This is a genomic window from Xanthomonas hortorum pv. pelargonii (genome assembly GCF_024499015.1).
GTDB lineage: Bacteria > Pseudomonadota > Gammaproteobacteria > Xanthomonadales > Xanthomonadaceae > Xanthomonas > Xanthomonas hortorum_B.
Genome location: NZ_CP098604.1, coordinates 1,955,208 through 2,011,493, shown reverse-complemented (window position 1 = coordinate 2,011,493; position 56,286 = coordinate 1,955,208). Strand labels below are relative to the sequence as shown.

54 protein-coding genes, 1 tRNA gene, 2 other RNA genes and 2 pseudogenes (2 of these 59 running past the window's edge) are annotated in these 56,286 nt (G+C 63.8%); 34 read left to right on the top strand and 25 right to left on the bottom strand.

The features are described from left to right. The 6 genes and pseudogenes from NDY25_RS08990 to NDY25_RS08965 form a co-directional block, all read right to left on the bottom strand. Window positions 1–100, bottom strand: the 5' portion of a protein-coding gene (locus tag NDY25_RS08990) for a DUF4189 domain-containing protein (protein ID WP_168960119.1). It extends 419 nt beyond the left edge of the window; the window shows 100 of its 519 coding nt (coding positions 1–100); its start codon is at window positions 98–100; its stop codon lies off the left edge, out of view. A 58-nt stretch (window positions 101–158) separates the two neighbouring features. Beyond that, window positions 159–716: pseudogene (locus NDY25_RS08985) on the bottom strand (type IV secretion system protein); the annotation flags it as partial. An 87-nt stretch (window positions 717–803) separates the two neighbouring features. Then, entirely contained in the window at window positions 804–1,511 is a 708-nt protein-coding gene (locus NDY25_RS08980) for a DUF4189 domain-containing protein (RefSeq protein ID WP_256627886.1), read from the bottom strand. Between the two features lie 18 nt (window positions 1,512–1,529). Beyond that, window positions 1,530–2,678, bottom strand: coding sequence for a TrbL/VirB6 family protein (locus NDY25_RS08975; protein ID WP_233366623.1), 1,149 nt, complete (start codon window positions 2,676–2,678; stop codon window positions 1,530–1,532). Between the two features lie 60 nt (window positions 2,679–2,738). Further along, a complete protein-coding gene (locus tag NDY25_RS08970) occupies window positions 2,739–3,698 on the bottom strand; it encodes a hypothetical protein (RefSeq protein ID WP_315974245.1) in 960 nt (319 codons plus the stop codon). Window positions 3,699–3,885: 187 nt separating this feature from the next. After that, entirely contained in the window at window positions 3,886–4,338 is a 453-nt protein-coding gene (locus tag NDY25_RS08965) for a hypothetical protein (protein ID WP_168959825.1), read from the bottom strand. Window positions 4,339–4,539: 201 nt separating this feature from the next. Here NDY25_RS08965 and NDY25_RS08960 point away from each other — a divergent pair, with 201 nt between their 5' ends. The 3 genes from NDY25_RS08960 (at window position 4,540) to NDY25_RS08950 (ending at window position 8,539) form a co-directional block, all read left to right on the top strand. Next, window positions 4,540–4,782 carry a hypothetical protein gene (locus tag NDY25_RS08960; protein ID WP_176339772.1) on the top strand — a complete coding sequence of 81 codons (243 nt, stop codon included), beginning with the start codon at window positions 4,540–4,542 and terminating at the stop codon, window positions 4,780–4,782. Between the two features lie 87 nt (window positions 4,783–4,869). After that, window positions 4,870–5,859, top strand: coding sequence for a porphobilinogen synthase (hemB, locus tag NDY25_RS08955; RefSeq protein WP_168959824.1), 990 nt, complete (start codon window positions 4,870–4,872; stop codon window positions 5,857–5,859). A 160-nt stretch (window positions 5,860–6,019) separates the two neighbouring features. Next, the gene (locus NDY25_RS08950) at window positions 6,020–8,539 is read left to right on the top strand and encodes a PepSY domain-containing protein (RefSeq protein ID WP_251755221.1); all 2,520 of its coding nucleotides are present in this window, start codon (window positions 6,020–6,022) and stop codon (window positions 8,537–8,539) included. 634 nt (window positions 8,540–9,173) lie between these two features. Here NDY25_RS08950 and NDY25_RS08945 read toward each other — a convergent pair. After that, the gene (locus NDY25_RS08945; protein WP_168959822.1) at window positions 9,174–10,055 is read right to left on the bottom strand and encodes a TolB family protein; all 882 of its coding nucleotides are present in this window, start codon (window positions 10,053–10,055) and stop codon (window positions 9,174–9,176) included. Between the two features lie 52 nt (window positions 10,056–10,107). On the opposite strand from NDY25_RS08945, the gene aroE reads away from it, so the two are divergent. The 13 genes from aroE to NDY25_RS08880 all read left to right on the top strand — a co-directional run bounded on the left by aroE (window position 10,108) and on the right by NDY25_RS08880 (window position 24,575). Continuing rightward, complete coding sequence (gene aroE, locus NDY25_RS08940; RefSeq protein WP_168959821.1) at window positions 10,108–10,959, top strand: shikimate dehydrogenase; 852 nt, start codon at window positions 10,108–10,110, stop codon at window positions 10,957–10,959. Window position 10,960: 1 nt separating this feature from the next. Further along, window positions 10,961–11,323, top strand: a complete 363-nt coding sequence (locus NDY25_RS08935) for a hypothetical protein (protein ID WP_043889531.1) — start codon at window positions 10,961–10,963, stop codon at window positions 11,321–11,323. Next, window positions 11,320–11,547, top strand: a complete 228-nt coding sequence (locus NDY25_RS08930) for a hypothetical protein (protein WP_023905565.1) — start codon at window positions 11,320–11,322, stop codon at window positions 11,545–11,547. Before NDY25_RS08935 ends, NDY25_RS08930 begins: the two co-directional genes overlap by 4 nt. A 117-nt stretch (window positions 11,548–11,664) precedes the next feature. Next, the gene (gene dinG, locus NDY25_RS08925; RefSeq protein WP_006452103.1) at window positions 11,665–13,797 is read left to right on the top strand and encodes an ATP-dependent DNA helicase DinG; all 2,133 of its coding nucleotides are present in this window, start codon (window positions 11,665–11,667) and stop codon (window positions 13,795–13,797) included. 270 nt (window positions 13,798–14,067) lie between these two features. Further along, entirely contained in the window at window positions 14,068–15,573 is a 1,506-nt protein-coding gene (gene katB, locus NDY25_RS08920) for a catalase KatB (RefSeq protein WP_180336610.1), read from the top strand. 59 nt (window positions 15,574–15,632) lie between these two features. Further along, window positions 15,633–16,208 carry an ankyrin repeat domain-containing protein gene (locus NDY25_RS08915; RefSeq protein ID WP_168959819.1) on the top strand — a complete coding sequence of 192 codons (576 nt, stop codon included), beginning with the start codon at window positions 15,633–15,635 and terminating at the stop codon, window positions 16,206–16,208. A 757-nt stretch (window positions 16,209–16,965) separates the two neighbouring features. Further along, complete coding sequence (locus NDY25_RS08910) at window positions 16,966–17,190, top strand: hypothetical protein (protein ID WP_006452100.1); 225 nt, start codon at window positions 16,966–16,968, stop codon at window positions 17,188–17,190. 566 nt (window positions 17,191–17,756) lie between these two features. After that, window positions 17,757–18,761, top strand: a complete 1,005-nt coding sequence (dusA, locus tag NDY25_RS08905) for a tRNA dihydrouridine(20/20a) synthase DusA (protein ID WP_251754916.1) — start codon at window positions 17,757–17,759, stop codon at window positions 18,759–18,761. A 374-nt stretch (window positions 18,762–19,135) separates the two neighbouring features. Beyond that, on the top strand, window positions 19,136–19,402 hold the full coding sequence (locus NDY25_RS08900) for a hypothetical protein (RefSeq protein ID WP_006452098.1): 267 nt from the start codon (window positions 19,136–19,138) through the stop codon (window positions 19,400–19,402). 70 nt (window positions 19,403–19,472) lie between these two features. Continuing rightward, complete coding sequence (locus NDY25_RS08895; protein ID WP_002808458.1) at window positions 19,473–20,156, top strand: response regulator transcription factor; 684 nt, start codon at window positions 19,473–19,475, stop codon at window positions 20,154–20,156. Window positions 20,157–20,230: 74 nt separating this feature from the next. Further along, window positions 20,231–21,601, top strand: a complete 1,371-nt coding sequence (locus NDY25_RS08890) for an ATP-binding protein (protein ID WP_180336611.1) — start codon at window positions 20,231–20,233, stop codon at window positions 21,599–21,601. A gap of 123 nt (window positions 21,602–21,724) precedes the next feature. Continuing rightward, on the top strand, window positions 21,725–23,317 hold the full coding sequence (locus tag NDY25_RS08885; RefSeq protein ID WP_168959815.1) for a DUF1800 domain-containing protein: 1,593 nt from the start codon (window positions 21,725–21,727) through the stop codon (window positions 23,315–23,317). 70 nt (window positions 23,318–23,387) lie between these two features. Beyond that, the gene (locus NDY25_RS08880; RefSeq protein WP_168959814.1) at window positions 23,388–24,575 is read left to right on the top strand and encodes a DUF1501 domain-containing protein; all 1,188 of its coding nucleotides are present in this window, start codon (window positions 23,388–23,390) and stop codon (window positions 24,573–24,575) included. A 157-nt stretch (window positions 24,576–24,732) separates the two neighbouring features. Here NDY25_RS08880 and NDY25_RS08875 read toward each other — a convergent pair whose 3' ends face one another. Then, the gene (locus NDY25_RS08875; RefSeq protein ID WP_168959813.1) at window positions 24,733–25,488 is read right to left on the bottom strand and encodes a M90 family metallopeptidase; all 756 of its coding nucleotides are present in this window, start codon (window positions 25,486–25,488) and stop codon (window positions 24,733–24,735) included. Window positions 25,489–25,496: 8 nt separating this feature from the next. Then, window positions 25,497–25,781, bottom strand: a complete 285-nt coding sequence (locus tag NDY25_RS08870; RefSeq protein WP_251754915.1) for a hypothetical protein — start codon at window positions 25,779–25,781, stop codon at window positions 25,497–25,499. 74 nt (window positions 25,782–25,855) lie between these two features. Between NDY25_RS08870 and birA the strand changes: the two genes are divergently transcribed. From birA to NDY25_RS08850, 4 genes are all read left to right on the top strand, one after another. Next, window positions 25,856–26,866: a bifunctional biotin--[acetyl-CoA-carboxylase] ligase/biotin operon repressor BirA gene (gene birA / locus NDY25_RS08865; protein WP_315974246.1), complete on the top strand. Its 1,011-nt coding sequence runs from the start codon at window positions 25,856–25,858 to the stop codon at window positions 26,864–26,866. Then, the gene (locus NDY25_RS08860; RefSeq protein ID WP_168959810.1) at window positions 26,863–27,591 is read left to right on the top strand and encodes a type III pantothenate kinase; all 729 of its coding nucleotides are present in this window, start codon (window positions 26,863–26,865) and stop codon (window positions 27,589–27,591) included. Before birA ends, NDY25_RS08860 begins: the two co-directional genes overlap by 4 nt. A gap of 155 nt (window positions 27,592–27,746) precedes the next feature. Then, entirely contained in the window at window positions 27,747–28,649 is a 903-nt protein-coding gene (locus tag NDY25_RS08855; protein ID WP_256627885.1) for an SPOR domain-containing protein, read from the top strand. Between the two features lie 33 nt (window positions 28,650–28,682). Further along, window positions 28,683–28,758: transfer RNA gene (locus tag NDY25_RS08850), tRNA-Thr, on the top strand. A 320-nt stretch (window positions 28,759–29,078) separates the two neighbouring features. Here the strand turns inward: NDY25_RS08850 and tmk are convergent. From tmk to NDY25_RS08825, 5 genes are all read right to left on the bottom strand, one after another. Further along, window positions 29,079–29,762, bottom strand: a complete 684-nt coding sequence (gene tmk, locus NDY25_RS08845; protein WP_168959808.1) for a dTMP kinase — start codon at window positions 29,760–29,762, stop codon at window positions 29,079–29,081. Window positions 29,763–30,352: 590 nt separating this feature from the next. Beyond that, window positions 30,353–30,895, bottom strand: coding sequence for a GTP-binding protein (locus NDY25_RS08840; RefSeq protein ID WP_006452083.1), 543 nt, complete (start codon window positions 30,893–30,895; stop codon window positions 30,353–30,355). Then, a complete protein-coding gene (locus NDY25_RS08835; protein ID WP_168959807.1) occupies window positions 30,892–31,809 on the bottom strand; it encodes a hypothetical protein in 918 nt (305 codons plus the stop codon). The genes NDY25_RS08840 and NDY25_RS08835 overlap by 4 nt, the downstream gene beginning before the upstream one ends. A 91-nt stretch (window positions 31,810–31,900) precedes the next feature. Beyond that, window positions 31,901–32,260: a roadblock/LC7 domain-containing protein gene (locus NDY25_RS08830; RefSeq protein WP_006452081.1), complete on the bottom strand. Its 360-nt coding sequence runs from the start codon at window positions 32,258–32,260 to the stop codon at window positions 31,901–31,903. Between the two features lie 63 nt (window positions 32,261–32,323). Continuing rightward, entirely contained in the window at window positions 32,324–32,776 is a 453-nt protein-coding gene (locus NDY25_RS08825; RefSeq protein WP_006452080.1) for a roadblock/LC7 domain-containing protein, read from the bottom strand. A 461-nt stretch (window positions 32,777–33,237) separates the two neighbouring features. Between NDY25_RS08825 and rocF the strand changes: the two genes are divergently transcribed. The 7 genes from rocF to NDY25_RS08790 all read left to right on the top strand — a co-directional run bounded on the left by rocF (window position 33,238) and on the right by NDY25_RS08790 (window position 40,172). Then, window positions 33,238–34,161, top strand: a complete 924-nt coding sequence (gene rocF, locus NDY25_RS08820) for an arginase (protein ID WP_046931980.1) — start codon at window positions 33,238–33,240, stop codon at window positions 34,159–34,161. 109 nt (window positions 34,162–34,270) lie between these two features. Beyond that, entirely contained in the window at window positions 34,271–34,423 is a 153-nt protein-coding gene (locus NDY25_RS08815; protein ID WP_006451340.1) for an entericidin A/B family lipoprotein, read from the top strand. 78 nt (window positions 34,424–34,501) lie between these two features. Beyond that, on the top strand, window positions 34,502–34,636 hold the full coding sequence (locus NDY25_RS08810; RefSeq protein ID WP_006451341.1) for an entericidin A/B family lipoprotein: 135 nt from the start codon (window positions 34,502–34,504) through the stop codon (window positions 34,634–34,636). A 241-nt stretch (window positions 34,637–34,877) separates the two neighbouring features. Next, a complete protein-coding gene (locus tag NDY25_RS08805) occupies window positions 34,878–35,087 on the top strand; it encodes a CsbD family protein (RefSeq protein WP_251754913.1) in 210 nt (69 codons plus the stop codon). A gap of 173 nt (window positions 35,088–35,260) precedes the next feature. Further along, window positions 35,261–36,550, top strand: a complete 1,290-nt coding sequence (locus tag NDY25_RS08800) for a tryptophan--tRNA ligase (protein WP_168959806.1) — start codon at window positions 35,261–35,263, stop codon at window positions 36,548–36,550. A gap of 200 nt (window positions 36,551–36,750) precedes the next feature. After that, entirely contained in the window at window positions 36,751–37,695 is a 945-nt protein-coding gene (locus NDY25_RS08795) for an MBL fold metallo-hydrolase (protein WP_168959805.1), read from the top strand. Between the two features lie 824 nt (window positions 37,696–38,519). Beyond that, window positions 38,520–40,172 carry a M28 family metallopeptidase gene (locus NDY25_RS08790; protein WP_425510782.1) on the top strand — a complete coding sequence of 551 codons (1,653 nt, stop codon included), beginning with the start codon at window positions 38,520–38,522 and terminating at the stop codon, window positions 40,170–40,172. A 112-nt stretch (window positions 40,173–40,284) separates the two neighbouring features. On the opposite strand, the gene NDY25_RS08785 is transcribed toward NDY25_RS08790, so the two are convergent. Together NDY25_RS08785 and NDY25_RS08780 are read right to left on the bottom strand one after the other, a co-directional pair. Further along, a non-coding RNA gene (locus NDY25_RS08785) (sX9 sRNA) lies at window positions 40,285–40,361 on the bottom strand. A 59-nt stretch (window positions 40,362–40,420) separates the two neighbouring features. After that, a complete protein-coding gene (locus NDY25_RS08780) occupies window positions 40,421–40,891 on the bottom strand; it encodes a Rap1a/Tai family immunity protein (protein WP_104551770.1) in 471 nt (156 codons plus the stop codon). Window positions 40,892–40,935: 44 nt separating this feature from the next. Here NDY25_RS08780 and yedA point away from each other — a divergent pair, with 44 nt between their 5' ends. Both yedA and rarD read left to right on the top strand, forming a co-directional pair. Continuing rightward, window positions 40,936–41,877, top strand: a complete 942-nt coding sequence (yedA, locus tag NDY25_RS08775; protein ID WP_180336609.1) for a drug/metabolite exporter YedA — start codon at window positions 40,936–40,938, stop codon at window positions 41,875–41,877. Continuing rightward, a pseudogene (rarD, locus tag NDY25_RS08770) lies at window positions 41,874–42,786 on the top strand (EamA family transporter RarD). Before yedA ends, rarD begins: the two are co-directional and overlap by 4 nt. A 194-nt stretch (window positions 42,787–42,980) precedes the next feature. On the opposite strand, the gene NDY25_RS08765 reads toward rarD, so the two are convergent. The 3 genes from NDY25_RS08765 to NDY25_RS08755 form a co-directional block, all read right to left on the bottom strand. Then, a complete protein-coding gene (locus tag NDY25_RS08765; protein WP_168959800.1) occupies window positions 42,981–44,096 on the bottom strand; it encodes an alpha/beta hydrolase family protein in 1,116 nt (371 codons plus the stop codon). 187 nt (window positions 44,097–44,283) lie between these two features. Then, window positions 44,284–45,603, bottom strand: a complete 1,320-nt coding sequence (locus tag NDY25_RS08760) for an ABC transporter permease (RefSeq protein ID WP_168959799.1) — start codon at window positions 45,601–45,603, stop codon at window positions 44,284–44,286. Between the two features lie 13 nt (window positions 45,604–45,616). Beyond that, window positions 45,617–46,777 carry an ABC transporter permease gene (locus tag NDY25_RS08755; protein ID WP_168959798.1) on the bottom strand — a complete coding sequence of 387 codons (1,161 nt, stop codon included), beginning with the start codon at window positions 46,775–46,777 and terminating at the stop codon, window positions 45,617–45,619. Window positions 46,778–46,856: 79 nt separating this feature from the next. Between NDY25_RS08755 and NDY25_RS08750 the strand changes: the two genes are divergently transcribed. After that, on the top strand, window positions 46,857–47,837 hold the full coding sequence (locus NDY25_RS08750; protein ID WP_256627481.1) for an IS5 family transposase: 981 nt from the start codon (window positions 46,857–46,859) through the stop codon (window positions 47,835–47,837). A gap of 114 nt (window positions 47,838–47,951) precedes the next feature. Here NDY25_RS08750 and NDY25_RS08745 read toward each other — a convergent pair whose 3' ends face one another. Together NDY25_RS08745 and NDY25_RS08740 are read right to left on the bottom strand one after the other, a co-directional pair. Then, window positions 47,952–48,641: an ABC transporter ATP-binding protein gene (locus tag NDY25_RS08745; RefSeq protein ID WP_006448816.1), complete on the bottom strand. Its 690-nt coding sequence runs from the start codon at window positions 48,639–48,641 to the stop codon at window positions 47,952–47,954. Between the two features lie 381 nt (window positions 48,642–49,022). Beyond that, window positions 49,023–50,267: an efflux RND transporter periplasmic adaptor subunit gene (locus tag NDY25_RS08740; protein ID WP_168959595.1), complete on the bottom strand. Its 1,245-nt coding sequence runs from the start codon at window positions 50,265–50,267 to the stop codon at window positions 49,023–49,025. Between the two features lie 435 nt (window positions 50,268–50,702). Between NDY25_RS08740 and NDY25_RS08735 the strand changes: the two genes are divergently transcribed. The 4 genes from NDY25_RS08735 (at window position 50,703) to NDY25_RS08720 (ending at window position 53,688) form a co-directional block, all read left to right on the top strand. Continuing rightward, window positions 50,703–51,890 carry a sensor histidine kinase gene (locus NDY25_RS08735; RefSeq protein ID WP_256627884.1) on the top strand — a complete coding sequence of 396 codons (1,188 nt, stop codon included), beginning with the start codon at window positions 50,703–50,705 and terminating at the stop codon, window positions 51,888–51,890. Between the two features lie 91 nt (window positions 51,891–51,981). Further along, the gene (locus NDY25_RS08730) at window positions 51,982–52,584 is read left to right on the top strand and encodes a response regulator transcription factor (RefSeq protein ID WP_074056481.1); all 603 of its coding nucleotides are present in this window, start codon (window positions 51,982–51,984) and stop codon (window positions 52,582–52,584) included. Window positions 52,585–52,761: 177 nt separating this feature from the next. After that, a non-coding RNA gene (locus NDY25_RS08725) (sX9 sRNA) lies at window positions 52,762–52,838 on the top strand. A gap of 67 nt (window positions 52,839–52,905) precedes the next feature. After that, window positions 52,906–53,688, top strand: a complete 783-nt coding sequence (locus NDY25_RS08720; RefSeq protein WP_168959594.1) for a ThuA domain-containing protein — start codon at window positions 52,906–52,908, stop codon at window positions 53,686–53,688. Window positions 53,689–53,975: 287 nt separating this feature from the next. Here NDY25_RS08720 and NDY25_RS08715 read toward each other — a convergent pair whose 3' ends face one another. The 4 genes from NDY25_RS08715 to NDY25_RS08700 all read right to left on the bottom strand — a co-directional run. Then, window positions 53,976–54,518, bottom strand: a complete 543-nt coding sequence (locus NDY25_RS08715; RefSeq protein WP_251755177.1) for a cytochrome b — start codon at window positions 54,516–54,518, stop codon at window positions 53,976–53,978. Continuing rightward, on the bottom strand, window positions 54,467–55,609 hold the full coding sequence (locus tag NDY25_RS08710) for a catalase family peroxidase (protein ID WP_251755179.1): 1,143 nt from the start codon (window positions 55,607–55,609) through the stop codon (window positions 54,467–54,469). The genes NDY25_RS08715 and NDY25_RS08710 overlap by 52 nt, the downstream gene beginning before the upstream one ends. 233 nt (window positions 55,610–55,842) lie before the next feature. Further along, window positions 55,843–56,166, bottom strand: coding sequence for a hypothetical protein (locus tag NDY25_RS08705; RefSeq protein WP_256627883.1), 324 nt, complete (start codon window positions 56,164–56,166; stop codon window positions 55,843–55,845). A gap of 59 nt (window positions 56,167–56,225) precedes the next feature. Then, window positions 56,226–56,286, bottom strand: partial view of a leucyl aminopeptidase family protein gene (locus tag NDY25_RS08700; protein WP_168959592.1) — the final stretch only. It continues 1,310 nt past the right edge of the window; only the last 61 of its 1,371 coding nucleotides appear in the window; the start codon falls outside the window, past its right edge; the stop codon is at window positions 56,226–56,228.

The window sequence follows — 56,286 nt, the reverse complement described above, 5'->3', positions numbered from 1 at the left end:
GTCCGCCTATGGGATATTCACCCGGAGGGCAGCCTTGTTCGGCCATTGCGGAGAATGTAGAAAATAAAAAAGTAAATGCAATCAAAATATGTGTTTTCATAATTAGTCGACAAGTAACTGAATTCAAAGAAATGGAAGTGTGGCCACTTTATTTCACGCTACACATCTAAGTTGCTGCCTCTTCCTGCATTTCCTCTGGAGCCTGGTACTTGCGTTAATTCTGAGCTGCTTCCGGTCGTAACCTGCCTTGCATTTTGGTTGCCTGTCCCAGAAATCGTATTTCCAGAATTGGAACCGCTATTTCTATCGATTTGCTGCGGTAGATAAGACCCCGGCGCCTGTCCCTGTGGCCCCGGGCTTGATCCCGCACGATCAAACGCCGAGAACGCCATAAAGCTCCCCATGCTGCCCTGCCACAATGCAGCCGCGACAGTAGGCATGGTAATAATCACCGTAGTCAGCAACAAGCCGATACCGCCTTGCTGCATGGCTTGCGAGCTCAGGCCTTCCACATCGTTGCCCATCAGGCTGTTGATGCCTTTTGCGGCCCACAGTGCTGCAGCCACCTTGTAGGAGAGCTTGAGCACGATGGCCGAGACCACCGAGAGCATGGACATCGAGAACAGCGTGCCGATGACGTAGAACAGCCATTTCTTGAACAGGTCCTTGGTGGCATCGAACATGAGCGCCAGGACGAAGATCGGCCCAACGCCGATGTCGATTGGGCTAGAACGCCTTATAGTTCCTAGCTTCACGAAGGATTTATTTTAAAATTGAATAAAATAGAATCAGCTCTAATCTCCTTAGAACTTCTCAAAAATTGGTTCAGAGCACGCTGTATAGATAACTCTGCAATTAAAATATTTGTTGTCTTTTCGGCATAATGAGAGTGCGTCATCGCTTGCAAGTTGTTTGGATGGTGCTCCAGTAAATGCAAGCTTTCCTGGCGCGGCTTTCTCTCCCTGATATGGCTCAGCTATTGAATTTCTAAAAATTTTGAAATACTTGTTCGGTGCAGTTGCTATAAATAATTCTGCATTGCGCCGGGGAGGGTTGTTCTTCCTGCATTGGGATGAGGCATCAGCGGACGCTGCATCAATTGTTGCGCTTCCAGAGAAATGTATGGTTCCCGAGGGCTTTCCATTTATCTCAGGAGTAGATATTGCAGCACATTGATTTTCATAGGTGAGCCTGACTTCACAATTAGTTTCTCCGTGTGATGAGCACTGTGTAAGTGCTTCCTCTTTTGCAGCAGATTTTGAGAGCTTGCCACTGGACACTCCGTAATTGATAACGGAATTGATTGACCCCATTGCAATGGCGCCCCATGTTTTAATCCATTTCCCAATTGGTCGAGGTCGTGCAGGCGCGACTTCTCCTTGAGGCATCGGTGCGCATGCAATTGCGCCTTGTCCGCCAATTGGGTACTGACCGGCGGGGCATCCGCCTTCCGCATATGAAAAATCCGCGTGTAAAGCTAAAGCAAAAATAAAGAAGCAAGAAAATCGCATAATTATTCTCGACTAAGGTCAAATTACTTGGTTGTTTCCTTGGGAAGCTATACCTCTAGACCCTGGAGCTTGCTGCTGTATCGCTTGAGATTGTCCTCCAGTGACTTGCTGACTAGTGGCAGTGGAGGGAGCGCTTGTTGAGTCGCGTGGCACTGAGGTATTGCTTGCTCCTTGCTGCGGAATATACCCACCCCCAGCCTGCCCCTGCGCAGCCGAGCTTGCAGTAGGCCGATCAAACGCCGAGAACGCCATAAAGCTCCCCATGCTGCCCTGCCACAACGCCGCTGCCACGGTAGGCATGGTGATGATGACAGTGGTCAGCAATAGACCGATGCCGCCTTGCTGCATGGCTTGCGAGCTCAGGCCTTCCACGTCATTGCCCATCAGGCTGTTGATGCCTTTTGCGGCCCACAGCGCGGCGGCTACCTTGTAGGAGAGCTTGAGCACGATGGCCGAGACCACCGAGAGCATGGACATCGAGAACAGCGTGCCGATGACGTAGAACAGCCATTTCTTGAACAGGTCCTTGGTGGCATCGAACATGAGCGCCAGGACGAAGATCGGCCCGACGCCGATCAAGAAGGCCATGGTGAACTTGAACAGCAGCAACATCGCACCGGCCGCCATGGCCGGGCTGGACGCGCCAACGCCCGCCATCAGCATGGCGCTGCGCTTTTGCTCGAGCGACTCCGGGTCGTCCGGGTCGATGCGCACCACATCCACCGCCGCCAAGGCGAGCTGGGTCAGCGCCAGATTCTGGTCGATCGCATCGGCCGACGTGGTGTCTTCTTCATCGGTGAACAGCTGATGCAGCTCCTTGTCCAGGTTCTGGGTGAGCGTCTTGTGCAGCGGGGCGCCGTTGGTGCCCAGACTGGTGGCGATCATCACGATGAAGACGATCTTGGTCGCCTTGCCCATTACCGCCATGGCCGACTCGCGCGACTGCCCGGTGGCCAAGCGGTAACCCACGACCATCACCCAGAGCGTGGCCAACACCATGGCTGCGATATTGACCCAATCCATCGCATTCTTCAGCAGTTGCATGCCGAATTGGTCGATCTCGTGATTCAGATAATCGTTGATCAGTTTGAAAAAAACGTAATCGCCGATGCCTGTATCGGCCATCGGCCGCAACCAGCTCATCGCCCCCTGGAAAACGCTGTCCATGATTCTTCCCGTTAATGCTGATAATGCTGATATTGCGCGCCGTGATTCTCCGGCACGTGTTTAGTCGACCGACAGTGCCGTCTTCAATGCAGCAGCCTGAACGAGCTGGCCCAGTATCTTGTTTGGCCCCTTGTCGCCGTTGAGTGCGCGTTTGGCCAACCGCTTCTGATCGTTCTTGAGTGCTACTTCGTAAGAGTCGTACGCCTTGACCCTGGCCTGCCAATAATCAAGATCCATGGAGTTCTGCGTCATGAAGCGCGCTACTTCATTATCGTTGGCTGCCAGGGCGCCCTGGCTCGTGCCAACCGTTCTGCGCTGCCGTTCCACCCTGTTCTGGAAGTCCTGGTTGCGCTGGACCAACCGCTTGAGCATGCGTACCGATTCGTTGTAACGCGCATTGTCGGTCATCACCAGCAACTGGCAGACCTTGAGTTGTTGCGTGACCAAATCACCCTGCATATCGAGTGATATGTTCGGCATCGAGGACTTGATGGCGTTGCCCACTATCGAGACCATGTCACTGCCTCCGGCCCCGGGGCAGGCGTTCTCCATCCCGTAGTTGAGGTCACGCTCGGTGAAGTTGTCCTGCATCGTAGAGCCAGTCAGGTTCAGGCTCTGCAGTTTGATCAGCTGTTGCTGGTAGTGATCGTATTCTTTCTTATACTGCGCAGTAGTCTCACCCCAGCGTTTCAATTCCTTTCCGTATTCAGCAATAATGCTTTCCAGCGTCACCGGGTCATGGGTAATCACTTGTGCGTTTGCTTGACCAGCACAGAGCGCGATGGCGAGGAGCAGGCCTGCTGCAAGGCGTGACAGCGGCGCGCGCGAACGACGGGCATGTTCAATCATGGCGTGTCTCATTAGGTTGTGACGTAATGCAGAAGTGGTGACGGGCGGCAAGCCCGCAGGACCTTCCTGATCCTGGCCTATTAGCAAGCGCATGTAAGTGTTGAAGCGTCGACAGATGCCCGCGCCGACGTGGTCGTCGACGCAGAGATCATTTCTGTAAGTGCCTGCCACGGCCATCTTCCTTGTATGCGGTTAAACGCAGGTCTGCCGTAAGGTGCCACAACTTACGGCGGTTTTCCATAATTTTAATGAGTTGCCAAAAGCTGACTGTGTTCAGATTTTGCCGGGCTCATCAGGTGCGCCAGTGTGCACCGTCAGCTGGCGCGATCACCCTGAAAGTTGCTGTTGAACCGCGGCGTCACCGTATTTTTGGGGGCACCTGCGAGCCTGCATCATTACCTCCCGCCGGCACCCAGATCGCCATACCAGCCGCGCGTTTCTGCGTGGTCGGGATCCCGATCCCCAGCCCGCCGCCGACGCGGCCGCCGTAGCTGCCGCCGCCCACCGACAGGCCGCCGCCGGAGCGTTCCGAGCCTACGCCCACAATGACCACGCCGTTGGCGCCGAGCTTGGCGGCTTCGCGCTTCAGCCGCATGACGGCGGCATCGGTCTGGCCCTGGGTGCCGAAACCGGCGGCGCTGGTGGATTCGAGCTGGGCGATCTCCACCGAGCCGACCGGGGCGTTGGAGTACACCTGGACCTGCGCCGGGTCGATCGGCGCGCGCGCCTGGCCCAGCATGACCTTGGAGCTGCTGGCGCAGCCGGCCAGGAGCATGGCGAGCGCAGCGGCGATGACGACATGCTTGTTCATGGTGAAGCCCCTGTTGAACGACAGTGACAGCGATGATCCGGCGCCCGGACTGAATCGCGCCGGACTTTGCCGCACCCTAGCCATGCCCATGTGAGGCTGCCGCCAAGCCGCCATTGGTCAGGGTGACCACCTGCCCACTGCGTCTTGGCGGACGCGGCGCTAAGCTCAGGCCTTCTATGAATGACGAGGTGACACGTGGGATTGATCAGCCTGCTGTGGGGCATTGTGGCGCTGCTGTGGATGGTTCTGGCCTTTATCCCCTTGTTGGGTTGGGGCAACTGGTTCCTGATTCCGTTTGCGGCGGTGGGCGCGCTGATCGCGGCGATCGCGCTGCTGTTTACCTCGGCCGGCAACCGCGGGCGTGCCAAGACTGGCTTGCTCCTCAATGCCGTAGTGATCGTGGTCGGGGTGATCCGCCTGGGCCTGGGCGGTGGGGTGATCTGACCCGCTGGAGCGCTGCGACACAGCGTCGCAGCGCGTCCAGCGACGAATGGCGGGCGTAAACTTGTGGGCTGCTGACAGGAGCCCACGATGGCCCATCCCCACTACCGTCCCCGCCGCATGCGCCATGACGCGTTTTCGCGACGGTTGATGCGCGAAAACACGCTGACCACTGACGATTTGATCTGGCCGGTGTTCGTGCATGAGTTGCCTGGCCGTGCGCCGATCGCGTCGATGCCGGGCGTGGAACGCCTGTCGCTGGACGAGTTGCTGCGCGAGGCGGAAAACGCGCTGGAACTGGGTATTCCGGTGATCGATCTGTTCCCGGTGATCGACCCTAGCGGCAAAAGTCTGGACGCCGCCGAAGCCTGGAACCCGGACGGCCTGGCGCAGCGTGCGGTGCGTGCGCTGAAAGCGCGTTTCCCCGAGCTGGGCATCATGACCGACGTGGCGCTGGATCCGTACACCACGCACGGCCAGGACGGCATCATCGATCACAAGGGCTATGTGCTCAACGAGATCACCGTCGAGGCGCTGGTCAGGCAATCGCTGTCGCATGCCGAAGCGGGCGTGGACATCATTTCGCCGTCGGACATGATGGACGGCCGCATCGGCGCGATCCGCCGCGCGCTGGATGCCGACGACCATCTCAACGTGCGCATCATGGCGTATTCGGCCAAGTACGCCTCGGCGTTCTACGGCCCGTTCCGCGATGCGGTGGGCAGCGCCGGCAATCTGGGCAAGGCCGACAAGACCACCTATCAGATGGACCCGGCCAACAGCGACGAAGCGATGCGCGAGATCGCGCTGGACCTGGAAGAGGGTGCGGACATGGTGATGGTCAAGCCGGGCATGCCGTATCTGGATGTGGTGCGGCGGGTCAAAGAAGAGTTCCGTGTGCCGACCTTCGCGTATCAGGTCAGCGGCGAGTACGCGATGCTCAAGGCCGCCGCCGCCAATGGCTGGCTGGACGAGCGCCGCTGCGTGCTGGAAGCGTTGATGGCCTTCAAGCGCGCCGGCGCCGATGGCGTGCTGACCTATTTCGCCCCGCAAGTGGCGCGTTGGTTGCGCGAGGGCTGATTCCCGTGCAGCCAGCACGCACGCGGATGACGGTGGTGATCGAGCAGTAATCAAGCGTGGCGTGCCGGCATTCGAATGCCGTGGCACCGCCAGCCGTGCGCCAACTGCGATAACGATTCTCATCTACAATGGCGAGCCTACTGCTCCAGGCTGCTCGCGCGTGCTCAAGACCGTTCTGTTCCAACTGCACTGGTTGCTCGGCATCACCGCCGGGCTGGTGCTGTCGGTGATGGGGTTGACTGGCGCGTTGATGTCCTTCGAAAACGAGATCGTGCGGTTGGCCAATCCGGCCATCGCGCAATTGGCCGAGCGGCATGCGGCGGGCGAGCGGCCGATGCCGATCGACGCGTTGCTGCGCAAGCTCGATCTGGACCAGCAGCAGGCGGTCACGCGCATGCTGATCGACCCCACCGGCGCGCGTCCGTCCACCGCACGTCTGGCCGGCAAAGGTGGCGGGCGGGTGTATTTCGATCCCTATACCGGCGAAAAGGTCGCCGCTCCGCGGTTGAGCGGTGCGTTTGCATTTATCGAAGATCTGCATCGTCATCTGACTGCCGGCAAGCGCGGTCAGGCAGTGACCGGTGCAAGTACCTTGATCCTGCTGTTCTTCTGCGCATCGGGCCTGTATCTGCGTTGGCCGCGACGTTGGTGGAGTCTGCGCACCTGGTGGGCGGTGGAATGGCGGCGGCAGGGGCGCAGTTTTCTGTGGAGCCTGCACGCGGTGTTCGGCACCTGGTGTCTGTTGGTGTATCTGCTGGTTGCGCTGACCGGGCTGACCTGGACCTACACCTGGTATCGCGATGGCATGGTGGCCTTGCTCGGCACCGAGCCGGCGATGCGCGGCGACGGGCGCGATCATCGGCCGGCGACGGTGGATTTCGTAGCCGTGCAGCGCACTCTGGATTCCGTCCCGGCCACGCGTACGTCTGCGCTGGATCTGCGTATTCCCCCTCGCGCCGGGCAACCGCTGAGCGCGCGGTTCCTGCCCGACAATCCCGACCACGATCGTGCTTACGACAATCTGGAAATCGATCCGGCCAGCGGCACGCTGTTGAAACGCCAGGACTACGCATTGCTGCCGTACGGGCAGCAGTTGCTGGTCAGCATGTTTCCGCTGCATTCGGGCAGTTTCTTCGGGCTGCCGGGCCGCATCGTGGTGATGTTGGCCAGCGTTGGCATGTCGGTGTTCTTCGTCACCGGCTGGATGCTGTACCTGGATCGCCGCCGCAAGAAGCGCGAACTGCGCGCCGCGCGCGTTGTATTGCACAGCGCACCGGCAGCCTCGCAGGCCGAGCCGTGGTTGATCGGATTCGCCAGTCAGAGCGGATTCGCCGAGCGCCTTGCCTGGCAGGCGGCCGGGCATTTGCAGGCCGCCGGTCTGCCGGTCCAGGTGCGCTCGCTGGCGCAGCTGGACGCGCAGCACCTGCAAGGCACCCGGCATGCGCTATTCGTGGTCAGTACTTTCGGCGACGGCGAGCCGCCGGATGCCGCGCGCGGCTTCGAGCGTGAGTTGCTGCGTCAGCGGCTGGCGTTGCCGCAGCTGGCGTATGCAGTGCTTGCGCTGGGCGACCGGCAATACGCGCAGTTTTGCGGGTTTTCGCGACGTATCGAGCAGTGGTTGAACACGCAGGGCGCGCAGCCGTTGTTCCCCGCCGTGGAAATGGACAACGCCGATCCGCAGGCCCTGGCGCAGTGGCATGCGCAGTTGGGGCAGATCGCCGGCGCGCCGGTTGCCGTAATCCCGCTGGCGCGGCCGACCTTGATGCACTGGACACTGTCATCGCGCACTCACCTCAACCCGGGCAGCGAAGGCGCGCCGATCTGGCGCATCGATCTGCATCCACCGGCCGATGCGCACTGGCAGGCTGGCGACATCCTCGAAGTGCAGCCCGCGCACGCCGACGTGCAGGTGCGCGCCTGTCTGGCTGCGTGGGGGTTGCAGCTCGACGCGTTGGTGCACGTCGACGCGCAGCTACTGCCGCTGCATCAGGCCGCCGCCGAGCGCGTGTTGCCGGAAGCGCCAGCAACGCCGCCGGCCTCCACGCCCGATCCACAAATATGGCTGGATGCCTGCGCCTGGCTACCCACCCGCGATTACTCGCTGGCCAGCGTGCCGGCCGATGGCACCGCAACTGCCGTCGTGCGCCTGACCACCTGCGCCGATGGCAGTCCCGGTCTGGGCTCGGGTTGGCTGATCTGCCATGCGCCTGTGGGCTTGCCAGTGCATGCGCGTCTGCGCACCAATCCCGGTTTCCATCGTGTCGAACACGCGCCGATGGTGTTGATCGGTAACGGCACCGGCATCGCCGGCTTGCGCAGCTTGTTGCGTGAAGCCGAACTGGCCGGGGTGCACGGACATTGGTTGCTGTTCGGCGAACGTCATGCTGCGCACGACCGGCTGTTTGCCGACGAACTGCAGGCCTGGCAGCGCAGTGGTCATCTGCAGCAACTGGATTGGGTGTTCTCGCGCGACCAGGCGCACAAGCGCTATGTGCAGCATCATCTGCGCGAAGCCGGCGATGCACTACGCCACTGGATCGATCGCGGCGCAGTGATGTACGTCTGCGGCAGCCTGGACAGCATGGCGCGCGAAGTCGATGCCGCGCTGCGCGAGATCCTGGGTGAGACGCGATTGGAGTCGTTGACCGCAGCGGGGCGTTATCGGCGCGATGTGTATTGAGCGTGGTCATGACTATTGCATCGAAGCCTTGGAGGGGCCGACAACACATCAAAAGCCTGGATGGTCGAGGGCGCGATGCCCTCACCGCTCGCGGGACACGCCGCAAGTACGTCCGTGTAGGCTCGGTGGCGGCATCCATGCCGCCACACGGTCCCGCAATCGGTGAGGACACCGCACCAGAGAGTTGGTCGGTAGTTTGATGAAGGCCTACCTGTTGATCGCGTTGCGTTTTGCGTTGCGAAGTTAATCGGCCGCAGCGTTATCCAAACAACACACCATGCCTTGCTTGCAACCATGCGTACCGACTATCTCGACTGGTCCTTGCCTGCCCACCGTCGCGGGACCTTACGCGGCATGGATGCCGCGTAAGGTCCTACACGGACGTACTTGCGGCGTGTCCCGCGACGGTGGGCGGGCAAGGACCCTGCAGCCAAGTCGAAGATCATTGGCTCTACAAATGATCGATCTGCATTGTCTAAACACTCCTTACTTGCGGTGTGCCCAGCGATGCCAGGCCGGCAAGGACACTGCCGCAAATCCGTAGCAAAGCCGCAGCTCAGCCACCCTGCAACGGACCGGCGTGACGTAAGTTTTGTCAGCCGCTCTCAGTCTGACTTCGCGCATCCATGCACCCTCAACGGCAACTCGCATCCCCATCCACCACCGGCGCCTTCATCCGGTAGATATCCAGTTGCCCGGCACGCGGTGCACGCGCGCTGCCGGTTAACAGCAACTCGCCCGGCTTGGCCACATCCACCACCGCCCCGAAGGTGCGTTCCTGCGGACCGTTGAACGACAGCGGCAACGCCTGGCCCGCGCCGTAATGCCCGTTCTTGCACGTCGCCAGCATTAACTGGCTGGGCCCATCTGTCTGCCCGCGCGCCCACACCAGCCCGCGCCCATCGCCGAGCCAGGCCGCATCCAGCTCATCGGCAGCGCTGTTGATGTCGCTCAACGGCACCGGTGCAACGAAGGCCTGCCCGTCCCAACGTGCCACGAACACGTCCATGCCACCGGCGCCGCCGTGCCCATCGCTGGCGAAAAGCAGGCGCGTGCCGTCCAGCGACAGCGTCGGGGAACGCTCGTTGCCCCGGCTGTTGACCGCCGCGCCCAGCGATTGCACTGCACCGATCCCGCCCTGCGCATCCACCGGCGCGCGATACAGATCCGCGCCACCGGCACCGCCGGGCCGGGTGGAGGCGAACAGCAGCCAGCGGCCATCGGCACTGAACAATGGCGAGGTCTCGTCCTGCGCGGTGTTGATCGGCAGCGGCTGCGCGCTCTGCCAACGCCCGCCGCTCAGTTGGGCCTGCCACAGATCCCAGCCGCCGGCACCCCCGGCGCGGTCGCTGGCCCAGACGATGCGCTGGCCGTCCGGGCTCAACGTGGCACGTGCTTCGTTGGCCGGCGTGGAGACCACGCCCATGCCTTCGATGCCGAACTCGGCAAGCCCCGACGCAGCCGGGACGAAGAGTAAACTTGCCGCCAGCGCGAGCAGCGTCCATCGGTATTGCATGCGGTGTTCCTGCCTAAAGTCGCGCACAGTCTAGTCAACCAGAGAACGTTTCATGCCCGTATCCCGTTATGCCGTGTTCGGTCACCCCGTCGCCCATTCGCTGTCGCCGGCCATCCACGCCGACTTCGGGAAGCAGACCGGCATCGCGCTGGACTACACCGCCATCGACGCGCCGCCGGAGGAGTTCACCGCCGCGCTGGAGCGCTTCGCCGAGGCAGGCGGCAAGGGCGCCAACGTCACGCTGCCGCTGAAAGAGGCCGCCTGTGCGTTGTCGGCCAGCCTGAGCGACCGCGCGCGGCTGGCTGGCGCGGTCAACACGCTGGTGCGCAACGACGGCCAGTGGCAGGGCGACAACACCGACGGCGCCGGCCTGGTGCGCGATCTCACCGACCGCCACGGGCTGGATCTGCGCGGTCGTCGCGTGTTGCTGCTGGGCGCCGGTGGCGCCGCACGCGGCGTGGCGCCGGCATTGCTGGAAGCGGGCATCACCGAAATGGTGGTGGTCAATCGCTCGCCCGAGCGCGCCGATGCGCTGTGCGATGCGCTGGGCGAACCGGCGCGGGTGATGTCGCGCTATATCGAAGACCTGCGCGATCTGGGCGACTTCGAGCTGATCGTCAATGCCACGGCCGCCGGGCGCGATCGCGACGCTGGTGCGTTCTCGCTGCCGTTGGGGCTGGTCAACAGCCTCACCGCAGCGGTCGATCTCAACTATGGCGAAACCGCCATCGCCTTCCTGGCCTGGGCACGTGCGGCGCAATGCCGCTACGCCATCGACGGCCTGGGCATGCTGGTCGAGCAGGCTGCCGAAAGCTTCGCGCTGTGGCACGGCGTGCGCCCGGACACAAACCCGGTCTACGCCGCGCTGCGCGCACGCGCTGCCGTCCTGATCAGCGCCGATTGAGGTGGGCAGCGTGACCGCCACCGATATCCTGCTGACCCTGGTCACCAGCCTGCTGTCGCGCGTGCCGCTGTTGATCGCCTTGCTGTTGGGGCTGGTGCTGCTGTGGCGTGCCCAACGCGGATCGCTGCGGCGCGCCGGGCTGGCCGCGCTGTGGGTGCTGCTGGGCTGTTTGCTGGCCGAAGTCGCCTTTCAGGCCATTCCGATGCTGTTGCTGCAACAAGGCAATGTGCGCCAGATCAGCATGGTGGTCGGTGTCGCACATTTCGTGCTGATGGCCGTGCAGGCCGTGGGCATCGGCGTGCTGGTGTGGACGCTGGCGCTCAGCCTGCAACGCTCACCGCCCGCAGCCAGCGAGCGGCCATGATTCCGATCAAGGCCCTGGGGCTGACCGTGGTCGGCCTGGTCAGCAGTGGCCAAGGCATGTGGACGCTGCTGTATCCAGACAACCTGGCGGCGGTCAACCGGGGCGGCAGCTTGTACGAACGTTTCGGGCCGACCGGTGTGGGCGCCGGCATGCTGGTCATGGGCCTGGCGATGGTGGTGATCGGCGTGGTGTGGGCGCGCTACGCCTGGCCGCGACGTACCTAGAGTGGCGAACAAAACTGCGCAGTAGTTTTGATGGACACTCTTAGGTAAAGACAACCGCGTTCAGTTGTTCCGCACGCCGGTCGCAGCCGCTGCGCCGGTCCGTGCGAAAATAGCGCGATGAGTGAAGTCGCCCCACCGGCCGCGCCGTCGGCGCCCGTCCCTCCCCAGCGCAGCCTGACCGATCCGGTCAAGGCCAGCATCCGCGAGGCTTACGCCAAGCTGCAGGCCAACACGCCCGGCTTCGCCACGCGGCGGGCGCAGAGTCAGATGATCGGCCTGGTCTCGCGCGCACTTGCCACTTCCGGCGGCATCGGCATTGCCGAGGCACCCACCGGCGTCGGCAAGAGCCTGGGCTATCTCACTGCCGGCGTGCCGATCGCCCTGGCCACCAAGAAAAAGCTGGTGATCAGCACCGGCACCGTGGCGCTGCAATCGCAGCTGGTGGAGCGCGACATCCCGGCCTTCCTCAAGGCCACCGGGCTGGAAGCGACCGTGGCACTGGCCAAGGGCCGCACGCGCTATCTGTGCACCCGGAATGCGGCTGAACTCGAAGGCGACACCAGCCAGAACGCCATGTTCGAAGACGAGCAGGCGCTCTACGACCGCCCGCTCAGTCCCGTCGATGCCGACCTGGCCAAACGTCTGGCCAAGGCCTACGCCGCGCGCACCTGGAACGGCGACCTGGATGACGCGCCCGAACAGGTCTCGGTACCGCTGCGCATGCGCATCACCACGCCGGCCTCCGGTTGTGCGGGCCGCCGTTGCAGCTACGCCGCGCAGTGCCCGGTGCTCAAGGCGCGCACCGACGTGCGCGAAGCGCAGATCGTGGTCACCAACCATGCCTTGCTGCTGTCTTCGCTGTCGCTGGGCGATGCCGAAAACGGCCAGCCGTTGATCGCCCCGCCCGCCGATATGCTGCTGGTGCTCGACGAAGGCCATCACATCGCCGGCGTGGCAATCGACCAGGGCGCGGCCAATCTGCCATTGGACGAAATGGCCAGGCGCACCGGCCGGTTGCAGATTCTCATCGCCGCCGCATACCGCGCGGTGGACAAGGACAAGATCGGCAACCTGCTGCCCAACGAAGCGATCGAGGTCGCCGCGCGCGTTTCCAAATTGCTCAAGGCCTTCCACACCGAAGTCGAACACGTGTGGAAGCCCGAACCCGGCGAGCGCGACCCGTTGTGGCGCGCGGCCAACGGCAAGTTGCCGCCGCAGTGGGGCCCGGCGATCGAAGAACTCGGCGAAGAAACCCGCGCGCTGTTCAATTGGGTGCATGCCGCACACAGTGCGATCGCCAAGGGAAAGCAGGACGATTCCGCACGCGAACGCCTGCAGCGCAGTCTCGGTATGGCCTTGGAAATGGCCGAGCAGCAACACAATCTGTGGAGCGGTTGGCGACGCGAAGACAAGGAAGGCCAGCCGCCGATGGCGCGTTGGATCACCTTGTCGCGCGATGGCGATCTGATCTGCCATTGCTCGCCGGTGTCGGCCGCGCAGGTGCTGCGCACGATGATCTGGAACGAAGTGGATTCGGTGGTGATGACCTCGGCCACGCTCACCGGCGGCGGCGATTTTCAATCCTTCGCCATCGACAACGGCTTGCCCGATCACGCCGAAATGGCGTCGCTGGCCTCGCCGTTCGATCTGCCCAACCAGGCCGAACTGATCGTGCCCAATTTCCCGGTTACCCCCGACGATCGCGAAGGCCACCCGAAGGAAGTCGCGCGTTATCTGGTGCGCGAACTCGATTGGACCGCCAAGGGCAGCATCGTGCTGTTCACCTCGCGCTGGAAGATGGAAAAGGTCGCCGACCTGATGCCGCTGGCGCAGCGCAACCGCGTGTTGGTGCAGGGCGAGGGCAACAAGTCGCAACTGATCACCGAACACATGCGCCGCATTGCCGCCGGCGAGGGCTCGGTGCTGTTCGGTTTGAACTCGTTCGGCGAAGGCCTGGATCTGCCCGGCGATGCCTGCACCACGGTGGTCATCACCCAGGTGCCGTTCGCGGTGCCGACCGACCCGCAGACCTCCACCCTGAGCGAATGGCTGGAAAGCCGCGGCCACAACGCCTTCAACCTGATCGCCATCCCGCACGCGCTACGCACACTCACGCAGTTCGCCGGCCGCTTGATCCGCAGTTCCAACGACCACGGCCGCGTGATCATTCTCGATTCGCGCCTGCTCACGCGTCGCTACGGAAAACGCATCATCGACGCACTGCCGCCGTTCAAGCGGGTGATTGGTTGAGTGGCTGATCGAACCTTGCGACGCAGCATTGCTTGAAGCGTCATGCGCGCTTGCGTGACGCAATACGAAGTTCGTCAGTTCACGCATCAGATTGGCAATGCCGTTATCTGCAACCTGGTGCCCGCATATTTGGCGATGCATATCACGCTACACAGTCATCATCATGTTCGCCTATCGCTGCGATCATAACTAACGACTTCTCACACTTCGGCCTGCTGGCCATGATTCAGTTCCTTCAAACGAGCTGACGCCATGCGCCCTGGATCCCTCATGGTGCTAGCCCTGCTAGCCCCCACACTGATCGCCCCGCCGGTCTTCGCCCAATCCGTTCTGACCCGCGACAATGGCGCCAAGGTCGGTGACAACCAGAATTCCCAGACGGCCGGCCCAACCGGCCCGGTCTTGCTGCAGGACGTGCAGCTGATCCAGAAGCTGCAGCGCTTCGATCGCGAGCGCATCCCGGAGCGTGTGGTGCATGCCCGCGGCACGGGCGTCAAAGGCGAGTTCACCGCCACCGTCGATCTGTCCAGCCTGACCAAGGCCAAGGTGTTCAGCGCCGGCGAAAAGACCCCGGTGTTCGTGCGCTTCTCCTCGGTGGTGCACGGCAACCATTCGCCGGAAACGTTGCGCGACCCTCATGGTTTCGCCACCAAGTTCTATACCAGCGAAGGCAACTGGGATCTGGTCGGCAACAACTTCCCCACCTTCTTCATTCGCGATGCGATCAAGTTCCCCGACATGGTCCACGCGTTCAAGCCGGACCCGCGCACCAACCTGGATGACGATTCGCGTCGTTTCGATTTCTTCTCGCACGTGCCCGAAAGCACGCGCACGCTGACGCTGCTTTATTCCAACGAAGGCACGCCCGCCGGCTATCGCTTCATGGATGGCAACGGCGTGCACGCCTACAAGCTGGTCAATGCCCAAGGCGAAGTGCATTACGTCAAGTTCCATTGGAAGACGCTGCAAGGCATCAAGAACCTCGATCCCAAGCAGGTCGCTGCCGTCCAGTCCAAGGACTACAGCCACCTGACCAACGATCTGGTCGGTGCGATCAAGAAGGGCGACTTCCCGAAGTGGGACCTGTACGTGCAGGTGCTCAAGCCGGAAGACCTGGCCAAGCTCGATTTCGATCCGCTGGATGCCACCAAGATCTGGCCGGATGTGCCAGAGCAGAAGGTCGGCCAGATGGTCTTGAACAAGAACGTGGACAACTTCTTCCAGGAAACCGAGCAGGTGGCGATGGCGCCGGCCAACCTTGTGCCGGGTATCGAGCCGTCGGAAGACCGTCTGCTGCAGGGCCGTATCTTCTCCTACGCCGACACGCAGCTGTATCGCATCGGTACCAACGGCCTGAGCCTGCCGGTCAACCGCCCGCGTGTGGCCGTCAATAACGGCAACCAGGACGGCGAAGCCAACACCGGGCACACCACCAGCGGCGTGAACTACGAGCCGAGCCGCCTGGAGCCGCGTCCGCAGGACACCGCTGCGCGTTACAGCGAGCTGCCGCTGTCGGGCACCACCCAGCAGGCCAAGATCACCCGCGAGCAGAACTTCAAGCAGGCTGGCGAGTTGTATCGGTCCTACAACAAGAAGGATCGTGCCGACCTGGTGCAGAGTTTTGGCGAGTCGCTGGCCACCACCGACACCGAGAGCAAGCATCTGATGCTGTCGTTCCTGTACAAGGCCGACCCCGAGTACGGCACCGGCGTGACCCGCGTTGCCAAGGGTGACCTGGCCCGCGTCAAGCAGCTGGCCTCCAGCCTGCAGGACTGATCCACCAGACGGCATCGCGGCCTATGCCGCGGTGCCGTTCTCGTTTTCGGGAGAGCCACATGCGCACCCTGCTATTTCTGATGCTCGGCACCTTGTCTGCAGTTGCCAGCGCTGCTTCACCCGCGTCTGTCACTGCCAGTACCACGAATGCGACCACCAACCCTGCGCAGATCAAGCTGCAGTTGCGCGAGTATTTTTTCGATGCGGCACGCGAAGGTCGGCAGGACATGCTCGCCGAGTTCATCCGCTCGCATTACGACCTCAACACTCGCGACGAGAAGGGCTACACCGCCTTGATCCTGGCCGCCTATCACGGCCAGCGCCCGGCGGTGGAGCAGTTGCTCAATGCCGGCGCCGACCCCTGTGCGCAGGACAAACGCGGCAACACTGCGCTGATGGGCGCCATCTTCAAGGGTGAGCTGGGCATCGCCAAGCGGCTGATGCAGGCTGATTGCGCCCCGGACCAGCGCAACAATGCCGGCCAGACTGCGGCCATGTACGCGGCACTATTTCAACGCACCGATGTCCTCAAGGATCTGGCTGCCAAAGGCGCAGACCTCAGCCTCAAGGACGGGCAGGGCAACGATGTGACCAAGCTGCAACGCGGCGAGTTCGCCACCGCGCCGGCGCGCTGAGCGCGCCTTTCCTGTTGCCGGTCAGGTTCTCCTGACGAAGACACCTGGCCCGATGATGCACGTCAGCTCCGGCGACGGGCTCTACCGCCAGGGTGCATCGAATAGCACTGCCTCCAGTAGCGAAGGTTGATGGCCTGGACGATGCTCAGTCGTGATGCCTGTCGCACCGTGCTTGCACTCGCGGCAACCGATTCGCTAAAGCCGGTAACTGCCCGCTAGGTGTCGTTGCCATGGCTTATGCAGGCAGGCCATTGTCTGGGTAGCGAACTCCTCCAATCCCGCCTTTCCATCGGCAACCATGCGCGTCCTCCGCCATGGCTGGCCCAGACCCAGGCCCCAGTCAGCACCTAGACGTGCCGTGACAAGCGCGGTGAGCGGCAACCTGCTGGCTGGCCCCGCGCGGTCGTCCCACATCTGTCACGTCGGTCGCCTGCACCCGGCCATGACCCGGATGTTCGGCTAAAGATCCGCGCATCAATCGCAGCTGCCGAAGCCGCCCTTTGGCGGCACCATCCGCCCCGTGTCGCCCCGCCGGTTTTCTGCCGCGCGTGCGTTGGAACTCTGGCGGAGGTGGTGATTTTTCTGCCAGTACGTCAGGAGTTTTCTGACGCTGAAACCTTTGTGCGCCAAGGCTTTGACATAAATCTGAGCGCGCGCTGACTTGCTTGAAATTCATTGGAAAAAACCGCAGAAAACAGTTCAAGAAAGCGCGGGCAACGCCGATGCTGAAGCTATCCCACCTTGGAACCCCCGGACCATGAAGCTCGATCCTTCCATCCCATTCCTGATGTCCCTGCTCGCCATGGTGCTGTGCACCGCCACCGCCGTCGTGGCGCTGGTGTTTGGCCAGGTGCATGTCCTCGCTACCTCGTGGAGCTTCTACACCGTGCTGGGCACCGCCCTGATCACGCTCGTCGCCTCCTACCACGCACTCGGCAAGCCGCTGACTGCCGAAGAGCGCGTTGGTTTCCGCAACCCGTAAGTGTTGCTCGCGTCCAGGCAAAGCGCGCAATCGCGCTGACGCCAGCAGTTGACGCAAGAGATCCCGCTTGTAAGCAATGATGCAGCTCGTTCGCTCGACAGGTGCGGGCGCCGCCAGGGACAGCAGCATCCTGCTCGGCTACCGCTACACCCACGGCCAGACTCAGCCGGCCAAACTGGCCCACGCCACCGCTGAGACGGCGCGATGCCGGCAAATAGCGATGCCGCTCGACAGCGCTAGGATTTGGCGAGCTAGAACAAAAACAGCGCTAGCGCGATGTCGTTCTCCGCTCCGACGGCAGATGTGGCCGTGATGCTGGGTGCCGAAGCGCGCATCCAGTGCAATTCATAGCACCCGCATCTTGTTCTAGCACCCGCATCTTGTTCAAATTTCGCCTGTCGATACGCTGTCGATCGCATGACGCTGCGAACAGCTGATCCTTCAGCAAGATCTGACAGCCAAGAACTTCGGCATGGCACATGCGCTGCGGCAGATTCATCGGTGCCCGTGTAAGCTGTTGATCCTGCTCTGCATTCCGATGGCCGCTGACTGCGGCCACCTTGTCGATGACCGCTCCCGCCGATCGCTACACCGCCTCCTTGCGTCTGTCCGTCGCCCCGATGATGGACTGGACCGACCGCCATTGCCGGGTCTTCCATCGCCTGCTGGCGCCCTCCGCGCGGCTGTATACCGAGATGGTGCACGCCAACGCGGTGATCCATGGAGATCGCACGCGGCTGATCGGCTTCGATCCGGTCGAACATCCGCTGGCGCTGCAACTGGGCGGCAGTGAACCGGCCCTGCTCGCGCAGGCTGCAGCGATCGCGCAGGAGTGGGGCTATGACGAGATCAACCTCAATTGCGGCTGCCCCTCCGATCGCGTGCAGGCCGGGCGTTTTGGCGCCTGCCTGATGCGCGAGCCGGCGCTGGTGGCCGAGTGCGTTGCCGCCATGTGCGCAGCAACCACGCTGCCGGTCACGATCAAGTGTCGCCTGGGCGTGGACGACGATGACGACTATCTGGTGTTCGCCAGTTTTGTCGATCAAGTCGTCGCGGCCGGCGCTGCCATGGTGGTGGTGCATGCGCGCAACGCCTGGCTCAAGGGCTTGTCGCCCAAGGAAAACCGCGAGGTGCCGCCGCTGCGCTACGACTGGGCCTATCGCCTCAAGCAGGAGCGCCCCCAACTGCCGGTGGTTATCAACGGTGGCATCGCTGCGGTGGACACCGCGCTGGAACACCTGCAACACACCGACGGCGTCATGCTCGGCCGTGCGGCCTACCACGACCCTTACGTGCTGCACTGCCTGGACGCGGCACTGAATCAGCGCCCGGAACAATCGCGCGAGGCATTGCTACGCGCGCTGCAGCCCTATGTAGAGTCCCAGCTGGAGCAAGGGCTCGCGCTGAAGCACATCACCCGACATGTCCTGGGACTCTTCCATGGGCAGCCCGGCGGACGCGCATTCCGCCAGGTGCTGAGCGAGGGCGCACACCGCCCCGGCGCCGGATGGGACCTGGTCGAGCAGGCATTGCAGCGCACCGATACGCATGCCTGGCGCGTTGTTGCCTGAGAGTGGTCCGGCACTTGCATAGCCTGAACCAGCTCTTGAACGGCCGCATTTGTTAGCTCACAGCGCGGCAGCCACGACCGCGAGAGCGAGCGCAGGCAAGGCTTTTGGCCTTAAATGGCGTTCATTTCACTGAACCGCGTTAACACGAAGCTAAAAAGTTCAGATCGGATTCACCCCCCAAAATCAAGAATTTGGGTCTATTCTCGGGCTCGACCACGCTGTGACGCATGGCCGGTTTCACGAATTTTGAATGTTCCTGAACAACCCGCTAGGATTCGTTTGTGACCCAGCCGTTCTGCCGCGCTAGCCATATTGCTCTGGTTGCCCTTTGGGTCGCCACGGCAGCGCCGTCGGCATGGTGTCAGGGATATCCGATGGGGCATTCGGGCCGTGAGGCGTTGCCGCCCTCAGCCCGCGGCAACGGGCGCACGCTGTCGGACACCATTCGGCAGGTGCAGCGGTCCACCGGTGGACAGATCCTCAGCGCCGAACGTGTGCCGTTCGACGGTGGCAATCTCAATCGGGTCAAGTACATGTTGGACGGGCGCGTGCACACCGTGTACGAATCGGAACAGATGCAGCCCCCGCCGCCGCGTCGCCCGGCGCCGCCAGATGCGCCACCACGCGACGATAACCAGTAAACGTAGATAGTTCTGCGTTCAGTCTCATAAATTCCCCGGCACCCGCCGACAACGTAACTAGGGAGAGTGCATGCGTATCCTTTTGGTCGAAGACGAAGCTCCGCTGCGCGAGACACTTGCCGCGCGCCTGAAGCGTGAAGGCTTTGCTGTCGACGCTGCACAAGATGGCGAAGAAGGTCTGTACATGGGCCGCGAAGTGCCGTTCGACGTCGGCATCATCGACCTTGGCCTGCCCAAGATGTCGGGCATGGAGCTGATCAAGGCGTTGCGCGATGAGGGCAAGAAATTCCCGGTGCTGATCCTGACCGCGCGTTCGAGCTGGCAGGATAAGGTCGAAGGCCTCAAGCAGGGCGCCGACGATTACCTGGTCAAGCCGTTCCATGTCGAAGAGCTGCTGGCGCGCGTCAATGCATTGCTGCGGCGCGCGGCAGGCTGGAGCAAGCCGACCCTGGAGTGCGGCCCGGTCGCTTTGGATCTGGCAGCGCAGACGGTGAGCGTCAACGGCGCAAATGTCGATCTGACCAGCTACGAGTACAAGGTGCTCGAGTACCTGATGATGCATGCCGGCGAACTGGTCTCCAAGGCCGATTTGACCGAACACATCTATCAGCAGGATTTCGATCGCGATTCGAACGTGCTGGAAGTGTTTATCGGCCGCCTGCGCAAGAAGCTCGATCCCGACGGTGAGCTCAAGCCGATCGAGACCGTGCGTGGTCGTGGCTACCGCTTCGCCATCCCGCGTACCGAAGGCTGAGTCCGCGCGTCGGCAAACAGGAAGATAGGGTGTCGGTGCGCTCCAAGTGGTACAAACGCTGGCGGCCGCGCTCCCTGCAGGCCCGCCAGCTCTTGGCTGCCAGCCTCAGTCTGGTGGCCTTCCTGGCGCTGGCAGGCTACGCGCTGGATGTGGCGTTTGCCGACACTGCCGAAAAGAATCTGCGCGAGCGGCTGAAGAACTACGCCTCGGCGTATGCCGCCAATATCGATTTCGTCCGCGATGGCTCGCTGTACATCGGCGGCCAACCGCCGGATCCGCGTTTCGACGTGCCCGGCGGCGGTCTGTATGTCGAAGTCGTGCGCCCGGATGAGAGCTGGACGTCGATGTCGGCCGAGGGCCCCAACATTCCGCACGGGCGCATGCTTGAGCCGCGCCAGGAAGAGTTCATCGGCCCGCTGGAGATGACCCAGATCGACGGCAGTCTGGGCGAGCTGTACCGCTATGGCCTGGGCGTGAGCTATGTCGAACGCGAACACGGCGGCGAGATTCCGTACACCATCTATGTGATGGAAGACGCGCGCTCGATGGGCGCGCAATTGCGCGTGTTCCGTGGCGCGGTATGGTTCTATCTCGGTAGTGCCGGCGTTGTGCTGTTGGTGCTGCAGGCCTTCATTCTGCAGTGGAGCCTGCGACCGCTGCGGCGGGTCATCAACGAGTTGACCAAGGTGCAGCGCGGGGAAATTCAGCGCATGAGCGAGCAGCATCCGCGCGAACTCGAGCCGCTGACCGAAAGCATCAACGCCTTTATCGAAAGCGAGCGCGACAACCTGGATCGTCAGCGCAATACGCTTGCCGATCTGGCACACAGCCTCAAGACGCCGATTGCCGTGTTGCGCACCCAACTGGACAGCGGTCAGTCCGAGCGCGATCTGCACGAGGAAATGGACGTGCAGCTGCGGCGCATGAACGACTTGGTGTCTTACCAACTCGCCCGTGCGGCTTCCAGCGGGCACAAGCTGTTTGCCGCGCCGTTGCCGATCGAGTCGACCGCCGAAGAAATCGTGCGCGGGCTGGAGAAGGTGTATTCGATCAAAGGCGTGCTGTGCGAATTCGATATTTCGCCCGAAGCGCGTTTTCATGGTGAGCCGGGCGATCTGCAGGAGCTGCTTGGCAATCTGCTGGAAAACGGCTTCAAGTGGGCGCGCAGCCGCGTGCTGTTGACTGCGCAGCCAGGTCCCACCACCGGGAGCCGCCGCGCCGGATTGATCCTGTCGGTGGAAGACGATGGCCCCGGCATCGCGCCGGAAGATGTGGCCAAGATTCTGCAACGTGGCGTGCGCGGCGACGAACGCGTGCAAGGCCACGGCATCGGCATGTCGATCGTGCAGGACCTGATCAAGGCCTATCGCGGTGAATTGCAGGTGGTGCGCTCGCAGGAACTGGGCGGCGCCCGCTTCGATGTGACCTTGCCGCCGGGACTGTGACCGGCATGCGCTGCGGGATGAACCCGTGGCCAATGTCGCGCCACGCTCCGACAACCGTTTAACGCCTCACGTGTTGGCTTGACCATACTGGGCCGGTTGCAGGCCGTTGCGATGGAGAACTGCATGTTCGAGCGCGTTGCACAGGCAAGGTGGGTCACTGCACTTTCCGTCCGGACACGTCGACAGCGCAGATGGCGCGTGCCGTTGCTGTTGGCGGGCTGCGTCGTCGTGCTGTCGTGCAGTGCCGCCGAAGCGCCATTGACGCCAGCACAGACACGTTGGTTGCAGCGTGCCACCTACGGCGTGGATGCCGATAGCGCGGCGCAGCTGCAGCGGCTCGGCCCCAAGCGCTACGGCGTCTTGCTATTGCAAGCCAGCGACAATGCCGCATTGCCAGCGCCGATCCGTGCACAACTGCAGCAGTTCGATGCGCTGCACACGCCATTGGTGACCTTGCTGACGCAATACGAGGCCGACAAGATCCGTCTGCAAACGCTGCCCGATGGCGATGAGAAGGCTGCCTTGCGCAAGGCCTGGCAGGCGCGTGGCGGTCAGATGCTGACCCAGGCGCGTCAGGCGCAATTGCTGCGTGCGGTGTATGCGCCGGCGCAGCTGCGCGAGCAGTTGGTGTGGTTCTGGCTCAATCACTTCAGCGTGTACGCCGACAAGGGGCGCGTGAAATGGATGGCGGCCGACTACATGGAAAACGCGATTCGTCCGCACGCCACCGGCAAGTTCGCCGACCTGGTGATGGCGACGCTGGAAAGCCCGGCGATGCTGGAATATCTGGATAACGCCAAGAATGCCAAAGGCAAGGTCAACGAAAACTACGCGCGCGAATTGATGGAGTTGCACACGCTGGGCGTGCATGGCGGCTACAGCCAGCAGGATGTGCAGCAACTGGCGCTGATACTGACCGGCGCCGGTCTGGTGCCGATCAAGGCCGAAGGCGCGCCGCCAGTACCAACTGCTGCAACAACGGGGCAGGCGCAGGTGGTGCGCAAGGGCCTGTTCGAATTCAATCCTGCGCGCCATCAACCCGGCGACAAGACCTTGCTGGGCCAGCGCATCGCCGCTGGCGGTCTGGATGAGATCGAACGTGCAGTGCAGCTGTTGGTACGGCAACCGGCGTGCGCGCAGTTTGTGTCGCAGCGCCTGGCCGAGTATTTCGTCAGCGACAAGCCACCGGCCGCACTGGTCTCGCGCATGGCAAAGACCTTTCAACGCAGCGATGGCGATATCGCCAAGGTGATGCAGGCCATGCTGGACGCGCCGGAATTTGCGCAGGCGCAACCGCGCAAGTTCAAGGATCCGAATCGGTTTGTGGTGTCGGCCATGCGGCTGGCGTATGAGGATCAACCGGTGGTCAACGCCGCGCCGATGGTGAGCTGGGTGCAGCAACTCGGCGAGCCGGTGTTCGGGCGCATCACCCCCGATGGATGGTCGCTGCAATCGCAGGCGTGGACCAGCTCCGGGCAACTGGCGCGACGCTTCGAAGTGGCGCGTTCGCTGGGCGCAGGACCCAAGCAACTGTTTCGCTTCGATGGCGATAACGACACGCCAATTCCTGCGCTGACGCAGATCGATACGCGTCTATCGTATCGCTGGGTTGCGCCGTCGCTTTCCAGCGGCACGCGTGAGGCGTTGAGCCAGGCGCGTTCGCCGGCGGAGTGGAACGGGTTTTTGCTGTCATCGCCGGACTTCAACTATCGCTGATCTAGCGGCCGCTGATTCAACGACTGCTGATTCAACAATCGCCGAACGGTTATCGCCGCAGGAGTGCACCATGCAACGACGTCAATTTCTGCTTGCCTCTGCAGCGGCCGCGAGTCTGCCGTGGTCCGGTCGTCTGTTTGCCGCGCCACGCGACAGTGCGCGCATGCTGGTGGTGTTTCTGCGTGGTGGCTACGACAGCAATAATCTGCTGGTGCCGCACGCCAGCGATTTTTATTATCAGGTGCGGCCGACCCTGGCGATTGCGCGTCCGGATGCTGCCAATCCAAAGAGCGCCGTTGCGTTGGATGCGCAATGGGGTCTCAACCCGGTGATGCGCGATGCGCTGTTGCCGCTGTGGCAACGCAAGCAGCTGGCCTTCGTGCCGTTTGCCGGCACCGACGATCTGTCGCGCAGCCACTTCGAAACCCAGGACGATATCGAATCCGGCCAGGCCGGCAGGCAGCGCCGCGATTATCGGTCCGGTTTCATGGCGCGCTTGTCGGGCGTGCTCAGCGGGGTGCCGGCGATTGCGTTTACCGATTCGCTGCCGCTGACGTTTCAAGGCGGCGGCGATTTGCCCAATGTGTCGTTGCGTGGGATCGGCAAAGGCGGTCTGGATGCGCGGCAGGCGCAGATCCTGTCGCAGATGTACGACGCAACGCCGCTTGCGGCAGCCGCGCGCGAAGGTCTGGCGTTGCGTCAGCAGGTGACCGCGCAGCTGCGCGAAGAGATGGAGCAGGCCGGCCGCGGCGCTGCCAGTGCGCGCACCTTCGCCGACGAAACCCGGCGCATGGCGAGCCTGATGCGCCATCAGTACCGGCTGGGATTCGTCGATGTCGGCGGCTGGGATACGCATGCCAACCAGGGCAGTGTCGAAGGTGGGTTGGCCAATAATCTGCGTAATCTCGGCGAAGGGCTGGCGGCATACGCCGATGCCTTGGGGCCGGCATGGAAGGACACCGTGGTGGTGGTGCTCTCCGAGTTTGGCCGCACCTTTCGTGAGAACGGCAGCAAAGGCACCGATCATGGGCACGGCACCACGTATTGGGTGCTGGGTGGCGGCGTGCAGGGTGGTCGTATCGCTGGCGAACAGGTCTCGGTCGAACAAACGCAGCTGCTGCAGAATCGTGATTACCCGGTGCTTACCAATTACCGCAGTCTGTTCGGCGGTCTATTGAGTCGATTGTGGGGGCTGTCGCCAGCGCAGTTGGAGCGGGTGTTTCCCGGTGCCAGGCCGCGCGATCTTGGGCTGGTGTGAGTGCGTTGCAGCGTGCTGTTGAAATCAGCAGTGTCGAGCGGGCACCTGCACGACATTGCGCAGCGTTGTTTTCAATTCGGCCAAGCGTGTGCGGGCAACGCGCGCGAAGCGGTTGCATGACAACCATCGCAAGCAACGTGTTTATGCCACCACATTCTCAGCGCTGCGCTGAAGAAGCAAACGGCGAAGGCCCGTAAAAACGCGTCAACTGCGCGGCGACATCCGGCATGACGCGCGCGACCACTTGCGGTGCCGAGAAGTGATATTCGCTGACCACAGCGAAGAATTCTTCCGGTGCCTCGGCGGCATACGGATCGATCTCGGTGTCTTCGCCTGCATCCACGCGTTGGCAAAACGCATCGAAGGCCTGCTGGAAATCGCGTGCCCAGGCGCGCTGTGCATAGCGCGGCAGCGGTGGTGTGCCGTCGAGGGCGCCATCGAGTGCATCGAGCTTGTGCGCCATCTCGTGCACGATCACGTTGAAGCCGGCCTGCGGGTCGTCCAGGTCGGCTTGCACGTCGGCCCAGCTGACGATCAGCGGGCCTTGCTCCCAGGATTCGCCGATCAGGGTGTCGTCCCAGGCATGCATCACCCCTGCCGCATCCAGATGCGTGCGCTGCACGCGGAACGCGTCCGGGTAGACGATCAGTTGCGACCAGCCGCGCCAGCCCACTGCACCGATTTCCAGCAGCGGCAGGCAGCAGGTGGCCGCCAGCAGCACATGATCGTGCGCATGCAGTTGCAACCCATCGACCGGGGAAATGGTTTTTTGCTGCAGGAACTGCGCGGCCAGGGTGCGCAGACGGTGCTGGCGGGGCGGATCGAGCGCGGCGACCCAGGCGCAGCCGCTGCAGACCGGTAGCCACAACGCATCAGGAATATCGAGGGGCGGCCGGCGCAGCCAGCGCGACAACCACTGGATCAGCGGAACATGCCCGGCAGAAAACTGTGCCAGCGCGGCATCGTGCGCATGCGTGGGAACAGAGCCTCGCCATCGCTACCGCCGCCGCCGGTGGCCGGCGTGGGCTTGTGCGCGGGAGCGCGTGCCGGTGCAGCGGCCTCGCCATTGGGCGTCCTGCCGCGCGCAGCCGAATTGGTGCTGACGCAGCTCTCATGGTCGCCATCGACCAGTTGGTCCGATGCCAGCGCGGCAAGCGGAGCCAATAACAGGAGCAGGCAAACCGTGATTCGGCGCATCGTCCACATCCAGGGCAAGCGGCGTCAGTTGGCGATCATAACGCGCTTTTCACTCCCTCACGCAAGCCGTGCTGGGCGCCCGGGTGGGCTTGGCGCATACTTTCGCGGATCGATTTGGGGACCTTGCCGTGGATGACCGCGCGTTGCTGGCCAAACTTGCGAGCGGCCGGCTATCCGGCGATGCGCTGGCGCGCGATGCCGGGTTGACCCGTGCGGCAGTGTGGAAGCGCATTCAAAATTTGCGCGCAGCCGGGGTCGACATCGAGGGGCGGGCCGGTGATGGCTACCGCCTGGCCGCGCCGCTGGATCTGCTGGAGGCTGCGCAGATTCGTGCGGCCATGTCGAGCGATGCGCTGGCGGGCCTGGCTGCACTCGATGTCGCCTGGACGCTGGAATCCACCAACACCAGCTTGCTGGCGCGTGCGGCGCCGGAGCAGGGCGTGGCGGTGCTGCTGGCCGAGCGTCAGACCGGTGGGCGCGGCCGTCGGGGCCGGCAATGGACCTCGCCGCTGGGTGCGCATATCTATCTATCGGCCTCGCGCCGTTTCAGCGGTGGGTTGGGCCAGCTGGCCGGGCTGAGTCTGGCGGTGGGTGTGGCGGTGGCCGAAGCCTTGCGCGGTTGCGGGTTTGCCGATGTCGGGCTGAAGTGGCCCAACGATCTGCTGGCGCGCGAGCGCAAGCTGGGCGGCCTGTTGATCGAAGGTGGCGGCGAAATGGCCGGCAATGCGCGTGCGGTGATCGGGCTGGGCTTGAATGTGCACATGCCGGCTGCGGCGGCTGCTGCGATCGACCAGCCGTGGGTAGATCTGGATACGCTTGCGGGCCGTGCGGTGTCGCGCGATACCGTGGTGGTGGCGGTGTTGTCCGGGCTGCTGCCGGCGCTGGATCTGTTCGAGGCGCAGGGGCTGGCTCCGTTCCTGAGTCGCTATGCGGCATTGGACGTGTTGTGTGGCCGCGCGGTACAGGTCGAAGAGGTTGGCACCCGGCATCACGGCGTTGCGCTCGGTCTGGCTGCCGACGGCGCGTTGCGGGTGCAATTGGGCGAGACGGTGCGCCTGTTCCACTCCGGAGAAGTGAGCGTGAGACCTGCATGAGCGAGTGGTTGTTCGATCTGGGAAATTCGCGGTTCAAGTACGCCCTGCTACAGGGAGATCGCGCCGGCGATGTGCAGGCGTGGCCGCATGGCGCCGAGGCGATGGATGCGGCCGCACTGTCGGCGCTGCCGACCGGGCGCATCGCGCATGTGGCCAGCGTTGCTGCGCCGGCATTGACGCAGCGGATGCTCGCCTGCCTGCACGAGCGCTTCGATCAGGTGCGGATCGTGCGCACAGCGGCCGAATGCGCCGGCATCCGGATTGCATATGCGGACCCGAGCCGCTTCGGCGTGGATCGCTTTCTGGCGCTGCTCGGCGCGCGTGGCGAGGCGCCGGTGCTGGTGGCCGGCGTGGGCACTGCGCTGACCATCGATCTGCTTGGGGCCGATGGGCAGCATCATGGCGGGCGCATCGCCGCCTCGCCGACCACCATGCGCGAAGCGCTGCATGCCCGCGCGGTGCAATTGCCGGCCAGCGGAGGCAATTATGTGGAGCTGGCCAACGACACCGACGATGCGCTGGCGTCTGGTTGCGATGGTGCGGCGGTGGCGCTGATCGAGCGCAGCCTGCAGCACGCGCAACGCAGTTTGGGCGTACCGGTGCGCTTGCTGGTGCATGGCGGTGGCGCGCCACCGTTGCTGCCGTTGTTGCCCGATGCCACGTTCCGCGCTGCGCTGGTGCTGGATGGGCTGGCGATTTGGGCGAGGTCTGCGTCGGCGCCCTGAGGGCGGTGATTGAAAGACGCGCAGCCGCCAGATGGGCGGCCGGTGCTCGGCATCGGGATGTCGCGCTCGTACACTGGGGTCACTGGCTGACTGCCGCTCGCGCCGAGTCGTCGAGCGCTCGCCAGCGGTTATCGGCCACTCTTAGAATCCATTGCATGTATGTACGCGCGCTCATCGTTGTCTTGATCGTCCTCAATGCCGGCGTTGCGTTGTGGTGGGCCCTGCAGCCGGCACCGGCCGCGTTGGCCGCTCCGGCGCAGCCGGCGGGTGTGGCACGGTTGGAGGTGTTGCCGAACATCGCAACAGGCGCGGCGGCTGCGATATCGGGAGAGGCAGCAACAGCAGCTCCAGACGCTGTGCCGGCAGCAACATCGGTTGCACCGGCACCGGCAGCAGTACCAGCTCAGACATCACCAGCTCAGACATCAACGGAACAAGCGGCGGCGGCCGCTTCGACAGCTGCGGCTACCACCGCAGTGGCTGAAACATCGCCAACACCTTCCGAAATTCCGGCCACAACCAAGGTCGCTCCAAAACCGGCCGAGGTTGCTGTGGCGGCTGCACCAAAGACATCGCCAACGGTGCCGACTCCCGCACCCGTTCCCCCAGAGCGCTGCGCCAGCCTGGGCCCCTATCCGGCACGCGCCGACGCCGATGCCGCGCTGGCACGCATTCGTAGTCAAGCCACGCGCAGCAGCGTGCGCGAGGACAAGGACGCCGGGGTCAGTACGTTCCGGGTGATGCTGCCCAGCGTGGGCGATCGCGCCGCGGCGCAGGCGTTGGTCAAGCGCATCGCTGCGGCTGGCATCGGCGACTACTACGTGATTGCGCAAGGCGAGGACAACACCGTCGCGCTGGGCCAGTACCAGAGCCGCGAGCGCGCCGAGCGGCGTCAGGCGAGCCTGGTGAGTGCGGGGTTTCCCGCGCAGCTGATGCCCAGCGGCACCGGGCAATCGCGCTGGTGGATCGATGTGCGTAGTGCGACGGCACCCACTGCGTTGCAGGGCGCCGCGGGTGCAACGCGTCAACGATCGCTAGATTGCTCCGCGCTGCGCTAGAATGCGCACCGGCGCGCAATGCGCTTGGCCTTTGCCGGCATAGCTCAGTTGGTAGAGCAACCGCCTTGTAAGCGGTAGGTCCCCAGTTCGAATCCGGGTGCCGGCACCATCTTCGATCCACAAGTTCGTGCACACACCTGTTCTGGCCGTGCTGTCGTTTGGTGGCGTTTTCTGTGCCTGGCATTTCCACTGCAGCCGATTGCCACGCACGGTGGTTGTACGGGCCAACTCGACATCCTCTATCGGAATATTGATTCCTTTATGAGGCGAAGCGCTTGGTGAAGGAGCGGTTTCGTCGGGAATTGTGGCTGGCCGTACCCTCACCCTAACCCCTCTCCCGCGGGGAGAGGGGCTTTAGAGAAGTTGCGCGTTGCGCGCAAATCGTATTGCGCAGTTTGTTGTTGCCTGCGCGTAAGCACGCGCAGCAGATCAGGCTGGGCGACCGGCCGATAGCAGTTCCAGGGCGGCCTTGTCTGTGTCGGCGTGTTCGGCGTCGCCGCTCAGCCGTTCGGCCAGTGCTGCCACGACGATGGTGTGGGCCTGGCGTAGCACGCTGTCTGCATCGGCACTGGCGTCGACGACGTGTTTTCCCGGCAATTGCAGCTGCGCGAAGATGGCGCGGCAGCGTTCCAGGTTGTCCTGGGTTTCGAAGTGGTTGGGGGCGTCGCCGCGGGCGCGGATGCGCGCCAGGCCGGTGGGCGGTGGCAGGTCGAGCAGCAGCAGCACGTCCGGGCGCGGTGCGAAGGCGTTGCGTTCCAGCAGCGCGTCCAGCGGCAGGCCGGCGGCGCCCTGGTAGGCAACCATCGACGGAAAGTAGCGGTCCAGGATCACGATGTCGCCGCGTGCCAATGCGGGCGCGATGAGGGTGTCCACATGCTCCTGGCGGTCGCGGATCAGCAGCTCGGCTTCTTCGTCCGCGCTCAGGCGGCCGGTGGCGGCGGACTGACGCAACTGGGTGCCCCAGGCGCCGTTGGTCGGCTCCTTGCTCAGTACGACGCGGGCGCCGGCCGCTTCCAGTGTGGTGGCCAGGCTGCGGGCGAGGGTGGTCTTGCCGGCGCCGTCGATGCCTTCGATCGCGATCAACAAGCCGCCGGGCTTCAGTTCGATTGTCATCGCGCTACTTTATCCGATCGTGGCGATAGGTCAGTACTGCGGCAGCGTCTTTGCGGCGCGCTGCAGTTATCGATTCTGGCACGTCAGGTTGCCGCCGCGGGCAGTGACGCTGCCGTGCGCCGAAGCGCGTGTCGAGATCGCTTGATGTCTGCCTGTTCGACGAGTTGCCGTGCAACAGCAGCAGCAAGACAGTCGCTAGCTACTGACTACGCGGTGTGCGGTCACCACAGATGGGTGCGCCGCTTGGCAGCCAGGCACCCAACTACGCGCGTAAGCCGCATGGTGCCGCGACGGCTTGGCTGCCCATCGCCACCGCTATTGCCGACGCGATATCACGGGTATGTCCTGCGCGATGTCGGGAACGTCCCGATGTCCTGGCTTTTGATCGCGCGCCATACTGAACAAGTCAGGCAAAGCGCTCGAATGTATGACGTTCGCGTCGCGTGTCTGGCATCAAGGAAGATGGACGCGTCGCCGCCACCCTAGAGGCGGCATCCCCCGCGTGACGCCCTTTCAGGCACCGTCGTGACCGGATTCCTTGTTTTGTCCTGCGTGTCGATCACGCAGGTACGCGCGCCAGGCGCTGCCGATCAGCTGTGAGCCGAGGTGTAGCGATAGGACAGCAGCGATTTCACCAGGAAGGTGATCTGGGTGGCCGAGCGCGCATCCACGCGCATGACCGGGATGCGGAAGCCTTCGGCCACCAGTGCATCGCGGAAGGGCGGCAGCAGAAAATCCTCCATTTCGTCGGTCATGGTGATGCCCACCGCCAGGCTGGCCTCGGGTGCGATCTGCGAAAACTCGCGCAGCAAGTCCAGCGTGCTCTCACGCATCTGTGGATCGCGCGCGCTGGTCAGTACGATCACGCCCAAGGCGCCGTCGCAGACCAATGGCCACATGAAATCCAGGTATTTCTGGCCCGGCACGCCGTACACGTGCAGCAACTCGCCGTCTTCCAGCTCGATCGAGCTGTAGTCCAGTGCGACCGTGGTGTAGGTCTTGTCGCCGTAGGCATCCTGGCTGAGCGGCATCTCGGTGCTGACCGGCTCCACGTCGGAAATGGCGCGCACTGCCGTGGTCTTGCCGGCGCCCATGCCGCCAACGAACACCAGTTTGTTGGCCGGAAGACTCATGACTGCGCCTGAAAGAGAGAGAGGCCAAACCGACGTGCGACCCAGGAGAAGAACCGGGAGTTGCTGCTGTCCGGACGAGTCTGCATTGCAGGCACGGGAATCTCCGCAGTCTGGGCAAGGCCACTGGCAAGTGCAGCGGCGAACAGGCATTCCACCGTTTGCAGCGGCAGCTTGCAAGCGTTGGCCAGCGCCTGCGCGCGCCACGGACGCGCGTGCAGGTGGGCGATGGCGAGCAACTGTGCGGGCGAGCTGGTTTCGGCACTCAGCTCCGGCCATTGGCGCAGTTGCAGCGCATGGCTGGGTTCCACCGCCGGCAGCGCGGGGCGCAGATGCTCGGGCAGGGCGAAATACAGCGCTTCGAATGAGATGCGTTGCGTCAGTGCGGCATCGGTTGTGTCCGGTGCGACCTGCCAACCGGGGCGATCCAGTGCGGCGACCAATTCGGATAACGGCAGGCCGGGTGCAAGTTGCACGCAGGCATTGGCCGGATCTACACGGACGTGCAGCTGCGCGTGGCGTAGCTGCACTGCAGCGTTGCCGAATTCACCGCGGCAATGGCGGATCAGCAGCGCCGGTTCGGCGATCTGCACGTTATGCGGCGAGGACAGCAGCAGACGCAGGTGTTCGTTGAGTTCGCGCACGGTGGCGCCGTGCTTGATCCATGCGCCGGCGACCGGTGTGCGCGATACCACCAGCACGCGCATCGGCTGGCCTTGCAACGCCTGCCACGCGGCTAAGCCGTCGGCGCTTTCCAGACCCAGCACCACCACGTCGGCCGCGTGTTGCGGCCACTCGCCCAATTGCACGTCGACGCGCTCGGCCAGCAGCAGCGAGCACGCCAGTTTCAGGCGCGTGGTGTGCAGCAGGTCCAGGCCGGCCGTAGCGACCCGCAGGGCGTGAATGGGTATGGTCATGACATGGCGCCGCATCGGCGCGTTGGAGTGCGACGCCTGCCGGTGCAGACCGGCAGGCCGGGCAGGCGACGCGTGCGCCGCCAGGTTGGCATCAACCGAAGTCGAGGGTCTTTTCGAACGCCTTGAGCTCGTGACGGGCCATCGCCAGATTGGCCTTGGCGCGGTCCAGCACGACGTACAAGAACAGCGTGCCGTTGCTCTCCAGCGGACGCAGCAGGTGGTACTGGCGGGCCAGGGTGATCAGGATGTCTTCGATGGTGTCGTTCAGACCGAGCTGCTCGGCGATGCGACGCTTGGCGCGCACCACTTCGGTATTGCCGGCGGCGGCCAGTTCCAGGTTGAGATCGGTGCCGCCGGTCATGCCCAGTGCCATGCCGCTGTCGCTATCGACCAGCGCGGCACCGACGAAGCCGGCGATTGAATGCAGGTGTTCCAGATTGAGTTGTGCCACGGGACGTCCTTACAAGCGGTGAGTAATGAGTGCGCAAAAGGCAAGCACGAACAATGCCAAGCCTCAGGTCGCTGGTTGCGCCATGGCCTTGGCCAGACGGCCGGCGCAGTCGCGTGCGTTGAACAACAGGGCGGCGGCATTGAGCTGCGGGCCGCCAATTGCGGTGAGCGTCAGCGGCTTGTCGGCGCGAATGCGGATCAGCACCAGCTGGCCGCCACGGGTGCTGACGGTGGCGTAATCGGCCTCGCTCAGACTGGATTCGCGCGCCAGGGTCTCGCCCAGGGTCAGAAACGAATTGGCCATCGCCGCCAGACGGCGACCGTCGACATCCAGACTGGATTGCTCGGTAATGGCGCGCCCGTCGGCGGTGGACAGCATCAACAAACGGATGCCTGGCTCGCGCTCGATGGTCTGCGCGAACTCGCGGCCGATGCGCTGCAGATCGTACTGATGCGACGCCCGCGCGACCTCGCCCACGGCAGCCTTGACGACCTGGTTGACGGCGTTGTGCGGCATGAACTTCTCCCCTGTACAAAACGCGCTGCGCGATGAAAAAACCTGTCGATGGCACTGAGGTCCCGCGCTGGCGGGCGAACAGTGGCATCGGCATCTCCAGCCATGGTCTAACTGTGCGGTCAGGCAGGCGCATTCCGCAAAGCACAGATGCGCCACAAACTGCCCAACCACGTCACGTGAAGCAGCAATCAACCTCTCGACGCAGCTGACAAGCGAACGCGGCTGGTGGTCGGTAATGCTCCGGCCGAGATGGATCACGCTGATACCGCAGCCTTTGCGCATGCCATCCGCACCCGTCCGACGCTTGCCCGCTACGGGGTATCGGCCGCTGTTCGGATTGCTGCAGTGGCAGATGCGATTGCGTGATTGGTGACGCAGGCCGCGCGCCGTGCTGCGCTGCCGCGCGTCAGTGCGCGGGCCGACGACTAGACTTCAGCGCTTTCTCGATGCTGGAGCAATGCATGGCGACGCAGTACCTGCCGGTTTCCCTGATTGGCGTTCCCACCGATATAGGCGCCGGCCACCGTGGCGCGCGGATGGGGCCGGAGGCGCTGCGCATCGCCGGCTTGCAGGAGGCCTTGATCGGCCGCGGGGTGGAGGTGCGCGACCTGGGCAATCTGGATGGCCCGCGCAATCCCTGGCTGGCCCCGCAGGCAGGCTACCGGCATCTGGACGAAGTGGTGGCCTGGAACCAGGCGCTGATGGACGCCAGCTATGCCGAACTATGCGCCGGGCGCATGCCGATCATGCTCGGCGGCGACCATTGCCTGGGCATCGGTTCGATCACGGCGGTGGCCAAGTACTGCCGCGAACAGGGGCGCCCGCTACGGGTGCTGTGGCTGGATGCGCATTCGGACTTCAATACCAGCGAGGTGACGCCATCGGGCAACGTGCACGGCATGCCGGTGGCCTGCCTGTGTGGGCTGGGCCCGCAGGCGCTGACTCATCTGGGCGGCAGCGCGCCGGCGCTGCTGCCCGAGCAGGTGCGGCAGATCGGCATCCGCTCGGTGGACCCGGAGGAGAAGCGCCTAATCAAACAGCACCGCATCGATGTCTACGACATGCGCTACATCGACGAGGCCGGCATGAAGCGCACCATGGAGACCGCCTTGCAGGGCATGAGCGCGGACACCCATCTGCACGTGAGCTTCGATGTGGACTTCCTCGACCCCAGCATCGCGCCGGGCGTGGGCACCACCGTGCCCGGTGGTCCCAACTACCGCGAGGCGCAGCTGGTGATGGAGATGATTGCCGACACCGGGCGTATGGGGTCGCTGGACATCGTCGAACTCAATCCGGTGCTGGACAACCGCAACGCGACCGCCGAGCTGGCGGTGGATCTGGTGGAGAGCCTGTTCGGCAAGTCCACGCTGATGCGAGATTGATCGATTGCTGAACGCGGCACGCCACGTTCACATCAAATCCACGGCCACGCAGTCAGATTTGGCGCCAAGCGCGGTGCGTTGGCACCGAATGCAGAACTGAGGAAGACCGATGAAGCGACTGCTGACACTGATGGTGCTAGGCCTGTTTTCGGCTGGCGTGATGACTGGCTGCAACACCATGGCCGGCGCCGGCAAGGACATGCAGGGCGCAGGTGAGAAGGTCGAAAAGAAGGCCGATAATTGCAGCGACGGTAAGTGCTGATTCCAGGTTTTGTTTGATCTTGTTGTTCGAATTGATTGATCTGCGGCACGTCGCCGTTTACCCACGAAGGAGTTTGTTATGAAGCGTGCAATTATGCTGCTGGTGCTGTCGGTGTTTTCGGTCGGTATGTTGGCGGGTTGCAACACCGTCGCAGGTGCCGGCAAGGACGTGCAGGGCGCTGGCGAGAAAGTGGAAGACGCTGCGCGCAAGTGATCTAGCGCTGCATGCTTAAAAAACGGGCCGTAAGGCCCGTTTTTTTTCGCCTATGTTTTCGGGAACTGCTGCGTTCGACGCGCCAGTTCTGCGTGTATCGACATGCGCCGCGTGCACCGCACGCGTAAGCGAACGTTCAGTGCGGTGAGTCCGGGTTTGACAGCTTTTGATCTGCAGCGAACGCGTCCATCGGCAACCTGACGCCACGGTCAATCGCGGCCGCATCAAGCGGAGTCAACGCATGAACACTGACATCATTTCCGGCAAGTGGACCCAGCTCAAAGGCAAGGCGCAGGCCAAGTGGAGCGACTTGACCGACGACGATTTCAAGATCGCCGAAGGCAACGCCGAGTATCTGCAAGGCAAGCTTCAGGAGCGTTACGGCTGGGATCGCGATCGCGCCCAGACCGAAGTGCGCGCCTTCGAAAAGTCGCTGCGCGACGATACCTGAGCCATCCGCAAGGCCGCTCATGCGATGAAGTGAGCGACACCTGCACACGACGGGCCGCCTGATGCGGCCCGTTTTGCGTCTGCCGGCAGGAACAACGCATGCAAAACCGGCGCGTCCATGCCCGGCGCACGGAACCGCTAAACTTGTGCGCTGACTTCCTGGCCTTCATGCAGATGACCACTCGCGTCCTTACCGGCATCACCACCTCCGGCACCCCGCACCTGGGCAATTATGTCGGTGCGATCCGCCCGGCGATCCAGGCCAGCGCCGGCGCCGATGCGGAGAGCTTCTATTTCCTGGCCGACCTGCACAGCTTGATCAAGGCGCAGGACCCGGCGCGCACGCAGCGCTCCACCCTGGAAATCGCCGCCAGCTGGCTGGCCTGCGGGCTGGACCCGGAAACGGTGTGGTTCTATCGCCAATCCGATGTGCCGGAGACCACCGAGTTGCTATGGCTGCTGACCTGCGTGGCCGGCAAGGGCATCCTCAACCGCGCGCATGCCTACAAGGCGGCGGTGGACAAGAACCGCGCCGAGGGCGAGGACGAGGACGCGGGCGTAACCGCCGGCTTGTTCATGTACCCGGTGCTGATGGCGGCGGACATCCTGATCTTCAACGCGCATAAGGTGCCGGTGGGGCGCGACCAGATCCAGCATATCGAGATGGCGCGCGATTTCGCTCAGCGCTTCAACCATGTGTATGGCCGCGACTTCTTCACCCTGCCCGAGGCGGTGATCGACGAGCAGGTGTCCACGTTGCCAGGCCTGGACGGCCGCAAGATGAGCAAGAGTTACGGCAATACGATTCCGCTGTTCGCCCCGCGCGAGGAACTGCGCAAGCTGGTGTTCTCCATCCTCACCGATTCGCGCGCGCCGGGCGAAGCCAAGGACACGCAGGGTTCGGCGTTGTTCCAGCTGTATCAGGCCTTCGCCACGCCGCAGGAAACGGCTGCATTTGCGCAGGCCTTTGCCGATGGCATCGGCTGGGGCGATGCCAAGCAACAGCTGTTCGAGCGGATCGACCAGGAAATTACGCCGCTGCGCACGCGCTATGAGGCGCTGATGGCCGAGCCGGCGAAGATCGAGGCCATTCTGCGCGCCGGTGGCGCACGTCTGCGCGCGCGCTATGCCACGCCGTTTCTGGCCGAGTTGCGCGCTGCGGTGGGTCTGCGCGATCTGTCCAGTCAGGCCGCGACGACGTCCGTGGACGCAGACGAAAAAGTCGCACCGCCGGTGTTCAAGCAATATCGCGAGAGCGACGGGCAGTTCTACTTCAAGTTGAACGATGGCGCCGGTGCGTTGCTGCTGCAGAGCGATGGCTTCGCCTCGCCACGCGATGCGGGTCAGTTGATTGCACGCTTGAAACAGGCCGAGCAGGCCAGTGATCTGCAATTGCCGGGCGTGCATGCGCAGGTGAATACAGACGTGATCCTTGCCGCAATGCGTGTGTTGCGCGAGGGGTGATCGGCGCGCAGCAATGCATCGCGGCTGACGGCTGACGGTACGAGGTGATCGCCTGGCCGTGCGATGTCGAATTCCGATAAGAGCAGCCTGACGGCAGCGCTGTCCAGGCGACTGATGCATCGCTGCCTGGAACTGCGAACACAGCCAGCGCAAAGCCCTTGCGCCTACACTGCGGTTTTCTGGGCAAGCATGGTGTGGGAATGACAGCGATAGCCGATTCCAGCATCCAGACCATCGATACCGGCTTTGGCGGTGTGCAGTTCGATGCGGCGTACCTGATCGTTGAGGGCCAGCGTGGCGCCTTCGTCGATTGCGGTACCTCGCTGTCGGTGCCGCACATGCTGGCTGCGTTGCACTCCGCCAGGCTGACGCCTGCGCAGGTGGAGTGGTTGATCCTGACCCATGTGCATCTGGATCACGCTGGCGGCGCGGGTGCCTTGCTGCAGCACCTGCCCAATGCGCGCGTGCTGGTGCATCCGCGCGGCGCGCCGCACATGATCGATCCCACCCGGCTGATTGCCGGTGCCACCGCCGTGTATGGCGAGGCGGAAATGGCGCGCAGTTATGGCGCCATCGTGCCGGTGCCCGCCGAGCGGGTGGTGGAAGCAGCCGATGGGCAGACCGTGATGCTGGGCGAGCGCGCGCTGCGCACGATCGAGACGCCCGGGCACGCGCGGCATCATCTGTGCGTGTGGGATGCACGCAGCCGCAGTTGGTTCACTGGCGACACCTTCGGCTTGTCGTATCGCCAGCTCGATAGCGCACAAGGCGCTTTCATCCTGCCGACCTCTTCGCCGGTGCAGTTCGAGCCGGAAGCGATGCTGCACTCGATCGCGCGGCTGATGGAGACGACGCCGGCCGCGATGTATCTGACCCATTACGGGCGTGTCACATCGCCGGAGCCGTTGGCGCAAGCGTTGATCGAGCAGATCCATGCGATGACCGCCATTGCACTGAGCTGCGCACAGCGTGCGGACCGCCATCGCTGCATGGTGGCGGCGTTGAGTGAGCTGTATCTGGAGCGCGCCCGCCTGCACGGTTGTCGCCTGGACGATGCGAGCGTGGCGCAGTTGCTGGCCACCGATATCGAACTCAACGCGCAGGGCCTGGCGTGCTGGCTGGATCGCGCAACGCGGACGAGTTAGCGCGCTTGGAGCGGCTGACAAAATCGCTTGAACGCTGTATCGCTGGCTGCAACGTGTTGGCCGCACTCGCCTTGGCTGACAAGTGGAGTGATGTCGGGAATGGCAGTGACGTTGCTCGCATCGAAAAGAGCCGATCAGACCGCAGCGCAACGCGCACTGCTCGCAACCATGCACCAAAACTTGGTTGGTCGAGGGCGCGGTGCCCTCACCGCTCGCGGGACACGCCGCAAGTACGTCCATGTAGGCTCGGTGGCGGCATCCATGCCGCCACACGGTCCCGCAATCGGTGAGGACACCGCACCATAAAGTTGGTCGGTGGTGGGGTGAAAGCCTGCCTGTGATCGCGTTGCGTATTGCGTTGCGAAGCTGATCGCTGCGGCGTTATCCGAAAACGCACGTCATGCGTTGCTTGCAACCATGCGCACCGACCACCTCGACGGGTCCTTGCCCGCCCACCGTCGCGGGACCTTATGCGGCATGGATGCCGCAGAAGAGCTTACATGGACGTACTTGCAGCGTGTCCCGCGATGGTGGGCGGGCAAGGACCCTGCAGCCAAGCCGCAGCTCAGCCGCTCTGCCCACGACGCATCCACACCGTAGGAAAAAATGTTGCGCGTGATCTGTTTCATCGGCGTCTGGCGCAATGAGACATTCTCGATAACGCTGCCTGCGCGCTGGCTTCAATGAAAAAACGCTTCCCGGGCTTTAGCAAGGCATGCAGTCCATGCGATCGAATGCATTCTCGTGTCCTAGCGCTCCGGTGTCGGCCGCACGCTTGTAAACTGTGTGTCATCTATCTGTTGCAAGGCCACGCCGTGAATCCGATGCGCATCCTGTTGTTGTCCGCCTGCCTGTTTGTGGGAGGCGTGGCGCAGGCCGCCAACGATCTGCCCGGCGGCGGCATCGATGCCGAGGCGTTGTCGCGGCATGTGCGCCTACTGGCATCGGATGAATTCGAAGGGCGCGCGCCGGCCAGCGCCGGTGAGCAGCGCACCGTGGATTACCTGGTCGAGCAGTTCAAGACGGCAGGGTTGCAGCCGGGCGGCGAGCAGGGCGGTTGGACCCAGGCAGTACCGTTGGTACGCGCGCAGGTGGATGGCCCGGTGCGCGCCAGCCTGCGCGTCGGCGGCAAGACCCAGACCCTGGTCAATGGCACCGATGTGACTTTGCAGAGTCTGCGCCCGCTGGATGCGGTGAGCTTGAAGAACGCACCGCTGGTGTTCGTCGGCTACGGCATCAGTGCGCCGGAGCGGCAGTGGGACGACTACAAGGGCGTGGATCTGCGCGGCAAGATCGCGGTGGTGCTGATCAACGATGCCGACTTCGAAGCGCCGCAGCCTGGCGCATTCGATGGCAAGGCGGTGACCTACTACGGCCGCTGGACCTACAAGTACGAAGAGGCCGCACGCCGCGGCGCTGCCGGCGTGTTGATCGTGCACGAGACCGCGCCGGCCGCGTACGGCTGGGCGACGGTGCAGAGCTCGGGCCTGTCGCCGTTGTTCGATATCGAACGCAGCGATGCCGATGCGAAGGCGCAGCATGTGCCGGTGCGCGGATGGATGCAGCAGGCGTTGGCGGTGTCGCTGTTCCAGCGCGCCGGGCTGGATTTTGCGCAGGCCAAGCAGCGTGCGCAGCAGCGCGATTTCGCGCCGATCGTGTTGGGCGATGCCAAGCTGTCAGTGGACTTCAAGCTCAAGCGCGAGCGCGTGGTCACGCATAACGTGGTGGCCAAGCTCACCGGCAGCCAGCATCCGGACGAGACGGTGATCTTCTCCGCGCACTGGGATGCCTTCGGTGTGGGCAAGGCCGATGCCGGCGGCGATACCGTGCGTCGTGGCGCAGTGGACAACGCCACCGGCGTGGCCAGCGTGCTGGAACTGGCGCGCGTCTTTGCGGCCGGCCCCAAGCCGCAGCGCACACTGTATTTCATCGCATTGACGGCAGAAGAGAAGGGTCTGCTTGGTGCCAATTACTACGCCGCGCATCCGCTGGCGCCGTTGGACAAGACCGTGGCGGTGCTGAACATGGAGATGTTCAGCCCGGACGGCCTCACCCGCGATATCGCCTCGTGGGGACGTGGACGCGTCTCGCTGGAAGGCGAATTGGAGCAGGCCGCCAAGGCGCGCGGGCGCAGCTATTCGCCGGATCCGAATCTGGAAGCGGGTTTCTTCTACCGCGCCGATCATTTCGCGTTCGCACGCATGGGTGTGCCGGCGATTACTGCAGGCCCCGGTCTGGACATGCTCGAAGGCGGTGTCGCGGCCGGCAAGGCGCTGCGCGATAAATACTTTGCCGAGTGCTATCACCAGCCCTGCGATCGCTGGACCCCGCAGTGGGATGCCAGCGGCCATGCGGCCGACACCACGCTGGTCTACGACGTGGGCGTGGCGCTGGCCAATGGCCGGCAGTGGCCGAGCTGGCAGGACGGCTCGGAGTTCAAGGCGATCCGTGACAAGAGCGATGCGGCGCGCAAGTAAGCGCGCAGTGATGAGGGCATCGTGCCCTCGACCAACCGGGCGACATTCGACTGCCCGGCGCTGTGGTCAACGCTCAGGTATTAATGGTTGCCGATGGACCTGCGCTAAGAGCGGCTAACAAGCCGTAGGGAGCAGTCGTCAGGTGGGTGCCGACGGCGCGCTCAGAACCGGAGTGTACGAGTGGTACATGCCGCACCGAGCACCGGCCGCGCCCGCCTGGCGGTGAGCGCAGTCGTTTATTAGCCGCGCTAAGGTTTGCCAGGATTGCGCTGCGCGTTGCCAGCCGCAGCCTTGGCGCGCGCGCCGCCGCAGGGATAGCGTTTGGCCAGCGCCTGGACGATCAAGTCAGGCGCTGCTTGGTCCTGGCGCGCGTCGGGCAGCGCGCCGATATCGGCGATGATCGCCTGCAGATCCGGTGTGCCTGCCTTGCCTGCCGGCATGCACCACTGCGTGCGGTAGCTGGCGCTGGCGACGCCGAGCAGGTAGGCGCCGGCGCGGCTGGCCGAAACCAGGACCTTGAATTCGAGCTGCGCTGGCGCGTCGATTTCCGGCGCCAGCGATCCGTCCAGCCCGGCCTCGATCAGCTTGCGCCCGCTGAGTTCCCAGGGCTCGGGTGCGCGTGCCGATGCCGTGGTGGAAAGCGTGGTCAGGGCGGCCAGGGCCAGCCAGGGAAGGCGAAGCTGCATGTGCACTCTCGGATGCGGATTGGCTCGCACCATACCGCGATAGGCGGCCGCTGGCTGCGTGCGGCGTCGGCTTGGGCATGTGCTCTAGAATTGAAGCTTCCGCTGCACTTGGCCCTGTTCCGATGTCTTCCTCTCACGACGCTGCCGCGCCTGCGCGCAGCGGGCTGGTCGCTCTCGCGTTGTTGCTGGTCTACGTGGTCTGGGGCTCGACCTATCTGGCGATCCGATTTGCGCTGGAAGGTGGCGCGTTGCCGCTGACCATGGTGTCGGGCACGCGCTTTATCGTGGCCGGCACGGTGCTGTATGCGGTACTGCGCTGGCGCGGTCTGGCCGCGCCGACGCGTGCGCAATGGAAGAACGTGGCCTTGATGGGCGCGGCCTTGTTGCTGCTGGGCAACGGCATGGTGGTCTTGGCCGAGCGCAGCGTGTCGTCCGGCCTGGCCGCCACGTCGGTGGCATCGGTGCCGTTGTGGATGGCGTTGTTCGGCGCGTTGCGTGGGCAGCATGCCAGCCGTGGCGAATGGCTGGGCATCGTGATCGGCTTCCTCGGTGTGGTCTGGCTCAACGCCGGTAGCAGCCTGACCGCGACGCCTGGCGGATTGGTGTTGTTGCTGATCGCACCGATCGGCTGGGCGTTCGGTTCGGTGTGGTCGCGCGGGCGCGATCTGCCCTCGCCGTTCATGACTGCCGCCGGGCAGATGCTGTGTGGCGGCGTGCTGTTGGTGAGCACCGGCCTGCTGATCGGCGAGCGCCCGCAGACCTTGCCGACGCCGCACGGACTGATCGCAGTTGCGTACCTGTGCGTGTTCGGTTCGATCGTGGCGTTCACCGCCTACGTGTGGCTGCTGCATCACGTGCGCCCGGCGTTGGCCGGCAGCTACGCCTACGTCAATCCGGTGATTGCGGTGGGGTTGGGCGCCTGGCTCGGGCATGAGCGTTTCAGCGCGCACGATATCGGTGCGATGGCGGTGATTCTGGCGGGCGTATTGGTGGTGACCTTGGCCAAGGCGCGGCGATGAGTGCGGTCTCGCCGATCGAGGCGCGTCGCGGGCTGTTGATCACCGCATCGACCTTCGTGATCTGGGGCCTGGTGCCGCTGTACTGGCATCTGCTCAAGGCGGTGCCCGTCGCTGCAGATCATTGCGCACCGCATCGTCTGGAGCACGGTGCTGGTAGTGGCGTGGTTGCTGGCGACATCGGGCCTGCGTTGGTGGCGCGCCATCGCCGCGCAGCCACGCGCGTTGTGGATGCTGGCCGGCAGCAGCGTGGCGATTGCATTCAACTGGGGCCTGTACATCTGGGCGATCAACGCCGGGCATGTGATCGAGGCCAGCCTGGGCTACTTCATCAATCCGTTGCTGAGCGTGTTGCTGGGCGTGCTGGTGCTCAAGGAACGCCTGCAGCGCATCCAGTGGGTGGCGGTGGTGTGCGCCACACTCGGCGTGCTGTGGTTGACCATCGATGCCGGTGCGCCGCCGTGGATCGCCTTAGGGCTGGCGTTTTCGTTCGGTGCCTACGGCTTGCTGCGCAAGCTGGTGGCAGTGGATCCGGTGGCCGGGTTGGGCGTGGAAAGCGTGTATCTGTTCGTGCCGGCGCTGCTGCTGGCCGGCTGGGGCGAGCAGGGCCATGGCGGCGCTTTCCTGAGCGGCTGGGAGTTGCGCACCGACCTGCTGCTGATCTTCGGCGGCGTGGTAACGGCGGTGCCGCTGATCGGATTTGCGTATGGCGTGCGACGGATTCCGCTGTCGCTGGTGGGCATCCTGCAATACATCGGGCCGAGCCTGCAGTTGCTGCTGGGCGTGTGGTTCTTCCACGAGCCGTTCGATCAGGCGCGCGCGATCGGGTTTGCGGCGATCTGGGTCGGGCTGCTGTTGTTCGTTGGCGACAGCGTGTGGCGTTCGCGGCGGCCGGTTGTGGTGGTTCCCTAAGCATCGGTTGTGCGCGCTCCGGCAGCCTGCCGTTGTACGGCTCCCGTCTGGATGCAGGGGACTGCCAGACCACTGCGCTCAGCGCCGTGCGGGCGCAGTCGCTGCTCGACATCGGCATGTCATTTGTAAACGCCGGTCAGGAGCGTGCGGTCCGCTCCCACTGAGGACCGCGCGCGACGTTTTGTCGGCCGCTCTCAGCCGCGCGGCGCCACTGCCGGTGTCGCCACCGCGAGCGTAGAGGTCGGCAGTGCCTGTGGCGCCGGACAGTGGCTCGGGTCCTGTTGCGTTTGCGCCAGCCATTGATCGATGGGCCCGCCAAGCAGGTCCAGCCGCAGTGGCAGGCTCAGATGGTTTTCGTCGGGCAACTCGACGTAGTGCGCGCGGGGGCTGGCCAGCGCCAGCGCACGCCCGTGTGCGACCGGGATGTGCTGATCGGCATCGCCATGCAACAGCAGCACGCAGCTGCGGGTGTCGGCCAGGGCGTGCGCGACATCGACGTGGTCCAGATCCAGCTGGAGTTGGCTGTCGGCGGCAGCGATCACCGCATCGATATTCTGGTCGGCATAGCGCCAACGTGCATAGGCGGCCACCGCCTGCCCGCGCCAGCCGTTCGGTTGGCTGGTGAGCAGGTGCGGCACCATGTCGCGGATGCCACGCCCGGCATTGGCGAAGGATTCCATCGCTACCACACCGGCGACGCGCGGCCCAAGTTTGTCGGCGGTGAACAGCGCGGTGGCAGCGCCATAGGAAATGCCGAACAGATACAGCGGGCCGCGGATTTCGCCGCGCGGCTGCAGCGCATCGAGCACATCGATCACGTCATCGGATTCGCGTGTGCCGTAACCGGATGGGCCACCGCCGGAATGGCCGTGATTGCGCAGGTCGATGGTGATCACCCGGTAGCCGGCCTGCGCCAATTCCAGCGACCATGGCAGCAGCGAATCGCCATCCATCATCCAGCCATGCAACAGCACCACCGTGCCGCGCGGCGTGGGTGGGGTGGCGGTGGGCACCTTGAAGCTGAAATCGACATCCAGCACATGCGCCGGATCGTTGCGCTGGCCGAGATAGCGGTACTGCATGGCGTACTGGCCGGGGTCGATGGCGCGCCAGAAGATCGGCACCTGATCGCGCGTCACCACATGCCCGCTGCGGTTGGGCACCGTGGCGATGGTGGCGGCGATGCGCTCCTCGTCCAGCAACGGCGATACGCCACCGGGCGCAACCAGGCGCTCGCTGAGCGAGGTCGAGGACGAAGAACAACCGGCCAGCCACAGGCAGGCGCAGGCCAGCAGAATCAGGCGCATCATGGCGAGAGATCAATGGATGAAACGGTCGAGCAGGCTACGGCCTGCCCGACCCGCGCATCTACCGCATTACAGTGACAAAACGATGACAGCCTGCAATGTGTTCAGCCGCGGCACCCGCGCTCAGCTGCCTTGGCTGCAACGATTCCCCACTCCCGATTCCCCATTCCCGGCGGGCCAACAGCCCGCCTTACACCTCACGCAACGCCGTGGTGATCGGGAGCCGCGCCGCCCGCAATGCCGGGAACAGCCCGCCGACCAGACCGATGCCCAGCGCCCATTTCAGCCCGCTCCACAACAGCTCCGGCGAGACCTTGAACTGGAACACGATCTGGCTGAAGTTGTTGCCCAGCGTGGACACGCTATAGCCGTTGAACACCGCCCAGGCGATCAGGCCACCGAGCAGGCCGCCCAGCAGCGCCAGCAACATGGTTTCCAGCATCAGCGCCATGATCACCGGTGTGCCGCGAAAACCGATCGCACGCATGGTGGCGATCTCGCGCGCCCGCGTGGCCACCGCCGCATACATGGTGTTGAGCGCGCCGAACACCGCGCCCACCGCCATGATCGCGCCGATCACCGTGCCCAGGATGCTGATCAACTTGTTCAAGCCGCCGCCTTGTTTGCCGTAGTACGCGCGGGTGGTTTCCACATCCAGCTTGAGCCGCGGGTCGGCGGCCATGGCGGTCTTGAACTGGCCAAATCCAGCCTTGCCCGCAGTGCGGACGCTGATCGATTGATACGCGCTGCGGTTGTAGGTGGTGGCCAGCGTCTGCGCATCGGTCCACAGCTCCGAATCGTGCGCATCGCCGGAGGCGAACACGCCGACCACGGTCCATTGCTGGCTGCCGAGGGTGAGCGTCTTGCCCAGTTCCAGCCCGCGGAACTGATTCAACGCGCCCTTGCCGACCACGATCTCGCGCAGGCCGGTGGTGAAGCGGCGTCCCTGCACGAGCTTGACCTTGTCGTGCACCGCCCAGGCCTGTTCGCCCACGCCACGCACTTGCGCGTTGACGTCGGTGCCATCGGATTTGGAGGCGATGTTGACCACTTGCGAGAGCTCCGGCGACAGCAGCGGGCGGCCGTTGGCATCGGCGGCGATGCCGGGCAGGCTGCTGATCAGCGGCACCAGGTTGCGGGTGATCACCGAGTTGGTTTCCGCCTGCGAGCCGCCGCGCAACACAATGGCAGTGGTGTCGTCGCCGGTGTTGTTGAGCGTGGCCTGGAAGCCCTGGCCCATCGCCAGCATCGCCACCAGCACGCCGACCACGCCGGCAATGCCGACCACGATCACCGAGCTGGCACCCCAGCGTTGCGGCAAGGTGGCGATGCCGATACGCGCGGCGGCCAACGACAGCCGGCCGCTGCGTGTGGCCACCAGCCACACCGCCAGCACGACGGCGATCACCAATACGCCGATCCACGGCAGCGCGATCCACACGCCCAGCCCGACGGCCAGCAACACGACCGACACCAGATTGACGAGACGGTTCTTCCATTTGGTTTGCATGTGCCTGCTCCTGTCAGCGGCCGGCGAGGGCATCAACGATCTTCAAGCGCTGCGCGCGTAGCGCCGGCAGCACACCCACCACGATGCCGATGCCGGCCATCAACCCCAGCCCGACCAACCAGGTCTGCAGCGGCACGCTCTGTACCGGCATCACTCCGCCGCTGCGTGCGGCCACCGCCGGGATCACCAGCGCTGCCAGGCCCATGCCGACCAAACCGCCCAGCCCGATCAACAGCACCGATTCGACCATCACCAGACTCAACACGGTGCGGTCCTGAAAGCCCAGCGTCTTGAGCGTAGCCAATTCCGGAATGCGTTCGCGCACCGCTTGGGCCATGGTGTTGCCGGTCAGCAGCAACAAGGTGAAAAACACCGCCGCCATGATCGACGTGACGATCAACCCGATATCGGCGAACTGTTTGATGAAGGCCTGCTGGAAGGCCGATTCGGTCTGCGACTTGGTTTCGTGATCGGAGTTGGCCGACAACGCATCGATTGCCTGTGCCACCCGCGAGGCCTGGTCGGCATTGCGCAGCGTCACCGTGTACCAGCTGACCTTGCTCTTGATGTAGTCATTGGACTCGTCGAAGTATTTCCAGTTCATCATCAACTGGCGTTCCTGATTGGCCGCCACCGTGCGGTCTTTCATGCGAAAGATGCCGACCAGTTTCAACGGCCAATCGTTGCTGCCACCGCGCGGAAAGATGGTGGCCTGCAACGGGATGGTGTCGCCGATCTTCCAGCCATTGGCCTTGGCCAGGCTCTCGCCGACGATGGCACCGGTGCGCGTGGTCTGGAAAGCCTTGAGCTGGTCCTTGGGCAGCTCGTATTCGCTGTAGACGTCGAAGAAGTTGGGCGCCACCGAAAAGTTCGGGAAGAAGTTCTTCGGGTCGCGATAAATACCGCCGAACCACATCGCCGAGGTCACATCGCGCACGCCCGGCACGCTGCGGATCTGCGATTCCAGGCTGATCGGCAGCGATTGGGTGATCGACAAACGCGAAGCGACCACCAGCCGATCCACACCGCTGACGTTGCCGCCGGAGGTGAAGGCCACGCGCACCGAATCGAGCATGCCGAACAACAAGAATGCCGCCACCACCGACAACAGCGTCAACAAGGTGCGGGTCTTGCTGCGGAACAACTGCGCCCATACCAACGAGAGATACTTCATGGCATCACTCCTTTAGGGAAGCTCTGAACAACGCACCATAGATACGCGACACTACCCGCCTCATGTTGAGGAGTAATCCATGCAACTGACGTTCGGCGACGCTGAAGGCCTGGGCAAGCGCAAGCAGACCCGCCGGGAGATCTTCCTGGCCGAGATGGAGCAGGTCGTTCCGTGGCAGCACTTGCTCGGTCTGATCGCACCGCACTATCCGGTGTCGGGACGCCCTGGTCGACAGCCATACGCACTGGCGACGATGTTGCGGATTCATTTGCTGCAGCAGTGGTATGCGTTGAGCGATCCGGCGATGGAAGAAGCGTTGCACGAGATCCCGATCTTGCGGAGGTTTGCCCAGCTCGGTGGCTTGGACAACGTTCCGGACGAGACCACGATTTTGAACTTTCGGCGCCTGCTGGAGACCCATGGCCTTGCCGCGCGGATGCTGGACGCGGTCAACGCGCATCTGGCACGCAAGGGCCAGAGCCTGCGGTCGGGCACGATCGTCGATGCGACGCTGATCGCTGCACCCAGTTCGACCAAGAACGCCGATCACGCGCGCGACCCTGAAATGCATCAGACCAGGAAGGGCAATCAGTGGTATTTCGGGATGAAGGCGCACATCGGCGTGGATGAATTTTCCGGGCTGGTGCACCACGTCCATTGCACAGCCGCCAATGTCGCCGACGTCACGGTGACGCACGCATTACTGCATGGCAAAGAAGACAGCGTGTTCGGCGACAGCGGCTACACCGGTGCGGACAAACGCGAAGAACTGCAGACCTGCAAGGCTGCATTTTTCATTGCCGCCAGGCCCTCGACGCTGCAAGCCATCGGCAACAAACGCGAGCGTGCTCGGGAACAGCGTTGGGAACACTTCAAGGCCAGCGTGCGCGCGAAGGTGGAGCATCCGTTCCGGGTGATCAAGCGCCAGTTCGGTTACACCAAGGTCCGCTATCGCGGCCTGGCCAAGAACACCGCACACGTGCTGACCTTGTTTGCGCTCTCCAATCTGTGGATGAAGCGAAAGCAGTTACTGCCTGCCATGGGGAGCGTGCGCCTGTAACCCGGGGAATTCCCATGGAAAGCGCCAGAAATGGCGAAAATCCTAAAATCCAAACGCGACTCTCCGGAACGATGCGACATTCCGCACTCTCAGGCCTCGTTGTTCAGACCTTCCTTAGAGCACAAGCGGCGCGTCGGCCAGCTCGCCCTTGTCCAGATGGATGGTATGGGTGGCGTACTCGGCGGCCTTGGGGTCGTGGGTGACCATCACGATGGTCTTGCCGTGTTCGCGATTGAGTTCCTGCAGCAGGCGCAGAATTTCTTCGGCGTTGTGGCGATCCAGATCGCCGGTGGGTTCGTCGCAGATCAAGAAAGTAGGGTCGGACACGATCGCGCGCGCAATCGCCACGCGTTGCTGCTGGCCGCCGGATAACTCGCTGGGTTTGTGGGTGCGGCGTTCCTGCAGGCCGACCAGGGTCAATGCAATTTCCGCATTGCGTTTGCGTTGCGCAGCATTGAGCGAGGTGAGCAGCAAGGGTAGCTCCACATTCTTCTGCGCGGTGAGCATCGGCATCAGGTTGTAGAACTGAAACACGAAGCCGACGTGGTGACTGCGCCAGGTCGCGAGCTGGCCGCCACTCATGCGGTCGATGCGCTCGCCTTGAATCTCGATCTCGCCACCGCTGGGGCTGTCCAGGCCGCCGATCAGATTGAGCAAGGTGGTCTTGCCCGAACCGGACGGACCCATCAATGCGACGAAGTCGCCGTTGGCAATGTCCAGGTCGATGCCATGCAACACCTGCACCTGCTCGGGGCCGCGTTGGTAGGTCTTGGTGATGTTGCGCAAGCTGACGAGAGCGGTCATGGCGACTCCTGGCGGTGCAATGGGAAGAGTGAGGGCGGTGCGGCATGGCGACTGCGATTGCATGAAGCGGCACGGCGAAGATGCGATGGCTGTGGCGTTGTAGCGCAGTGCAACGCGTTGCGATAAAAGACGCGAATCCAGAACGAAGCGCTCGATTGCGTCTGGCGGCGACGCCCGAGCGTTTTATTTCTGCAATGACCGATAACGAGGTTCGATGCGGATCAAGCTCGACATCGTGTTCCTTGGTGCGTGTTCACTGCGCTTGTTCATCCGCAGCGCTATCCATGCGCAGCAACGTGCATATACAACTGGCTGCCGAGGTGGGTGCCGTGCTCCCCTGAGCGGCGTCGCTACCCACGTTTTACCGCAGTGGTCGTTCCGTTACTCGGCAGCGTCCGGTTCTGCTTCCGCCACCGTGTCGCCGTCTTTCAGGCTTTGCGGTGGATCCAGCACCACGCTGTCGCCTGCACTCAAACCCGATAACACCTGGCGGTCCTCGCCCATCACCATGCCGGGAGTGACCGTCTGCGCGCTGACGGTGTTGCGCTCGCCCACCACGAACGCCACCGTGCGCGTGTCGCGTTCGACCAGCGCGGCCGCCGGCACGCGTACGCCCTGCGGCTTGCTGGCTTGCTGCGGTTTGGCCTGTTCGAGAAAGCTCACCCGCACGCCCATCTCCGGCACGATGCGCGGGTCCTTGACCTTGAACGCCACGCGCACTTTTACCGTGGCCTTGCCGCGGTCGGCGGTGGGAATGATGGCGATCACTTCGCCGGGAATCTTCCATTCCGGGTAGGCGTTGAGCACCGCTTCCACCGGCATCTTCGGCTGCACGCGGCCGATGTAGGACTCGCCGACTTCCACCTCGATCTCCAGCGATTCCATATCCACGATGGTGCCGATGCCGGTGCGGGTGAAGCCGCCGCCGGCCGACAACGGCGAGACGATTTCGCCGGGCTGCGCAGCCTTGGCGGTCACCACGCCGGCAAACGGTGCACGGACCACGTTGAAGTCCGAGCGGATCGCCGAGATTGCCAGCTGGTCGGAGGCCACGCGCACATTGCGTTGCGCGTTTTGCAGCTGTGCGCGCAAGGCGTCGCGCTGTGCGGTGGCCTGCTCGTACTGGGAGCGTGAGACCAGTTGCGCGCCGACCAGCGATTGCAGCCGCGTGGCATCGGCATTGGCCACCGCCAGTTGCGCCTGCATGTTGTCGACTTGGCTGCGTGCGGCAGACAGTTGCGATGCAGACAGCGTGCGCTGTGCTTCGGCATCCAGCGGGTCCAGCGTGGCCATCACCTGGCCTTGTTCGACACGCATGCCTTCTTCGATCATCACCTCGCGCACCTTGCCGGTGACCTGCGCCGACACCGTGGCCATGCGCCGCGCCACCACGTAGCCCGACGCATCCAGCACCGAGGCGCTGCTGCTGCCGGCGCTGATCGCCACCACCGGTGCGGTCTGCACCTTCGCCACCGGGCGACGGGTGAACCACCACGCCGCAGTTGCCAACAGGATCACGATGACAACGGTGGCGATAATCCAGCCACCGCGCCGTGCAGGCTCAGGGGCGGCAGGACGCTGGCGGTCGATGCGGAGTTGCTTGAGTAGATCGGCGGAAGTATTCATCGATGACCAGGACGGGATGCTGCGCAAAATGTGACGGGCCGCAGGCGGCGCCGCAAGCTGCCGGAAGTCACCAACACAGCTGCGGCGACGAACGGTCGTGCGATCCAACGCTACTGCAAGGTGCTGCGCAGCATGCGACCACGGCGGCGTCGGCCACCAGTGACAGCTGTCACCTGCACGCCATGACAGCGGCGACTGGCCGCGCTCGCAGTGATGGGTCACGCTGCGCCATCGTCATGACTGCCGGAATCGCCATGCTCTGCGTCCACCTGCACTGCCTGTACGTGCCGCTCGCTGTTTCAAGGGATTGCCATGTACCTGCGCAACCGGGCGCTGCAGATGCATGAGACCGCTCGCCCGCAGCGGCCCGTTGCCTCGCCTCACGCGGCGGGCCCGGCAGTGACAGAATCCGATCACTCACAGGGACCCATCCCGATGCGCTTATGGCTTCCCGCTTGGCTTCGCCCCGCCGCCAATTCGCAGGTTGCCGCGCGGCTGGCGCAAGGCCAGTCGCCGTGGATGGATGGCGTGCACCTGCTGTGGTCGAGCTGGGTGTTCGTGGTGCCGGTGTTTTCCTCGCGCGGGTACGACAGCACCTGGCTGCTGTGCACGCTGCTGTCCTATCCGGTGTTCCTGCTGCTGAACGCGCGCATGTTGCTGGCGCCGCGCGGCACCCTGTATCGCTATGCCTGGGCGATGGGCGTGCTCAGTGCCGCGTTGTTGCCGGTGTATCCCTCCGGCATCAGCTATTTCGTGTTCGCCTGTCTGAGCTTGCGCCCGTCCACGCGGCATGCGGTGTGGCGACACTTCGCGATGCTGGTGGTGATGAACGCGCTGTACCTGGGCTGGGCGCACTGGCTGGGGATGCGCCTGCAGTCGCTGGTGTGGCTGCCGGTGTCGGTGCTGGGCATGGCTGCGGTTGGGGCTGTCTACAGCATCAACGAACGCAAGGACGCGTTGCTAAGGCTGTCGCAGGACGAAGTACGTCGATTGGCCGCCACCGCCGAGCGCGAGCGCATCGGGCGCGACCTGCACGATCTGCTCGGCCACAACTTGTCGTTGGTGGCGCTCAAGTCCGATCTGGCCGCGCGCCTGATCGAACGCGACCCGCAGGCCGCGCGCAGCGAGATCGATGCAGTGGCGCAGATTTCGCGCGATGCCTTGGCGCAGGTGCGGCGTGCGGTCACCGGCATCCGCGCCGTCGGGCTGGTGGCCGAGCTGGCATCGGCACGCGTGTTGCTGGACATGGACGGCATCGTGCTGGAACACCAGCTGGAAGCGCTGGCATTGCCGCCCGAACACGAAACCGCACTGGCCCTGGTGGTGCGCGAAGCGGCCACCAATGTGCAACGGCATGCGCAAGCCAGACGTGTGTGCGTGAGCCTGCGCGCGCAAGGCGAGCAGGCGGTGCTGGACATCAGCGACGACGGGCGCGGCGGTGTGATCGTGCCCGGCAATGGCCTGGACGGCATGCGCACGCGCCTGCATGGACTGGGTGGCGCGCTGGAGGTGGAGGCCCTGCCGCGCGGCATGCGCCTGCGCGCCAGCGTGCCGTTGCCACGCCCCACGCTGGCACCGGCACTGCCGCCATTGCCGGTGCCGCTGGTGCCGCAGTCGCGTTGATTGCACCTGCGCCGACTGCACCTCACTCAATGCACGGCATGCGCCACGGCTGCTATCGTGCGCCACCGTTGTCTGCAGACGAGCGCGCGCGATGATCCGGGTGTTGTTGGCCGAAGACCAGGCGCTGCTGCGTGGCGCATTGGTCGCCTTGCTTGGACTGGAAGACGATATCGAGGTGGTCGGCAGTGCAGGCGATGGCGAAAGTGCCTGGCGCGAACTGCAACGCCTGCAGCCGGACGTGCTGATCACCGATATCGAAATGCCCGGGTTGACCGGCCTGGAACTGGCCCAGCGCATCCAGCGCCAGGCGTTGCCGGTGCGGGTGATGATCGTCACCACCTTCGCCCGCCCCGGATTTTTGCGTCGCGCGCTGGATGCCGGCGTCGCCGCGTATCTGCTCAAGGACGCGCCAGCCGAACAACTGGTGAGCGCGCTACGTCAGGTGCAACGCGGCGGGCGAGTGATCGACCCGCAACTGGCAGTGGACGCGTGGGTGGAAGCCGACCCCTTGAGCGAACGCGAGCGCACCGTGTTGCGGTTGGCTGGCGAAGGCCGCTCGGCCAGCGAGATCGCGCAACAGCTGCAGTTGTCGCATGGCACCGTGCGCAACTATCTGTCCGAATGCATCGGCAAGCTGGGGGTCGCCAATCGTATCGAAGCGTATCGGTTGGCGCGGCAGAAGGGCTGGCTGTAACCAGTGAGTGGATGCACTGCGGTGTCAGCGAGCGCAACGCTGGATGGCATTGACCGTGCAATGCCGCGGATCGATCGTGCGCTGCCATAGCCTGCAGCTATTCCAGACCATGTCCAAGAGCGGCTAACAAAACGACTGCCTCACTGCCAGGCGGGCATAGTCGGTACTGGGTGCGGCACATACCACTCGTGCGCTCCGGTTCTGATCGCACCGTCCGCATCCAACTGACGACTGCTCGCCGCGATTTTTCAGCCAACCTAAAAAGCATGTCGCACGCACGCAGGTACACTGCCGAACGAGTGATCATCGCGAGCGAACTGCATGAAATATCTGTGGCTGTTGGGTCTGCTAGTTGCCTGCACATTCAATGCATCCGCCGAGCAATTCAAGATACTGGTGGCGGCCATTCCCAACCAGTATCACCACGACTATATCCCGGTGGCCAAGCCGCAGTTCGAAGCGATGGCGCGCAAGCATTGTGTCGAGCTGGTATGGGCGTGGAATGCCAAGGCTTTCGATGGCGATCTGTCGCAATACGCGGCAATCGTGCTGCTCAATACGCCGGCCACCGATCTGGATCCCACCCAACGTGCGAACTTTCAAAAATTTGTGCGCAACGGCGGCGGCGTAGTGGCGGTGCACAAGGCGTTTGCGATCAAGCGCGGCGAGTGGGAGTGGTACGACCATCTGATCGGCCGCTCGTTCCGCACCCATCCGTACATGCAGACTGCGATGGTGGATGTGGTGGACGCCAACTTTCCGGCCACTGCCGGCCTGCCCAAACGTTGGGTGTGGACTGACGAATGGTACGAGTACGATCCGCCTTACAGCGATGACCTGGTCACGCTGCTGACGGTGGACGAGACCAGCTACGACCCCACGCTGATCTGGCCGGGCCAGGTCGCCAAGGGCATGGGCAAGCAGCATCCGGTGGCGTGGTATCACCACTTCGAAGGCGGCCGGGTGTTCGCGACTGCGCTTGGTCATCTGGCCGAGGCATACAACGACCCGCGCTATTTAGATCATCTCTATGGCGGGATTTACTGGGCGGCGACTGGCAAGGGTATTGAAGCGCGCGTGCCAGCTACCGAATCAAAACGCTAGCGCTGAGCCATGAGCCCCTCTCCCCTCGGGAGAGGGTTGGGGTGAGGGTACGGGCGAAGCCTCGCAATCCTCATTTTCGCGTGGCTTCGCCCGTACCCTCATCCGCCCCTGCGGGCACCTTCTCCCGACGGGAGAAGGGCTCAAGCGCCTCCCTCGTCGGGACCTCGTTTCCTTTCAAGAGCAAGTGAAATCAAGCCCCTCTCCCACCGGGAGAGGGGTTGGGGTGAGGGTACGTCCGCGCAGTGACATCACGCTGTGCAACACGTCTTCAACCACGCACCCACCCATCAACGCGCAGACCGCTCCCCTCGCGCCATGCTGGAAAACACACCATCCCGGCGCACCCACGCATGAAACAACGCTGCGCTCAGATGCCCCAGCACCGTGGCAAACAACAGATACGCCAACCAGCCATGCGCGCTACGCAACCAGGCGTACAACGCAGGATCGTGCGGTGCGATCGGCGGCAATTGCGCGCCAGGCCACAACACGATCGGATACGCACCGGCCGACAACATCGCCCAGCCGATCAGCGGCATGCCGAGCATCAACGCATACAGCAACCAGTGCGAGGCGATCGCAGCAGCTTTTTGCCACGCCGGCAGATCGGCCGGCAGCGGCGGCGGGCGGTTGCGCAAGCGGTTGATCAATCGCAGCACCGCAAGGATCAGGATCGTGATACCCAGCGGACGATGCAGATCGATCAACCATGGCCGCTGCGTGACCGAGGCCACCATGCCCACGCCGACGAACAACATGGTCAGGATCATCGCGGCCATCAGCCAGTGCAGCACGCGGGCCGGCAGATTGAAGTGGGTGCGGCTGCACATGGGTGGGCTCCCTGGCCGGTGGCGGCACTGCCTTGGCCGTTGGCGATTTCATGCTCGCGGCGATTGAACGACTGCGAATACACCGACGACCGCGCCGCCAGGATCGGGTCGTTCGATCCGGCGATGCCCTTGGGCAGAATCAGCGGGTCGTAGTTGAGATCGCGGCATGGGCCGCTGGCCTGCGGCTCGGCATGATCGATCGAGACGGTGCCGGCCACGAGTTGCTTGCGGCCTTCCGGCCACGGCTGCGACGGATCGTCCACCGCATCGCCCGGTTCGGCGATGGTCAGCACCATGTCCCAACGCAACGGTCCCTGCGCCAGACGCTGATCGAGATCGATGGCGAGAAAATCACCATCGGCCTTGGCACGCTGCTCGGCGCTCAATTCCTTGAACGGTGTGTGCGGACGCATCGACCAGCGGATGTAACGCTCGCTTCCGTCGGCGGCAATGGCGCGGAAGGAGTTCACCCCGTTGTACTGCGTGTTGGCCCAACTGTCCGACCACGGCGCGGTCTTGGCCCACTGCTGAAACTTGGCAGCTTCCGGATACTGCTTGCCGAACGCGGCCAGCTTGGCCGGGTCGGGTTTGCCGGTGGCCGGGTCCGGCGCGGAGGCCACATTGAGCGCCTGAAAACCGGCTGGTGTGGCCACCACGAAGAACGGAAAACTGTTCATCGCGGTGCGCCATTCCTGCCCGTCGTCGCTGCGCAACAGCAACGCCATGCTACGTACGCGCGCGGCACCATCGGCGCCATGCGGGTCGCCGCCGCCGATCGACATGCGCCCGAGCACCGGTGTGCTGTCTTGGCTGAAGATGCGTGCCGACGACAGCCAGGTCGCCTTGCCGCTGGCCTTGAATTCGCCGCTCACACACACGCCTTTGGTGTGCGCGCGGCGAAAGCCCGGATGCGGCGGTCCGCTGGATTCGATGGTGTCGGTCATGTGCGCGGCGGTGAGCCGGTCGCTACCGATCCAGCCGGCGGTCCAGGCGAATGCCACCGCGATGCCGCCGGCAATCGCAGCGATGCCGAGCAGCGGCGCCACAGCACGTGAGCGCTGCGGCGGTGGAGAGGGAGGTGGCACGTTCATGGCTGGCTCCGGTGGGCGATGCAGTGAGAGTCGATGCGGTGCGACGTGCGGCTCAGTGCTCGCCAATCCCGCTTGAAGTGCGGCGCAGGTACGACCCGTGGGCGAATAGTCCACGCTTCAGTGCGTCTACTGTGTGATGCCGCCACCAAAGCGGCCGATGAATGATCCCGATGACGGGCAATGGCGCAGCGTGCTGAGGGCATTACGCCTTCGACCCGCTCGGCTAGGGATACTCAAACGACGCTGAAGCTCAAGCTCTCGGTCGCCTTGAGAGGTTGATCGAACGGTGTGGATACGTTGGTTTTAGAGCGGATGATCTGCGGGTTTGCTGCAGGGCCCTTGCCCGCCCACCATCGCGGGACACGCTGCAAGTACGTCCATGTAAGCTCTTCTGCGGCATCCATGCCGCATAAGGTCCCGCGACGGTGGGCGGGCAAGGACCAGTCGAGATGGTCGGTGTGCATGGTTGCGAGCAGTGCATGCAGCGCAGCCATCTGATGAGGTGCGGTCTGATCAGGCACTTCCGATCCGATCACTGTCGCTGCCATTGCCGACATCACATCACTTCACTCGTCGACGAAGGCGAGTTTGTCCAACGCCGTGTTGTCAGCCGGCCTCAGCCACCGTAACGCTGCTTGAGCATCGCGTAAGCCGAGCGCAACGCCAGCGCTTCGCCA

Excerpts from the sequence above, each read along its gene's own strand:
- NDY25_RS08980 (WP_256627886.1), bottom strand. The coding sequence starts at position 1,511 with ATGCGATTTTCTTGCTTCTTTATTTTTGCTTTAGCTTTACACGCGGAT.
- NDY25_RS08975 (WP_233366623.1), bottom strand. The coding sequence starts at position 2,678 with ATGGACAGCGTTTTCCAGGGGGCGATGAGCTGGTTGCGGCCGATGGCC.
- NDY25_RS08965 (WP_168959825.1), bottom strand. The coding sequence starts at position 4,338 with ATGAACAAGCATGTCGTCATCGCCGCTGCGCTCGCCATGCTCCTGGCC.
- hemB (WP_168959824.1), top strand. The coding sequence starts at position 4,870 with ATGGCCCATCCCCACTACCGTCCCCGCCGCATGCGCCATGACGCGTTT.
- NDY25_RS08945 (WP_168959822.1), bottom strand. The coding sequence starts at position 10,055 with ATGCAATACCGATGGACGCTGCTCGCGCTGGCGGCAAGTTTACTCTTC.
- aroE (WP_168959821.1), top strand. The coding sequence starts at position 10,108 with ATGCCCGTATCCCGTTATGCCGTGTTCGGTCACCCCGTCGCCCATTCG.
- NDY25_RS08930 (WP_023905565.1), top strand. The coding sequence starts at position 11,320 with ATGATTCCGATCAAGGCCCTGGGGCTGACCGTGGTCGGCCTGGTCAGC.
- dinG (WP_006452103.1), top strand. The coding sequence starts at position 11,665 with ATGAGTGAAGTCGCCCCACCGGCCGCGCCGTCGGCGCCCGTCCCTCCC.
- katB (WP_180336610.1), top strand. The coding sequence starts at position 14,068 with ATGGTGCTAGCCCTGCTAGCCCCCACACTGATCGCCCCGCCGGTCTTC.
- NDY25_RS08915 (WP_168959819.1), top strand. The coding sequence starts at position 15,633 with ATGCGCACCCTGCTATTTCTGATGCTCGGCACCTTGTCTGCAGTTGCC.
- NDY25_RS08910 (WP_006452100.1), top strand. The coding sequence starts at position 16,966 with ATGAAGCTCGATCCTTCCATCCCATTCCTGATGTCCCTGCTCGCCATG.
- dusA (WP_251754916.1), top strand. The coding sequence starts at position 17,757 with ATGACCGCTCCCGCCGATCGCTACACCGCCTCCTTGCGTCTGTCCGTC.
- NDY25_RS08900 (WP_006452098.1), top strand. The coding sequence starts at position 19,136 with ATGGGGCATTCGGGCCGTGAGGCGTTGCCGCCCTCAGCCCGCGGCAAC.
- NDY25_RS08895 (WP_002808458.1), top strand. The coding sequence starts at position 19,473 with ATGCGTATCCTTTTGGTCGAAGACGAAGCTCCGCTGCGCGAGACACTT.
- NDY25_RS08885 (WP_168959815.1), top strand. The coding sequence starts at position 21,725 with ATGTTCGAGCGCGTTGCACAGGCAAGGTGGGTCACTGCACTTTCCGTC.
- NDY25_RS08880 (WP_168959814.1), top strand. The coding sequence starts at position 23,388 with ATGCAACGACGTCAATTTCTGCTTGCCTCTGCAGCGGCCGCGAGTCTG.
- NDY25_RS08870 (WP_251754915.1), bottom strand. The coding sequence starts at position 25,781 with ATGTGGACGATGCGCCGAATCACGGTTTGCCTGCTCCTGTTATTGGCT.
- NDY25_RS08860 (WP_168959810.1), top strand. The coding sequence starts at position 26,863 with ATGAGCGAGTGGTTGTTCGATCTGGGAAATTCGCGGTTCAAGTACGCC.
- NDY25_RS08855 (WP_256627885.1), top strand. The coding sequence starts at position 27,747 with ATGTATGTACGCGCGCTCATCGTTGTCTTGATCGTCCTCAATGCCGGC.
- tmk (WP_168959808.1), bottom strand. The coding sequence starts at position 29,762 with ATGACAATCGAACTGAAGCCCGGCGGCTTGTTGATCGCGATCGAAGGC.
- NDY25_RS08840 (WP_006452083.1), bottom strand. The coding sequence starts at position 30,895 with ATGAGTCTTCCGGCCAACAAACTGGTGTTCGTTGGCGGCATGGGCGCC.
- NDY25_RS08835 (WP_168959807.1), bottom strand. The coding sequence starts at position 31,809 with ATGACCATACCCATTCACGCCCTGCGGGTCGCTACGGCCGGCCTGGAC.
- NDY25_RS08825 (WP_006452080.1), bottom strand. The coding sequence starts at position 32,776 with ATGCCGCACAACGCCGTCAACCAGGTCGTCAAGGCTGCCGTGGGCGAG.
- rocF (WP_046931980.1), top strand. The coding sequence starts at position 33,238 with ATGGCGACGCAGTACCTGCCGGTTTCCCTGATTGGCGTTCCCACCGAT.
- NDY25_RS08815 (WP_006451340.1), top strand. The coding sequence starts at position 34,271 with ATGAAGCGACTGCTGACACTGATGGTGCTAGGCCTGTTTTCGGCTGGC.
- NDY25_RS08810 (WP_006451341.1), top strand. The coding sequence starts at position 34,502 with ATGAAGCGTGCAATTATGCTGCTGGTGCTGTCGGTGTTTTCGGTCGGT.
- NDY25_RS08805 (WP_251754913.1), top strand. The coding sequence starts at position 34,878 with ATGAACACTGACATCATTTCCGGCAAGTGGACCCAGCTCAAAGGCAAG.
- NDY25_RS08800 (WP_168959806.1), top strand. The coding sequence starts at position 35,261 with ATGACCACTCGCGTCCTTACCGGCATCACCACCTCCGGCACCCCGCAC.
- NDY25_RS08795 (WP_168959805.1), top strand. The coding sequence starts at position 36,751 with ATGACAGCGATAGCCGATTCCAGCATCCAGACCATCGATACCGGCTTT.
- NDY25_RS08790 (WP_425510782.1), top strand. The coding sequence starts at position 38,520 with ATGCGCATCCTGTTGTTGTCCGCCTGCCTGTTTGTGGGAGGCGTGGCG.
- NDY25_RS08780 (WP_104551770.1), bottom strand. The coding sequence starts at position 40,891 with ATGGTGCGAGCCAATCCGCATCCGAGAGTGCACATGCAGCTTCGCCTT.
- yedA (WP_180336609.1), top strand. The coding sequence starts at position 40,936 with ATGTGCTCTAGAATTGAAGCTTCCGCTGCACTTGGCCCTGTTCCGATG.
- NDY25_RS08765 (WP_168959800.1), bottom strand. The coding sequence starts at position 44,096 with ATGATGCGCCTGATTCTGCTGGCCTGCGCCTGCCTGTGGCTGGCCGGT.
- NDY25_RS08760 (WP_168959799.1), bottom strand. The coding sequence starts at position 45,603 with ATGCAAACCAAATGGAAGAACCGTCTCGTCAATCTGGTGTCGGTCGTG.
- NDY25_RS08755 (WP_168959798.1), bottom strand. The coding sequence starts at position 46,777 with ATGAAGTATCTCTCGTTGGTATGGGCGCAGTTGTTCCGCAGCAAGACC.
- NDY25_RS08750 (WP_256627481.1), top strand. The coding sequence starts at position 46,857 with ATGCAACTGACGTTCGGCGACGCTGAAGGCCTGGGCAAGCGCAAGCAG.
- NDY25_RS08745 (WP_006448816.1), bottom strand. The coding sequence starts at position 48,641 with ATGACCGCTCTCGTCAGCTTGCGCAACATCACCAAGACCTACCAACGC.
- NDY25_RS08740 (WP_168959595.1), bottom strand. The coding sequence starts at position 50,267 with ATGAATACTTCCGCCGATCTACTCAAGCAACTCCGCATCGACCGCCAG.
- NDY25_RS08735 (WP_256627884.1), top strand. The coding sequence starts at position 50,703 with ATGCGCTTATGGCTTCCCGCTTGGCTTCGCCCCGCCGCCAATTCGCAG.
- NDY25_RS08730 (WP_074056481.1), top strand. The coding sequence starts at position 51,982 with ATGATCCGGGTGTTGTTGGCCGAAGACCAGGCGCTGCTGCGTGGCGCA.
- NDY25_RS08720 (WP_168959594.1), top strand. The coding sequence starts at position 52,906 with ATGAAATATCTGTGGCTGTTGGGTCTGCTAGTTGCCTGCACATTCAAT.
- NDY25_RS08715 (WP_251755177.1), bottom strand. The coding sequence starts at position 54,518 with ATGTGCAGCCGCACCCACTTCAATCTGCCGGCCCGCGTGCTGCACTGG.
- NDY25_RS08710 (WP_251755179.1), bottom strand. The coding sequence starts at position 55,609 with ATGAACGTGCCACCTCCCTCTCCACCGCCGCAGCGCTCACGTGCTGTG.
- NDY25_RS08705 (WP_256627883.1), bottom strand. The coding sequence starts at position 56,166 with ATGTCGGCAATGGCAGCGACAGTGATCGGATCGGAAGTGCCTGATCAG.